This is a genomic window from Deltaproteobacteria bacterium HGW-Deltaproteobacteria-2, assembly GCA_002840505.1.
Lineage (GTDB): Bacteria > Desulfobacterota > Syntrophia > Syntrophales > Smithellaceae > Smithella.
In genome coordinates this window covers 1-57,671 of sequence record PHBC01000002.1, presented here as the reverse complement: position 1 = coordinate 57,671, position 57,671 = coordinate 1, and the positions used below count along the sequence as shown (strand labels likewise).

Genomic DNA, 57,671 nt, shown 5'->3' with positions numbered 1-57,671 from the left:
TATATTGCGAAAAAGCACATAATACATTATAAGACTCCAGCTTTATCATTTTTTTTGAAAGGAGTCTCAACGTGAACATTTTAATTTTTGGCCCTAACGGTAGTGGCAAAGGAACACAAGGCGCAATAGTACAAAAGAAATATGGCGTGCCCCATATTGAAACAGGTGTTATTTTCCGGCAAAATATTTCCAAAAAAACCCCTTTGGGAGAAAAGGCAAAAGCATTTATCGATCGTGGAGAACTTGTACCTGACGATATTACCATTCCCATGATTCTTGACCGCCTGAAGGAAGATGATTGCAAAAAAGGCTGGCTGTTGGATGGATTTCCCCGTAACCTGGCTCAGGCTGAAGCCCTTTGGGCAGCACTGGAAAAAGAAAAGATCAAGCTGGATTACGTCATTGAAATCGATCTGGATCGTCAAATAGCCAAGAAACGCATTATGGGACGCAGACTTTGTAAAACAGACAACAACCATCCCAACAACATTCACATTGACGCAATTAAACCTGCGGAAAAGGATGGCAAATTTGTCTGCCGTGTTTGCGGATGCGAGGATATGTCTGCGCGCGCTGACGACCAGGATGCTGCGGCGATCGATAAACGTCATGGCATTTACTATGATACAAAGACAGGTACTTTGGCCGCTGTTAACTATTTCAAACAAAGAACAAAGATAATTTCTGTTGACGGCAGCGTTCCCGTAAAAGAAGTAACGGACGACATTTTAAAGAAACTTGTTTAATTTGTACGGAGAGACATTTGATAAAAGCCCTCTTATTTCCATGAGGGCTTTTTCATCTTCATACCGATAGAGATTTATGGAAAACATCAGAAACTTCAGTATCATCGCGCATATTGATCACGGCAAATCAACGCTGGCCGACCGTTTGATACAATTTACCGGTGTCTGCAATGAAAGAAACTTTCAGGACCAGATTCTGGATAATATGGATATTGAACGGGAGCGCGGCATTACGATCAAAAGTAACGCCATATCCCTGCCCTATCGCGCCCATGACGGAAAAGATTATATCCTGAACCTGATTGACACCCCGGGCCATGTTGATTTTTCCTATGAAGTTTCCCGGTCTCTCGCCTCCTGCGAGGGCGTCTTGCTCTTGATTGACGCGGCGCAGGGAGTGCAGGCGCAAACTCTGGCTAATCTTTATCTGGCGCTGGATCACAATCTGGAGATTATCCCCATCATCAACAAAATAGATCTCCCCTCCGCCGACGTTGAACGGGTGTTGGAGGAAATTGATTCGGAACTGGGGCTTGATCCTTTTACCCATATCAAATGTTCGGCCAAGGAAGGGATCGGCATAGAAGAAATTCTGGAAGCCATTGTCACGCGTATTCCACCACCCACGGGCGACTCTGCCAATCCTCTGGCCGCTTTGATTTTTGACGCCAAGTATGACTCATTTCGCGGCACAATTATTCATTGCCGCGTTTTTGAAGGAACGGTTAAAAGCGGCGATATCATAAAATTCATGTACAACGGCACAACTTATAAGGTGGAAGAGGTCGGCCACTTTCTGCTCACCCGCACTAAACGGGAAAAGCTCTCTGCCGGTGAAGTCGGTTACATAATCGCCGGCGTGAAAACCGTGGCGGATGTGCGCACAGGCGATACAATAACTTTACAGGACAGGCCTTGCAGTAAGCCGCTGCCCGGCTTTAAGGAAGTCAAGCCGGTTGTTTTTGCTTCTATCTATCCTATTGCTTCCGATGATTATCAGGATTTGGCCGATTCTCTGGAAAAATATAAACTCAACGACGCTTCTTTTATCTTTGAAAAGGATTCTTCCGCCGCTCTCGGTCAAGGTTTTCGTTGCGGCTTTTTAGGCCTTCTTCATCTGGATATTGTGCAGGAACGTCTGGAGCGAGAATACGATCTTTCTATCATTCTTTCCGTGCCCAGCGTGCGTTATCGCTTCACACTCAAAGATAAAAAAACAGTCTATGTGGACAATCCGGCGCATTATCCTGATCCTTCGGAAATTGACAAAGGGGAAGAACCTTACATCCGGGCCGCAATGATGCTTCCGGAGCGTTATCTGGGAGCGGTAATGAAGCTTTGCATGGAAAAACGCGGCACCAATTCCAACATGAACTACACCAGCCCCGGACGTGTAGAGTTATCTTATGAAATGCCGCTGGCCGAAGTCATCTATGATTTTTATGATCGTTTCAAATCCGTTACACAGGGTTATGGTTCATTCGATTACGACATCATTGATTTTCGCGAAAGCAATCTGGTTTTAATGGATATTCTGGTTAATGGCGAAAAGGTTGATGCTCTCTCGCAGATTGTCCATCGCGAGCGGGCACGTGCGCGAGCCCTTCTAGCTTGTGATCGACTTAAAGAAGAGATACCGCGCCAGATGTTTAAAATTGCCATTCAGGGCGCCATCGGTGCGGAAATTATCGCCCGCAGCACCATCAGCGCTTTCCGCAAAGACGTCATTGCAAAATGTTACGGTGGTGATATTTCCCGCAAAAGAAAACTGCTGGAAAAACAAAAAGCAGGGAAAAAACGTATGAAGATGATTGGCAACGTGAGCATTCCGCAGAGTGCGTTTCTGGCGGTCCTTAAATCCGACACCGATTAGCAAGAGACTGTTGAAAAGCGCCCATCTGCTGCGTTGTGCTGCAAACCATGACACTCAACGTATACCAAAATACGCCTCGCGCCCCGGTTTTTGCACGCCTTGCATCTGAGCACTTTTGAACAGTCTCAATTTTTTGGATTAATATCTCATAGGTGCAAGGCTATAAAAAGAAATACTTTCCCATCATGCCGCCTTGCTTTCATCTTGAATATGAAATAGAATAATTTCTATTTAAAGATACAAAAATCAATACTCAATTTTAATTAGAATTATGAGAAGTGAACAGGCCGGGCTTTATATTCACATTCCTTTTTGCCTCAGCAAATGCGGCTATTGCAGTTTTTACTCAATCAAATCAGTCAAGCTTATTCCTGAATATATTGCGGCGTTAAAAAAAGAAATAAAGTATTATCGAAACGTCTTCTCCTCATTTGACACCATCTACATCGGCGGCGGCACCCCTTCCCTGTTGACGCCAAAACAATTTATTGAAATATTTACATCAATAAATAAATATTTCAATATTGATATTAATGCCGAGATAACTTTAGAAACTAATCCTGGAGATATTTCTTTTAACTATTTAAATAAAATGAAGAATCTTGGAATCAATCGTCTGAATATCGGTGTTCAATCATTTGATGATAAAGTTTTACAACTACTGGGACGCAGGCATTCAGCCAAAGAAGCAATTTCCGCCATAGAAGCGGCCAGAGAAGCCGGATTTGATAATCTGGGAATAGATTTGATTTATGGAATACATGGCGTAAGTATTAAATCATGGGAAAATACTTTGCAAAAAGCCGTTTCTTTCAAGCCGGAACACATTTCCTGTTACCAGCTTTCACTCGACGATAGGACACCCCTCTATAATAAATATTCTTCAGAGGGATGGAAATTGCCCGATGAAAATACGGAACTCAAATTATTTTTAACCACCGCTGAAGAACTGAATAATGCCGGTTACATTCACTACGAAGTTTCCAACTTTGCACGCCTTGATAAATTTAAATCCCGGCACAACCAGAAATACTGGCAACACGTTCCTTATTTAGGACTTGGCCCTGCCGCACATTCTTTTTTGAATAATAACCGCTGGTGGAATAAAGCCGCCGTTAAAACGTATTTAAAAAAGATTTCTCAAGACAAAATGCCGGTGGAAAATACGGAAACACTTTCCGCAGAACAACTGCAACTGGAAACTTTATTTCTTGGCTTGCGAACCAAAGCCGGAATCGATTTAAAACGCTACAAAGTCAAATACGGCGTTGACTTGCTTAAAGATAAGAAAACAATTATTGATGCGTTAATCAAGAATAAACTTGTAGAATTAAATGATGGCTTTTTGCGTCCGACTCGTAAAGGAATGGCCGTGGCTGACAGCCTAGCGCTGATCTGATACCAAGCCGAATGTAAGTTACCACCTTGCAGGTGATAATTACCGGTGATGTAAGATTTATTTTTTATGTGCTCCCCTCCGGGATGCACTCCCGGTCATTCGTCTACCTTTGCTGGTCCCGATTTATCGGGATCATCGGCTCCTCGACGTATCGTACTACGCGTGACCTTTAGGTTATACGACTGCGTCGCCTCTTCCTCGCCGTCGCGGTATACTTCTAACTGCGACTTGGTATGATATAAATTTTAACGAAAAGCTGAGCCGGAGCAGCCCACAGGGCTGCTATCGGCTCTAGCGACGGGTTCGGTTTTTAATTTAACGACGACTCATTTGATGAGAACTGAATACAGCTTCTTTTCATTAGCGCGTTCATATCCGGCACCCCAAGATTTAATAAAGTTCTCACGTTCTAAAAAAAGCAAATATACAGGTTTCCAACTCCTCTTATGCAATTCAGATTCAACTAATTTTACAATAATATCTTGACTCCCATGTTTGGTAATACCGTAAATATGGATATGAAAAGAACGTGAACCACCTTTGCAGTACATTTTTATTATATCTTGATCAGTTCCAGTAGCTACATATTCTTTTCTAATAAATGAAGCAACCGAACATGCTTCATTCTGATCCTTAGCATTTTTCCCGCCCATTGATGGTTCATCAACCAGAGGGCGCTCCGATAAAGGTTGCTCATTTTTATTGATTGATAGATAAGCTATAGTAAGGATTACTAAAGAAAGAACGCAAATAATTAGAATTATTTTCCGCTTCATATACTTTTCATATCCTTACCGAACATTGTTTATATAGATCTATGTTAATAATAAGGAACCAATCCCGAATCGCTTCGCATTCGGGATAATTCGCCCTTCATGTTTCATAGCACTTTGTTTATAAAACATGGGGCTCATTAACGCCGACAACTCCTTCGGCATAACCACCTCGAAAATACTATATGTTTTATGTCTAATTATTTGATTTATAAACATTATCAGCAAATTCCCTGTAATTTATTTGGAATGTTATAAAGATCAATATAATACCCCGAATAATTATCTAAAGAATGCCAATCGGACTTCTACTGCACATAATATTTACAGATAAAATTACCGTTCAACTTTTATCTTATCGTGATCGTGGGAATTTGATGCTCAAGATGACTTTTAATTTTTTGTAATTTTTCGTCTGAAAAAGATTTTTCTTTAAGGAACTTTTTGTCCAAAGTTTTTGTAGGTACAAATTTTTGTAAAACATAATGATTGGCGCCGGCAATCATTTTCCCGATTTGCAGAATATCATTTTCCTCAAGTTGTGATTCTAAGATGGTTGTACGGAATTCGTGCGGAATTTTTGCTTTTAAAATAAGGTCAATGCTTTCTTTGATCGATTCGGTATTAACCTGCGTATTGACGATATTCTTGTATTTTTCCAGGGGCGCTTTGATATCCATGGCAATAAAATCGAGCAGTTTCTCGGCAAGAAGATTCTTGATAACCTGTGGCTGTGATCCGTTGGTGTCCAGTTTTACGGCAAATCCCATTTTTTTGATTTGTTTAATAAAAGACGGCAGATCTTCCTGGATGGTGGGCTCACCGCCGGTAATGGATATGGCATCCAGTTTTCCCTTTCGCGTATTCAGAAATTCCAGAACTTCATTTTCTCTTATGCCGGGTTTGAACAACTTAGAATCAACTAATTCCGGATTATGACAATATTGGCACTTGAAATTACACCCCTGTAAAAAGACTATACCGCAAATCAACCCCGGATAATCAATAAGTGATACTTTTTGCAAACCGCCTATTTTCATTTTTTCCCTTCTATGTCAGACGCAAAAACGCACTGCGGAACAATAATACTTAATTGTGCTTAATCGTTTTTGTATGTTTATTTAAATTGGAAAACCTGCCGCGAATCAAATTCTTCCTGCTTACCTTTATTCCACTGTTTAACAGGCCGCAAGTAACCAACCACACGGGAATAGACTTCACAATAATCGGCGCAGGTCGGACATTTTTCCTGTTCACCTTTTATATATCCGTGTGACGGACAAACGCTGAAAGTAGGAGTAAAAGTAATGTAGGGCAAATGATAATTGGAACAAATCTTATGAACCAGTCTCTTTACTGACTGGGGATCGTCAATTCTCTCACCGGCAAAGGTATGGAATACCGTGCCGCCTGTGTATTTTACCTGAATTCCATCCTGCAAATCCAGCGCTTCAAATACATCATCCGTATAATCTACCGGCAGCTGAGTGGAATTCGTGTAGAACGGTTCCGCGTTCTTCGATTTATTATCACTGGCAGTAATAATATCGGGGTACTTTTTCCTGTCGATTCTGGCCAGACGATATGACGTCCCTTCCGCCGGCGTGGATTCCAGATTATAATTATTGCCTGTTTCTTTCTGAAAATCGATGAGCTTTTTTCTCATAAAATCAAGAACCTGTTTTGTGAATTCCTGACCCTTATCTGAAGCAATATTAACACCCAGCAAGTTCAAACAGGCTTCGTTCATCCCGACCAGGCCGATTGTGGAAAAATGATTCTTCCAGTATTCATTGAATCGTTCTTTAACGCCCCGCAAATAATACTTGGTATATGGATAAAGATTGCTGTCCGTAAATTTTTCCAAAACTTTTCTTTTTGTCTCCAGACTTTCTTTAGCCAAGTCCATAAACCACTCTAATCTCTGCAGGAAATCTTTCTTGGACTTGGCCACATATGCAATGCGCGGCATATTCATAGTTATAACACCTATGGAACCGGTCAGCGGGTTAGAGCCGAATAATCCGCCTCCTCTCATTTCCAGTTCACGATTATCAATACGCAAGCGGCAGCACATGCTGCGGGCATCTTCCGGGTTCATGTCGGAATTGATGAAGTTGGAAAAATAAGGAACGCCATACTTTGCCGTCATCTCCCACAAATCCTGCAAGTTGGGATCATCCCAGTTAAAATCTTTAGTAATGTTGTATGTGGGAATAGGAAATGTAAAAACCCTGCCCTTGGCGTCGCCTTCCGCCATTACCTGCAGGAAAGCCTTATTAAAGAGATTCATTTCTTTTTGAAATTCCTTATAAGTCTCTTTTTGCGGCTTGCCGCCAATGATGACATTCTGGTCAGCATAATATTTCGGTACGGTCACATCCAACGTTACGTTGGTGAAAGGCGTTTGAAATCCAACTCTGGTCGGCACATTAATATTGAAAATGAATTCCTGCAGTGCCTGCTTTATTTCTTTAATAGTCAAATTATCGTAACGGATAAACGGGGCAAGCAAGGTGTCAAAATTAGAAAAAGCCTGCGCTCCTGCCGCTTCTCCCTGCAAGGTATAGAAGAAATTAACAACCTGACCCAGGGCACTGCGCAAATGATTGGCGGGCTTGCTCTCCACCTTGCCGGAAACTCCCTGAAAGCCTTGGAGGAGTAAATCATACAAATCCCAGCCCACGCAATAAACCGAAAGCAAACTTAAATCGTGAATATGGAAATCACCTTCCGTATGCGCTTTATGAATCTCCGGTGAATAGATTTCATTGAGCCAGTAAACTTTGCTCACTTCCGACGATATGTAATTATTCAAGCCCTGTAACGAATAATCCATATTGCTGTTTTCATTGATTTTCCAATCAAGTTTCTTTAAATACTGATCAACAAGATCAACTTCCATTCTATTGGCAATATCCCTTAAACGGGAATGCTGATCACGATATATTATGTAAGATTTGGCTGTTTTCCGATAAGGAGTCTGCAAAAGAACTTCTTCCACAACATCCTGAATTTCTTCCACGGATAAAATTTTGCCGTCAAAAAGTTTTTCGGCAAGATTTAAAACCTTGATAGTCAATTTACGCGCTTCTTTTACATCAAACTCACCGGTAGCTGCACCCGCTTTGGCAATAGCATTGGTGATTTTTTCGGCGTTAAATTTAACTAAACGGCCATCTCTTTTCCTAATTTTAATGTTCATTCACTACTCCATTAATAAATTAGAATTTCAATATTGCTAACTCTCTATGACGCTATATATTGGGGTATAGAAGGATATTACCACTACATATAGTAATTATCAAGGAAATAATAAAATATTTTTTCGTTTGGCATTCTGGAGGAATTTGCCTGTAGAACCGCTGAAATACGATCAGATTCTATAAATCATGCCTTGTTGTATTCTGAAAAAATCATGGAAAAAATCGCCCGACCCTGAGTGGAAGATCTAAGATCAGTAGAATAACCAAACATGGCTTTCAGGGGCACTTTAGCTTTAATTTCGCTTACTGTTCCTTTGGGATTAACGGATTGAATTTCACCTCTGCGGGCATTTATATCGCCGATAACATCACCCATAAATTCACTGGGTGTAATAATATCAACCATCATCAGCGGCTCGAGCATAACCGGATCTGCAATTTTGCATCCTTCACGGAAAGCTGTTGCTGCCGCAATTTTATAACCCTGCGCTGAAGATTCGCCGTCCTTAAAAGAACCGCCGGTTACCATTACTCCGACGTCCATTACAGGATAGCTGTTTAATACTCCATTCATCATTGCTTCTTTTATTCCTTCTTGAATCACATCGTAATATTCCGCGGGAATAACGCTGTCATCAACATTAATAATTATTTCATTCCCCACGCCTCTCTTACGCGGAGTTAAAGAAATTCGCACATGGCCGAAATGTTTCTTTTCGCCCAATTCCTTTTCAAATATTCCTTCCATTTCGACTTTCTTTTGAATGGTTTCACGATATACGACTCTAGGCCTGCCGACATTGACATGGCAGTTGAATTCTCGCAGCAGGCGATCAACAATAATTTCCAGATGCAGTTCTCCCATTCCGGAAATTATCGTTTGCGCGGTTTCCTCTTCATATTTTACTCTTAATGTCGGATCTTCTTCTATCAGTTTATCCAGCGCCACCATCAGCTTTTCCTGATCAGCCGGAGTTTTAGCTTCAATGGCCTGACTGATTACCGGCTCGTAAAATTCAATCAACTCCAGCATAATCGGGTGCTCTTCCGCGCAGAGGGTGTCACCTGTAGTTGTCGTTTTTAAACCCAAAACGGCAACTATGTCTCCAGCCGAGGCCATCTCAATTCTTTCCCGTTTATTGGCATGCATCCGTAACAGGCGGGCGATTTTCTCTTTCTTCTTCTTTATCGAATTATATATTTCATCATTAACATTGATTTTACCCGAATAAATACGCAGGTAAGAAAGTTTCCGGCCCTCATCCATCATAATTTTAAATGCCAGCGCCGCCAGAGGTTCTTTATCGGAGCTATGTCTGACTTCTTCTTTTTTGGTAACAGGATTTATTCCTTTTACCGGCGGAATATCCTCCGGAGACGGCAGATAATCAATGACAGCATCAAGAAGGGGTTGAATACCTTTATTTCGCAGAGCAGCGCCACATAGTACCGGCACTATTTTCAAAGAGATCGTTGCCTTTCTTAGCGCTTTTTTTATTTCGGCTACGGTAATTTCCTCACCGTCGAGATATTTATCAGCCAGTTCATCATCGACATCGGCCAGAATTTCTATCATCTTTTCCCGCTTTAACTTAGCCTGATCTGCAAATTCTTCCGGCATTTCCTGAATCGAAAATTCACTACCCTGCGTTGCCTCGTCCCAGACCAGCATTTTCCAGTTAATCAGATCGATTGCTCCCTGGAAACTGTCCTCACTACCAGCGGGAATCTGAATAGCGACTGGTATAGAAGTAAAACGTTCGCGCATCATTTCGATAGCGCCAAAATAATCCGCACCTACCCTATCCATCTTATTGATAAAGGCAATTTTGGGAACACCATACTTATCCGCCTGGTGCCAGACAGTTTCCGATTGCGGCTGCACGCAACCGACCGCACAGAAAACAACGACGGCTCCGTCTAAAACACGCAGGGAACGTTCTACTTCAATGGTAAAATCAACATGGCCCGGTGTATCGATTATATGAATATCATGATTATTCCACGCGCAAGTCGTTACGGCTGAAGTGATTGTTATGCCTCTTTCCTGTTCCTGTGGCATCCAATCCATAACGGCTTCGCCATCATGAACTTCCCCCATCTTGTAAGATTTTCCGGTGTAAAAAAGAATTCTTTCCGTCACCGTTGTTTTTCCGGCGTCGATGTGAGCGACTATACCAATATTGCGTGTGCGGGATATTTTTGATTTTGGTGCCATAAGAATTAACTATTTTTCTCTTTTTCCGCAACAATAAGTTCCAAATCAGGACGGAAAGCTTTTTGAGTGGAAATATGACCTTTAATTGAAGAAACTTCTTTCCCTTCTACTAATATTTTTACTTTTTTTATAGCAGGAATGTTTTGAGTTATGGAATTTGTTAAAGAATAAATTGAAGCCATCTCCGCAGTTGAGCTGCCCTGATGCAATTTAATCAGATTCTTACTGAAATTAACCAAAGCAGTGTCAGCATCTGCTACTTTCACATCTCTTAAACCCACACCGGCAGGAAAAGTATTAACCAAACCTGTCTTTGAGCCATCAAGTATTGCTTTAACAATTTCTTTGGCTTGCGCCGCGGCATCATTTTCTTTAATTACATAACGTTTCTCCGGCATCAAAAAACGTTCCTGTGGATCGGAAAAATAAATCTTTACTACTTGCCTCTCCTTCTTCTTCATGGCATCCATGTCAACCGGAGGAAATATCAAATTAAACAAAGTAATAAAGAAGAGAACCAGTAGAATAAATGCTCCGCCGAGAATAACCGAAAGATAAAGAATTCTCGTGGATTTTTTTATCTTCTTTTCTTTGATATTTTCTGAACGGCGCTGCCTTTTTGTCGTCATAAAACTGAACTCCTCATCAAAAAACTGCGCCAATCTAGGGTATTTTCCCCCCGCTGTCAAGCACAACGCACTTTTTTCAAAACAAATCACGGGCATGGAATTATTTTGAGTCTCACAATAAAAACCCTTGCCTTTATGGTAATACAAACTACAAGACAAGGGCTATTTGTGCTCATTATCCCACTACGCTTCGCTTCGGGGATAGTTCGACTAACAAATTTCAATGCGCTACGCTTTTGAATAAGGTGTCACTAATCCCGCGTCGCTACGCTCCTGGGATACCACGGATATCTTCGATATCCTCCGCTGGCGCGGGATAATTCGATTAACGCTTCGAACTTCGCAAAGCTTGTTCTTAGCTAATCTCATTAATTCGACCTTCAAGTTCCAGTGCACTTTGTTTCTGAAACTTGGGTCTCATTAGTAATTTTCCGCCAAAACCTCATAATAAGACTGTGGATGTTTGCAGGCAGGACACTCTTTCGGCGCTTCCGGTCCTTCATGTACGTAACCGCAATTGATACAGTGCCACTTAGTTGTCGCTTTCTTTTTGAAGACCTCTCTCTTGGTAATATTCTCTACCAGTTTACGATATCTTTTCTCATGAAACATCTCGACTTTGGATATTTGTTCAAATGAACGGGCCACTTCCGGGAAACCCTCTTTTTTAGCAACTTTGGCTGCTTCCGCATACAGGATTGTCCATTCCATGTTTTCACCGGCTGCCGCAGCCTCAAGATTGCTCTTGGTATCGCCGATTATGCCTGCCGGATAGGCTGCGGTAATTTCAACTTCTCCGCCTTCAAGATATTTAAAAAACACTTTAGCGTGTTCTTTTTCATTTTCCGCGGTCTCCAAAAAAATACGTGAAATCTGCTCCAAGCCCTCTTTTTTAGCGGCACTGGCAAAGAAGGTGTAACGATTTCTTGCCTGTGACTCTCCGGCAAATGATGCCAGTAAATTTTTTTCTGTTTTTGTTCCTTTTATTGATTTAGCCATCTTTCATCTCCTTTCTTCATTTGTTTACGATATATTATGCATTTTTTTTAATTTATCAATCCCACGACTTAGAATAAATTCCAAGTCGTGGGAAGTCGCATCATCATCTAGTGTAGTGTCTCAATGAAACTTTGTCATATCGACCAGCGTGAGATATCTTGTATCTTTTGACGATCATTAAGATTTCTCGCGGAGTATGATCCCGCGTATGCGGGACTTCGAAATGACATATTGTATAGATATTTATGAGATACTACAGTAGCTATCTCAAATCCTTACCAATAGAAAAAGCTTTTCCCAGATATTTCCCGACGTTATAATAAGATTGTATTTCCGGTCCGTAAAGTACCGGATTTATTTTTAAAATATCCGGCAATCCGTCTTCCCCCAGCATTGATTCATCTATCTTGACATCCATAATCTCGCCGATGAAATGCGTATGGATGCCGATTTCAACGAAATTTGAAAGTCTGCATTCCAGAATCATTGGAAATTCCTGAATAAAAGGCGCGTCTACTTTTTCACTTTTCAAGGCCGTGATTTTTGCCGCTGAAAATTTATCAACATTTCTTCCTGAAGCTATGCCGCAGAAATCGGCAATTTCAATCTGAGAGGCGGAAGGTACATTAATGGTAAATGCTTTGCGCTCCATGATATTACCATGAGTATACGTGGCACTTCTTAACGATACCGCCATACAGGGAGGTTTTGAACTGCATACTCCTCCCCAGGCAATGGTCGCGGCATTGGGCTTGCCGTCTTTATCATATGTTCCGACCAACCATACTGGTGTGGGATAAATCAATGTTTTAGCGCCAAAAGACTTCTTCATACACGCCTCCCTATATATTAATTAACTATCGTTTCTTTTTTCTTAATTTTAAATTATAAAAATAATAATTTCAAATTATTTCAAAATAATTTATAGTAGCATTAATCTATATAAAGTTTCCTGATGATGAATATCGGGGACTATTAATTTTTAATAACATAAGGAGAATACTTTTATGGCCACCATTATGCCGGAATCTGAAAATGTGCAAAAAGCGATTAAATGGGTATCAGCAAATTTAGAAGACGGAAATCAGTCTTTACAAAAACTCGTGGAAAAAGCAGTTTTTAAATTTGATTTATCGCCAAAAGATACGGATTTTCTAACTAAATTCTTTCGCGAAAGCAATAGCACAAAATAAAATTTATCAAATTACAGACAATGAACCCCGCAGTCAGGTAATTAAAAAGCTGGCTACGGGGTGTCATTTATTCGTGTCTGTTTATGATTTACTTACGCTCTTTCAGTAAATCACGTATTTCAACAAGTAATTTTTCCTGAGCCGATGGTTCTGCCGGTGCGGCTTCCTCTTTTCGTTTAAGAGAATTTATTGCTTTGATGGCGATAAAAATAGCAAATGCAATGATTGTAAAATCTAAAAGTGTCTGGATGAACTTTCCATAGCCAATGACTACAGCTGGAACTGCTCCCACAGCTTCCTTGACAGTAAACGCCAACTTAGAAAAATCTACGCCACCCAAAAGTACTCCGATTGGAGGCATAATCACATCACCGACAAATGATGAAACGATTTTACCAAAAGCGGCTCCAATAATAATACCTACAGCCATATCAACAACATTTCCTTTTACCGCAAATTCCTTAAATTCTTTCATCATACCCATAATCAATGCCTCCTATTGTTGAATGATTATAGTTTTACTGTAACTTTTAAATACACTGATTTTTTGTACTCTTCCAACATTGCGGATATTTTTTTCTTCGTTCCCATGCTATCTTCTTCCGATAATATTCTTCTTACTCGATCATGGACATCTCTTCGTAAATTTTCAGCTCGATTACTCTAAAAATAGTTTCATATTGCTCTTTTTGTAAAAGACGTCGTACTTCCCATCCTGTTTCTGTCTTTCTCTCCGTCGTCACGACAAGGATCACTTCGCATTCTTTCCAATTTTTTTGTTTGACATTAGCTATGGTTTTTGTTCGCCAATCACCCGAAATCACATAATCAGAATCGACACGGTGTTTCTGATTATCTATTGAGACATTGCAGCCCATATTCTTTTCTTTTAGCAAACCAGCAATGGCTCTAAGAACGAATTTTTCTTTCGCCTCATAAACATGAGTGTATTCATCCGGTTTTAATATCAGCGTTGTACCGAATTGATTGGCACAAGAAAAAAGATTTAGAAGAATAACAAAAATAAACGGGAAAATAAGTTTTTTATTAATCACACTTGCTCCCTCGCAACAATCGATGAACGTCTAACCATTCTTTCCGTTAATCCACCAGGATCCTTTTTCTTTAAACCACCAGTGCGAGGAATCTGTTTTTATAATTCTTTCGGAAAGCTTTTTCCCGTTTTCGGTAGTTAATCTCTGTAGGGCATAGTTTATCCACTCTTCCGAATATTTATTCCCCAGGTCACCGCATTCTTTTAATTGTAAAATAAGAGCAATCTGATCGGCATCACGGGCAATCAAGGATTCCTTTGTCTCTTTCGCATTGAACTCTTCGATCGCCGACCGGATATCTTCGCCGAAAACAAGACCTTCCGTTAATTCTTTAACTGCTTTGTCTTCATCCACATCCACATATTTTTTATTGACATAGTTCATATCACCGGTGCGTGCCTCCGGTAAATCGTGAAGAATGCACATTTTTAAAACACGAGATTCATCGAGTGAATCATCCATTTTACAAAGAGTATAACCGACAAACACTGTACGCAAAATATGTTCGGCTACCGATTCCGTGCCGCTGCCCAGAAACTGATAACCACTGCGCGGCGTTCTGCTGAGCATTCCGACTTCAAATAAAAAATTGGCTATATTATCCATTTTGTCCCTTTTTTAAAATTTTGATTCTATTAGCCATCATCTCTGATATTTTTGTGATTTGCGACTGCGTCGAAGCAACACTATCCTGCCGCGTCGCGATAATTTTGTCCAATTGTGCTTTCCAGTGTTCCAGAGAGGAAATTTCATTTTCCCTTATCTTTTTTTCAAAACGATCCTGATATTCTTTTATAAACAAATCTGTTGAACTCATTTTAATCACCCTAAATACATTTCTACAAATTTTGGGCATTATATCATTGGACACTTATCTTGCAACAACGAATTTAAAATCATAATTTGACACTAATCATTAAATACTATAAATCACTACAACAGATTTTATTACGAACAAGCATTTGACCATTTGACTCAAATTTCGTCCCGAAGGACAATCTGCTTTGTGCGTATATAACGAAATTAATAAAAAATGGATGATATTATATGACAGACAAACCAAAATCTGAAGACATAGCCGGTGGACAAGCGCTTATCGAAGGCGTTATGATGCGTCACGGCAACAGAATTGCAGCAGCAGTAAGAAGACCGGATAAAGAAATTGTTTTTCAGGAACGAGAATATATCCCCCTGACCAAACGCTATAAAATATTAGGATGGATGTTTATCCGAGGGACAATCACTTTATTTGAAATGATGATTGTTGGAATAAAGTGTCTTATGTTTTCTGCAGAAGTCGCCTTGTCGGAAGAAGAAAAAAAACCCAAAGGATGGGAAATGTATCTTTCCTTTATTATCAGTTTCACTGTGGCCATTTTTTTCTTTGTTGTCGTACCGGCATTTTTCTTTACTAAAATTAAAATCTTCGTTTCTAATTTAATTCTTCTGAATATTTTAGAAGGTTGCGTTCGACTGGGTATTTTTCTTTGTTTTCTTTCCGCCACACTCTTAATGAAAGATATGCGACGGACATACATGTACCATGGAGCGGAACATAAAACTGTATTTGCCTGGGAGCATGGTCAGGAACTGACCGTGGAAAATGTCAAAAGATTCTCTACACGTCATCCCCGTTGCGGAACGAGCTTTATTCTTTTTGTGATGATTGTTTCCATATTAGTCTTTTCTCTACTAGGACGTCCGGATTTCCTGCACAGAGTACTCTACAAAATCCTGCTCCTTCCTGTTGTTGCCGGTATTTCTTACGAAGCAATCCGGTTTACCGGTAAATACAGCCATTCAAAACTTGTACAACTGCTGAGTTGGCCTGGACTAATACTGCAAAAGATTACAACAAGAGAGCCTTCCGATGATCAAATTGAAGTAGCTATCGCGGCCATGAAAAAAGTAATTTAAAACCATAGAGACTAAAAAAACAGACAGACTAACATTCCCTAAAATAAAATGTAATCTTTACGCCCACCGGATAATTAATAATATTTTTCACTTACATCATATAAGAAGTTGACTTTTCTTGCCAATTGGAGTATTTAAACACGAACTAATTGATATTTTAACTCTCTTAAACAGGGGGAAGACACTAATGATTAAGCGATACGCTTTAGTCTTGATTACGGTTGCAATTTCAGCCATTCTTGTTTACCAACCGGCAAACGCTGCGGGAGAGACATCACAAGCAACACTCAACAAGACAGAAGTAAAAGTAGTTAAAAGCAAAAAAATTACTTCCAAAGCCATATCCGCTAAAATAATTCCTTCCGCCAAGGTCAGGTATTATAAAATAAAAAAGGGTGACGGGTTAATGGAAATCATCCGCCGCGAACTAAAAGTCGCCGAAGCGGATATCCCTAAAACAATTAGAACTATTAAATCATTAAACCCCCGTATTAAAAATGTTAATAAAATTCAACCGGGTACAGTTATAAAGTTGCCCGGCAGAACAGTTTTAGCCAAAACTACTGCAAAAACTAAAGATATTGAACAGAATTTTTCAAAACTCTCCGCCCCCCCACCTCAACCTGAAAAAATTGGTGGAGTAAAAGAGAAAAAAGTTATGCCACCGGAAGTCGGTTTCGCTGTACTTAAGCAAATCATCACCCAAATGAATGGATCGATTACCACTACGGGCAATTATTTTCTTCCCTTCTCTAAAACCGGTCAGGTGACAATTGATTGTTCTAAAATTCCTGTAATTGAATTTGATGATAATACAACTGTATTTCTTGATCTGGAGAACCGTGCCAATAATAATCTAAAAAAAATGATCAGTGATAATTGGGCAAACTACTATTTAGTTAAAACGGACAAGAATGACGACGTAATCGCTATCCTGAAAAAAGTTATTAATACTACCAAAAGTTACTCTATGATTAAAAGTGAAAAGCCTCTTATGATCGGTGCATATCCGCCGGTAGAAGTAATGGTCGATTGGGTAATTTTCAGCACTCTTCCCAAAAAGACAAAAGCATTAAAGCAAGGATTGCGTCTGATTAATGAAAATGATTTACTGTTGCCCAAGTCAATTAAAAACTATTCCCGGAAAAACGGTTTAATTATCACTGAAATTTCTCCGGAAACAGGTCTTGTCGACAAACCCGAAGAAGTTTATTCTTTGCCGCCTGTGCCGGTCTTCTCTGCAATATCAGCCAGAGATTTTTCTTATGAACTTGTTTCCCATTTAGGATTTAGCGCCGAAAAAGACGTTGATATTCAAATGTTCGATACCGTAAAAGACGGCTTTAATTTATCGATTAAAGCCGATGTTCTGATAAAAAAAGAAGGCAAGAAATATATTATCTATTCACAAAGCCTGTCTCCGCAATTCGTAAATTCTCTGAAACAAGCAGGCAACGAAATTATCTTCGTTAAAGACAACGATTCTCCGGAAGACATAATGGTAAAGGTTTTACACGGTCTCAATATTCCCTTTATTTCCGGTAATTTTACATTTTCCGGACCGGAGAAGAAACAGGCACCTTATGCCCTGAACTTTAACGGCACCATGATTAAAACAGGTAAAGATTTGTACGTTATTGATTTTGATTTTGATCAAGAATTAAGAGGTCTGCTGCAGGAGGTATGGTCCGCTAACATAGCCAAATACTAATGGTACCGCAAATGCATCACGCGAGCGACCATTCAGATTATGAGGCTGTCCGCATAGCAAGTATATTAAATAATATACCCGGAATTTGTTTCCATTTTGTATTTCCTCCTTCGTTACTGCCACCTATTTTCTTTATATTTTAATATTTATACAATTGTTTTTGAAAGGTTGTTTATGGTTAAAGCTATTGCCCTTTTCTCCGGCGGATTAGACAGCATGCTGGCTGCTGAGCTAATCCGCAGGCTCAAGATTGACGTTCTTGGTCTGACATTTACAACCCCTTTTTTTGACGCTCAAAAAGCATGTTACGCCGCAAGTGTATTAAATCTACCTCTGGTTGTTGAAGATATTACAACTCCACATCTTAAGATGCTTAAATCTCCGCGCTATGGCTATGGTAAAAACATGAATCCCTGCATTGATTGTCATACACTTATGCTTCAAATAGCCGGGGAAAGAATGAAAAATACCGGTTTTGATTTTATTATTACAGGAGAGGTTCTCGGTCAACGTCCAATGTCACAAAACAAACAATCTCTTTATATTGTAGCCAAAAATTCAGGCTATTCGGATTACATTTTACGTCCGTTGAGCGCCCAGCTTCTTGACCCGATCAAAGCGGAAAGAGATAAAATAATTGATCGATCTCAATTACTTGCTATTCAGGGACGCGGCCGCAAATGTCAAATAAAATTAGCTGCCGATTTCGGGATTGCAGATTATGCACCGCCTGCCGGAGGATGCCTGCTTACTGATCCCATGTTCACGCGCCGTCTGCACGATTTATTTTCTCATCAGGAAAACCATGATATTCATGATCTACACTTGTTAAAATACGGACGTCATTTTCGCGCAGACGACCAGGGTAAAATTATTGTCGGCCGCAATAATTCAGATAATGAAAACTTGCGTAAACTTTCGACTGATGATGATATTGTTTTGTTTATTGCCGACTTTCCCGGACCCCACGTCGTAATACCTCACGGAATCATTACCCTGCTTCCTCTTGCCGCCGCACTCTGCGTTCGCTATAGTGATGCTCCCTCTGATCGCGAAACAAATGTAATTTATCAACACAAGAATTTATCAAATACCATAAAGGCCAAAGCGGCGGTAAGAGAAGATTGCGAAAGATGGGTTATATAAATAAAGATGAAGATTAGACGGTTTAGAAGTTTGGAAGATTAGAAGATTAGAACAATTTATTTGATTAAATGTTCTGGACGTAGAAGATCATTAACTGTTTTCACCGGATTGAAGACTATTATGGGAAGTTCCACAAAAACAGTATTCCAGTAAGCCATGGCACCATTCCAGAGACCTGGTAATTCCAGAGCTTTAAGAGAGCGCCCCTTTTCATTCTTAATGGTAATTAAATAAGCATCATTATTTACATAATTATCCAGATTGAATTTCTTTCCTTTATAATTTTTCGTGCAGCAGACCATATCCACCGGATTGAAATATTGTGCGGTGGACCAGATGGTCACCTGCTTACTATTACTTTTATCCACATGCCCGCTTTCAACAATCTGCAAAGTTTGATTGCCATCGCGTTCTTCAACCCAGAACGGAGCGCCACCCGGCTCACCTTCATTTCTCACTATCGCGCAGATACGTAGTGGCCGATCCAATGAAGAAAATATGATGTTTCTTTGACTCTTCAATGACTGCTTCGATAAACTGCGGGGAAATGTTATATTGAGCCTCCGGGAACAATAATTTTTGATTTCATTAATTTGTCCGGAACCAATTTCCTCATCTTCCATCTTACGCAAAAATGCAAATATTTCCTGCTGAATCTGCAGGGCCAGTCCTCCCAACATTTTTTTATAGGGAAGAATTTTCTTTAAATTATTTTCCGGCACAACGTTATCAATGTTCTTTATGAAGATGAAATCAGCATCAAGATTCTGTAAATTTTTAAGCAAAGCTCCATGGCCGCCCGGTCGAAATATTAGATTACCTGCGGCATCCCGTAACGGCATATTATTTTCAGCAACTGCCAGCATACTAGTCGATGGCGACTGAACTGATGACATTATTTTATATTTTATCCGGCAAAGTTTTTCATACCTCGGCTTTACAGCCTTTATTTTTTTAGTAATATTATTTTTATGTTCTTGAGAAATTGTAAAATGCAAATGGCATAGATCTCCTGCACTACGGACATATTGAGCAGCTTCAAATAAATGTTCTTCCAACGCTGTACGAATCTCTGCCGCGGTATAACGATGAAAAGGAATCAACGCCTTAGGCAGCCAGCCAAAATTTAATCCTTGTTTCGTCAAAATATAATCAAGTAAATTGCCGATATTTTTTTGTTCAATGAATTTTGCAGCACGTTTATTTTGTTTGATCAGATCATAAAAAGGATACTTTTTCAGAGTAAGCAAAAATGATTTATTGATTGCCGGAGAGCTAAATCCTCCCGCATCCAGAGCTGAAAACCATCCGGCAAACATGCGACTGGCGGCACCGGAAGCCGGCACAAATTTTATCAACTTATATTTTCCCGATTCTTTCTCATAAAAAGAAACAAGTTTTTTTATTTGCGCTGGCTTAAAGGATAAGATCCCATCCTTAACATTGCACGGCCTTTTTAATTTTAAAAATGTTGAACCATGCCTGTACAAAGCCAGTTGTTTTTCTATAATGTTTAAATCTAATCCCAAACTTTTTATTTTTTTAATATCTTTGGGGAAGAATAATAAATTAGGCTTGTATTCCATGACGTTCTTCATATTTTTTTTATAACATCAACAGAAAACATTGGCAAGAATAAACCTTTTTAAATTAATTACCTTTATCTTCATAAAAATATTTACTGACATAAAGATTTGACAAACACTTCTTGCCTTAGTAAACTCCGTTAGAAAGTTTGGGTGAGGCTTTAAAAACCACATTCGTTCTATATTCTTTACCCCGCCCACATAGAGGGGCTTCCTTTCTAACGGAGTAAAAGTAACATCATTAATACGGGAGTTGCCACATTGAAATATTTGTATCAATTAATCAGATTAATTCTTATAGTTACAATAATAACCAGCGTTGTAATTACAGCAGAAGCACAAACCGGATGGCAGCAATCCTCCGGACAATGGCTCATTGAAGCGCTTAAATTCAAAGAGCCTCTTGTCTTTTGCAACGAGCTCGTACCTTTAAACGAAACTGACGTAAAAGAAAGACTGGAGAGAGAATTGCTTGTATCGCTAAGTAATAGCGATGATGTTATTTTGTGGCTGAAACGAGCCAATCGTTATTTCCCTCATATTGAAAAAGTATTGAAGGACAGTTCCCTCCCTGATGATTTGAAATATATTGTTATTGCCGAGAGTCATCTGAAATCATCGGCGACGTCAGGTAAAGGCGCAGCCGGATTCTGGCAGTTTATTGAAAGTACCGGTTCCAGATATGGCATGACAATAAACAAAGATACGGACGAACGCCGCAACTTATTCACTTCTACACAAGCAGCTATTACTTATTTGAAAGAACTTTACTCGCTTTTCGGTTCATGGACACTTGCCGCAGCCGCTTACAATATGGGAGAAGACGGTCTGAGAACAGAAATGCTGATGCAAAAAGTGAACAACTACTATCACCTTTATTTGAATCAGGAAACTCAACGATACGTTTTTAAAATTCTGGCAGCAAAGCTAATTATATCAAATCCGGAGAAATATGGATTCCATTTAAATGAAGATGATCTCTACAAACCTGTGCAGTTCGATCGTGTAGAAATAAACGTAAATCAACCTGTGCCGCTGCATATAATTGCTCAGGCAGCAAATACTTATTTTAAAGAAATAAAGGACCTTAATCCTCATGTCAAAAATTATTATTTAGCGATTGGCAAACACAATCTTTTTATACCAAAGGGCGCTGCCTCCGGATTTTCCGAGAGATATGAAAATCTCCTGAAACAATGGAATAATGAAAAAGTAAAATCTGTTTACACAGTCAAAAAAGGCGAAAACCTATCTTCTATTGCCAAACGTTTTAATGTATCTGTTAAAGCAATTATGAACTGGAACGATATCTCCAGCGCAAAAAGCATTTCATCCGGCGATAAACTTTTTATTTTCTCTGATGCAAAACCCAAAGAAGAAACTAATAATGCCGTTAAAGATGAGACAGAGAATCCTGTTTTGCAGCTTCCCTAGGATTGTCAAATAATTAGGGCTGTTCAAAAATGTTCAGATGCAAGGCGCGCAAAAAACGAACCGTGAGGCGTATGTTGATATACGTTGAGCGGTGCGGTTTGCAGCGCAATCCCGATTTTATCGGGACAGATGAGCGTTTTGTAAAGCCTGCGGCTTTTTCCGGCAAGGAAGGTGTCAAATCATAATTGCGCCTCCCTGCGGGAATGCGCTCCCGGTCAACAGTCCCTCTTTGCCTTATTTCTTGACAAATTATTCTTTCTGACTTAATTGCTACAAAATCACGGGTACAAATCCCAAGCAAGCCCTGTGAAACAATAAGGCGAAGAATAAAATGAATATTGTTGATCAAATAAAAAAACTGAAAAAAGAAAAAAACGCTGTTATTCTGGCTCACAATTACCAGCTCCCTGAAATTCAAGACATTGCTGATTTTGTAGGAGATTCTTTAGGATTAAGCATCGAAGCGGCACGAACAGACGCCGCAATAATAGTTTTTTGCGGCGTCCACTTTATGGCGGAAACAGCGAAGATATTATCACCGCAGAAAATTGTTTTACTTCCTGATAAAAATGCCGGCTGTCCGATGGCTGATATGATTGATGCCGAAAGTTTAAAAGCTCTTCAGACCAAGCATCCTGAGGCTGTAACTGTCTGCTATGTAAACACTTCCGCCGCAGTAAAGGCCTATTGCGATTATTGTTGCACTTCCGCCAATGCTGTAAAAATTGTGCAGAATATTTTACTTAATCATAAAGATAAGGAAATTATTTTTATCCCCGATAAATATCTGGCACAATATGTTTCGGCGCAAGTGAAACATGACTTTATTATTTGGGAAGGATACTGCCCGACTCATGCTAAAATCTTACCGGAAAATATTCTGGAAGCCAAAAAGCTGCATCCGAAAGCGAAGGTTATTGCACACCCGGAGTGCAGACCTGAAGTAACTGAGCTCGCCGATGTTGTTACTTCTACTGAAGGGATGAGCAAATATATCATAAAATCTCCGGAGATGGAATTTATCATAGTCACAGAAATCGGTATAATTCACAGAATGAAAAAAGAAAATCCGGATAAATTATTTTATCCGGTAACAGAAAAAGCTATTTGTCCGAATATGAAAAGAATCACTCTGGAAAAAGTTCTCTGGTCTCTCGAAGATTTATCGTTCGAAATTACAGTTGATCCGGATATTATGGTAAAAGCGCGGCTCTCCATAGATAGAATGCTGCAAATAGTTTAGGTTCATTTTGTTCCGAATATTGTAACAAAAAAGCAAGGGCATAAAATAATAATGAAGAAAAACATTATTGCTTCAAGTAAATTTCCTGTAGCCGGACCATATTCCGCCGCCGTAGAAGTAAACGACATTATTTTTATTTCCGGCCAGTTACCAATTGATCCGTCAACCGGTGAAATAATTAAAGATATTAAAACAGCCGCCAGACAAGTACTTATAAATATACAAACTATCCTCGAACAAGCCGGTTTGGATATGTCCAATGTTGTCAAAACAACTATTTTTTTAAAAAATATTGCCGATTTCCCAACCGTCAATGAAATATATGCCACATTTTTCCCTGAAGAACCTCCGGCACGTTCAACTGTTGAGGTAAGCGCTTTACCGAAAGGAGCACCTCTGGAGATCGAAGCGATTGCAATAAGAAAATAGAAAGATGTGAAGATATACTATCTGTATTTTTTCTTTGTCGCTTGCTTTTTAAATTTCTTCTCACCAAAGATCAGGTCTTGCTTCTTAACAAAAACCTCTGTATCCGGCGGTATTGAACTGGTCAGCCAGACGTTGCCACCGATAACCGAGCGCGCTCCGACGACAGTCTCTCCTCCGAGAATGGTCGCGTTGGCATAGATGATTACATCATCTTCAATTGTTGGATGACGTTTTTTATTTCTCAAAAGCCGGCATTCTTTTTTAGACAGTGACAACGCGCCCAAAGTGACGCCTTGATATATGCGTACTCGTTTCCCTATTGTTGCCGTTTCACCAATGACTACGCCTGTCCCGTGATCGATGAAAAAGCTCTCCCCGATTGTGGCTCCCGGATGGATATCTATACCGCTATGACTGTGAGCATATTCGGTAATGATGCGGGGAATCAAAGGCACACTACTGCGCAGAAGCTTATTAGCAATACGGTATGCCATTATTGCCCATACTCCCGGATAACTGAAGATAATCTCGTCGTAGCCTTTGGCTGCCGGATCTCCATCATAGGCCGCGCGAATATCTTTGGACAGGAGCCTTCTTAGTTCAGGCAGGCCATGTAGAAATTCTATCGTTATCTTTTGACCAAGCTCCTCACATTTTACGCAGGGCTGATTATGACGAATACAGTCATGTCTTATTGCCAGAGTTATTTGCTCGGAAAGAACCTCGAAAAACGCCGTTATTTCCTGGCCAAGATAATATTCCAGATTTGTCTGATCCAACCTGGTATTGATGAAATAACCGGGATAAAGAATGCGGGCGGCACGCCCCAGAATATCGACAACTGCCGCTCTGTTGGGTATCGGTTCGGCGCTGACATGATCGAAACAGCCATCTTTATTACAGGATAATACCAGTTTATCTACAACATCAGGAATTTCAGTCCTGACATGTTTGGATATCTTAATTTCTTCTTTGCATTCCTTGATTCGTTCAGACCGTTTCATTTTATTTTGCACCTTTTATCAATATCTTTTACACATACATCATTTACTTGCACAGGAAGATTGCGAAGCCTTCCAGAAAGGCGACATGCCTCTTAATCTTTCAATGATTGCCGGCATTTTATCAATTACAAAATCAATTTCTTTTTCTGTATTGTGAATGCTTAGGCTGAATCTGATCGATCCATGAGCCATAGTAAAAGGAACTCCCATCGCCCGCAAAACATGAGAAGGCTGTAATGATCCCGACGTACAGGCCGAACCGGAAGATGCGCATATGCCGAGCTCATTCATCAGCAGGAGAATAGCTTCGCCCTCAACATATTCAAAACTGATATTTGTTGTATTAGGTAAACGATTAGCTGTGTCGCCATTTACTCTACTTTGAGGAATCCTTGCCAAAAGCTCTTTTTCCAACTTATCCCGCAGACGCTTTACTTCCGTATTTTCTTTTTGCATGTTTTTATCCGCAAGTTCGCAAGCCTTACCCAAACCGACGATGCTGGGAGTATTTTCAGTTCCGCCACGGCGTCCTTTCTCCTGATGCCCTCCAATAAGAAAGGGTGAAAACCTGGTACCGCGACGAACATAGAGAATACCAATACCTTTCGGTGCGTGGAGTTTGTGCCCGGATATAGAAAGCATATCAATAACATTGGTTTTCATGTTAATCGGAATTTTACCGGCACTTTGAACAGCATCCGTATGAAATAAAACCCCTTTTTCATGCGCCATTTGAGCCGCCTTTTCCACCGGAAAAATTACGCCGGTTTCATTATTCCCCCACATCAGACTGACTACAGCCGTATCGGGAGTCAGGCTTTTTTCCAGATTTTCCAGATCCAGTAATCCATTTTTATCTACAGGCAGTTCGGTTATTCGATAGCCCTGCGTCGCTAATTGAGCGCATAATGCGTGGATTGCGGGATGTTCCACGCGGCTGGTTATGATATGCTTTTTATCCGGACGAGTTGCCAGCGCCGACCGGATGGCTGCATTATCACTTTCCGTACCACAGCTGGTAAAAATGATTTCTTCCGGCAACGCGCCCAAAAGTGCCGCCACCTGCTCACGCGCAGTGCGAATTTTCTGGCCGACCTGACCGCCAAAACTGTGCATGCTGGAAGGATTGCCGTAAAGCTCACGAAAATAAGGCAGCATTGCTTCTAATACCTCTTCAGCAACCTGGGTTGTGGCATTGTTATCGAGATAAATTGTAATCATTTGGCGACCTCCTCAACTACTATATCAGGCGAAACAAGTTCTTTAAGACGATGTTCTACAAAATGTTTCAGAGTTATGTCCGAAGCTTTACAGGTAGAACAGGCTCCGCGGGTGGCCACAATAACCCGATTACCGATAATATCGATAATTTCTATGTCACCGCCGTCATGTTTGAGCGAAGGCCTTATTTCCCGTTCAATCGTCTCTTCAATCAGACGAATCTTTTGAATATTGGTTAGTTTCGGCTTTGTATCGGTTTTGGGCTCACTGCGAACCTGATCAATGATTTGCTGAATGGCATCATGGCAATTACCGCAACCGCCTCCCGCTTTTGTATAATTGGTCACATCTTCCACAGTGGAAAGATTGTTTTCGCGCACTGCCCGTTCAATTTCTTTATCGGTTACACCGAAACATTCGCAAATAATTTTTGCTCCTGCTTCCAGTGGCGGAGCTCCGCGGTAATTTTCAATTGCCTTTTCCAACGCCTGTTTACCCATAACGGAACAGTGCATTTTTTCATCCGGCAGCCCTCCCAGATAACCGGCGATATCCTGATTGGTTACTTTCAGCGCCTCTTCCACTGTCATCCCTTTGATCATTTCCGTCAGCGCTGATGATGAGGCTATAGCGCTGGCGCAACCAAATGTTTTGAATTTGGCATCCTTTATCCTTTTATTTTCATCCAGTTTAAATGTAAGCTTCAACGCATCACCGCAGGCAAGCGACCCCACTTCCGCCACGCCATCCGGATTTTCGATTTCACCGACATTGCGAGGATTGAGAAAGTGTTCTTTCACTTTATCCGTATATTCCCACATAAAAGGCTCCTTTAACTGATTCAATTATTACCACAAGATAATTAAGATTTTTTCTTTTTAAAAGCAACTTGTTTTGAATAATATAAGGCAATATATCATACTGTCAATGAAAAAACCCTCTTTTCCCAAATTAGCGTCACTAAGAATATTTTTACTTGCCGGCAAAAAACAGCTCTTGACTATGGCGTTGCTTGCTGTCAATACATCGGCAATAACATTTGCGAAGCAATCATAAATATTAAGGGGAGGTTAAACAAATGAAGATAATCGGCATTAATGCCAGTCCCAGAGGATCCAAAAGTCAAACAAAGAAATTAGTCAAAGCTGTTCTTGATGGAGCACGTTCTCAAGGTGCTGCCGTTGAACTTGTTGATCTTTGCAGATTGAAGATGGAATATTGTAACGCCTGCGGAATCTGTTACGAAACAGGCAAGTGTGTACATAAGGATGATCTCCAGGTTATTTATAAAAACATTCTCTCCGCTGATGGTTTAGTTATGGGTTCACCCAACTACTTCCATTCAGTAACCGCTCAAATGAAAACCATGCTAGACCGCATGTCCGACACAGTTCACTGCCAATTATTGACCGGCAAATACACCGTTAACATAGCTACATCGGGAGGTCCAGGACACTATAAACAGGTTCTTGATTACCTCAATGAGATCATGCTGAATTTCGGATCTTTCATTACCGGCAGTACCGGTATATCTGCAAGAGAAGGAGTAAAAGCTTTTGCAAACACAGGAGCAAAGGCATTCAGACTGGGAGAAATTCTTGCCAATGATATCAGTAAAAAGAAAACTTATTCCAAACAAAATACACGATTCAAAGAGAATAGAAAATATTTTCAGGATTTGGTAAAACTCAACAAAAATGAGTGGACCAATGAATATAAATATTGGGACAAGCTTAATTGGAAGTGATAAGGAAAACATATGAATAATAAGATTAGAAAAGCCTCTCACAAAGATACCTATCGCTTAACATCCTCTCTGGCAAGAGCTTTTAACGATGACCCTGTTATCAACTGGCTTGTCCGTAAGGATAAAAAAAGAACTCATGGAATGGAGATTCTATTTCAATCATGCATATCAGACTTATGTCTGCGGCATGAGCATGTGCTTACAACGGAAGATTATACCGGAGGAGCGTTATGGTACCCGCCCGGCACATTAGAGGCAGGTTATGCAAGGCAATTTACCCTTATACCTAAAATGATTACTGCCGTTGGTTGGACGGGATTATTACGTCTGGCATTGGCAATGGAGGACATGAAGAAAGACCACCCCAGGGAAAGATATTATTATTTACAGTTCATAGGAGTGGTCCCTGAAAATCAGGGCAAGGGCACGGGCAAGGCTTTGATGAAGCCCATACTGGATATTTGCGACCGTGAAAAGTGCGGAGCATTCCTGCAAAGCTCCAAAGAAGCAAATATCCCCTTTTACAGAAGTTTCGGATTTGTTGTCACCAAAAAGATTTTCCCGGGCACAGAATCACCACCTCTTTGGCTGATGTGGAGAAGCCCTAAAATATAGAAGATTATACCTTTCGAGATATTTCTTAAACTTCTTATATCCTAATCATTCTTCCGGAGATAAAATTCTCAGTCTGCTGTGTTTCCGGCTGTAAAAAAAATAAATGACGAAGCCAATCGCCATCCAGATAATAAGACGAACCCATGTGTCAAAAGGTAGAAATACCATCTGGAGCATGGTTACGACAGCACCGGCGACAGGGACAAACGGAACCCATGGTGTACGAAACACGCGCGGGATTTCCGGATGGCGGTAGCGCAAAACAAGCACACCGAGACAAACAATGAAAAATGCCAGTAACGTGCCTATGGAAACAAGCTCTCCAAGGATATTTATGGGGAAAAGGCCTGATATAATTGCCGCGACACATCCTGTCAGAATTGTCGGCACATAAGGGGTTTTAAAACGCGGATGTACACGGGCAAAGGCTTTAGGGAGCAAACCATCACGCGCCATGGAAAAGAAAACGCGCGGCTGAGCCATGAGCAGTACCAGCACGACGGAACTCAATCCGGCGATAGCGCCGATTTTAATGAATGGCCTAAGCCACGCTATACCCGGCCCTGCGGCATTAACTGCAACGGCAATAGGATCAGGGACTGCCAGTTCTGTATATTTCATGATGCCGGTCAGCACTCCTGTCATAAGAATAAAAACGATTGTGCAGACAACTAACGATCCCAGAATACCGATCGGCATGTCGCGCTGAGGGTTGCGCGCTTCCTGAGCCGCCGTAGAAACAACGTCAAAACCGATGTAAGCGAAAAAAATAACTCCTGCGCCGCGTATTACTCCGCTCCAGCCGAATGAACCGAAATGGCCTGTATTATCGGGTAGAAACGGCGACCAGTTGGCGAATCTGATGAAAAATATTCCTACTCCAATAAAGAGGACAATAACGATCAATTTGACAAGCACGATAAAATTGTTAACTCGTGTGGATTCGCGGATACCAACAACCAATAATGCTGTCATAAGTCCGACAATGAAAATGGCCGGACAATTCAGAATTGCGCCGCTTGTGCTCCAGCCATCGGTAAGGGAATATGAAAATGGCGCCTGGCAGAAAGCAGCCGGAATGTTGATATTAAAATCTTTCAGGAAACTTACTACATAGCCCGACCAGCCAACCGCAACAGTTGACGCACCGAAAAGATACTCCAGCACAAGATCCCAACCGATTATCCATGCCAGAAATTCTCCCAGCGTCGCATAGGCATAGGTATAAGCGCTGCCGGAAATCGGAATCATCGAAGCAAATTCCGCATAACACAGGCCGGCCAGCGCGCATCCGAATGCGGAAATGATAAAGGAAAGAATAATTGCGGGACCGGCATAAGTTGCCGCAGCCTGTCCTGACAGCACAAAAATTCCCGCGCCGATAATTACGCCTATTCCAAGACTGATCAGTCCCCACGGTCCAAGCACTCTTTTTAGTTGATGTTGTTCAACCTCAGGCTCCGCCATGATAAGTTGCAGCGGCTTTCTCGCGAACAAACCTTTCATAGTTCAATCCTTCTGTAATTTATAAGATAACAGCGTTTTTTCTGGTTGAAGTATATAAGGAAATCTTCTTTGTATGTCAAATAGAAAACCCGTTTTTACACGGGTTTTCTACTTTAATCGTTTTTAAAACGATATGCTTATTAAATTTATTTCTATCTATATATTTACTTATTTTTTATTCTTGGCTCTAAACTCCGCTAAATAACCTTTCACCTCTTCTAATTCGGCTTTCGAGTAATACTTCCCCGCAAATTCCTCCCAAACAGGTATCAATCTCTTTCTGAACACCTCAATGTCCGCAGGCGTCATTTTTGTTTCTTTCATGCCATACTTAATCATAGAGTTAAGACATTTTTCATTGCTGGCACGGACTTTCTGTCTGAACTCTTTTTCTATCGACAGTGCAAAATTATCGATGGCAATCTGATGTTCCTTGGGTAATAAATTCCATGCCTGGTTCGATACAATTCCCGCCGCGGGCGAATACCGTATCCGCAGAGGATTGACATATTTCATAACAGTATACATCTGTGTTCCTACTGCCCAAAGAGCAGGACTGATAAAAGCATCACAAACACCGGTGCGAATCGAAGCAGCAACTTCCGGTACTCTAATCGGAAGAGGACTTGCCCCCAGAGCTTTCAAAGATTTTTCTTCCAGTGGACCATACCAGGTCAGGAAACGGCTTTTCTTGAAGTCATCCGGGGTCCTGATTTCATGTTTCGTGGAGTACATCTGATCGAAATCCTGTTCTGCCAGTACAAGAATGTGGTATCCTCTCTTGTGATACCACTGGCTGATACGAGGCCTTATTTTAGAATAAACATATTCTATTTCGTCATAATTACTAAATAAGAACGGAAGTTCCATCAAGGCCATCTCCGGACAACCCATCACAACTCCCCATCCGGTAAATCCGCCTCCCTGCAGCTGGCCGTTGCGCATCTTGGCCAATATATCCAAATCGTCTCCCATTGTTCCGCCGTAATACCAATCTAAAACTACTTCGCCATTAGTAACTTTTAATACGCCGGGATTAATCATTTCTTTAATCAATGCCGCCCAACCGACACCATCTGGAGCCAATGTACCCATTTTACAGAGATAAACCATCTTACCGTTTCTCATTTGCCTGATATTATCCTGTGCTCCCCACGCCTCCTGAAATAAAACTGCTGAACTTAAGAAAAACACGACAAACCCGATCCAAAGCAACGATACGACTTTTTTCCCTTTCATAATTTCTCCCCTTCTCCAAAGTTGATTTATAAACTACGTGAATGTGAAATTCACAGTAATTCCTGAATCGGACTTTCTTTTTTCCAAATTAATGATCAGCGATACTTAAGTCTTATTACATTTCTAAAATTTATTCTGTAAACTTAAAAAAATAAACTTATTGAATGAAAATTAAAACTTCAGCCTTGAAACATCCTAATTTAGGTAAATACTTTAATGGAGACTTGGCAAAAAAAATGCACTTCGTAGAGCTGGTACAATAAGAAGAGTTGACGGCCATATGAGTTTATTCCTCCAGCAAGTTAAGAAAGAAAACTACTCAACCACAATCAAACAATAATGTGAAGTATTGTTCACTTTTTAAACCTTTGTTTATTTTTTGTCAACAAATAATTTTAATCGCCCCTAAATTTATTTATTTTTTAAGATTATGAATCCTGAAATACAGAATTTACATACAGCAAAAAAATATCATTTGTATAAAACATATAAGATTAAAACTAAATTTAATCGCTGGGATAGATATGATAGCAACTCAAGGCGTTAAAATGTTAAAATAAAACTAAATGTAAGTTGAAAATCCGGACGCGGCGGGAGACGAACAATCCTCCAATTATTATTTTAAGGAGGATCATGGGATCATGGGGACGCCCTTAAAATTCTAAGTTACTATTCATCCATTAGCTGATAATCATTTTCTTTTACTATCAGCTTACCCCTTTGGGCACAGTAGCCTACCCCAGGCACGCTTATACCTATGCGTCGAGCCAACTCTGTATGTGATATCCCTAACTCGCTTGATGCCCAATAACAAAACAAACTTCTTGCTCTTACTTTTGTAGGTTCTTACTTCAGGAAAAAATATCATCTCCTTCGACAGCGCATATCGTCGCTGCTCGTTAACGCCGTATTGCGTAATGCCGTTCAGACTTTTCATCAGTCTCCGACAATACCGCCTCAACAAAATCACCGTCTCCGAGTATTCTTTCATCGCTCTTCATGTGCGATCCCTTCAGGCCTACTGTCTTTATCTCCGACCATCCTCCCAGGCTTCGGATCAGTCCACCACCGACCAGATCCTCTCGACGGCCTTGATCGATGCCTTCAGATACAAATGCATCATAGTGTCTAATGGCGCGATTTCTCTGTTTTCCAAAATAGCAACGCACTCTATCACTGTCTTGCCAGTCTCTCTTTTGGTTGCCCAGCAAGACACTGTGACCGCAATATGGATATTTGCTAAGTGCTTCAAGACTTCTCACAAGTCCGGCGCGGCAAGGGTTTAAATGAATATATCGAACCAGTTCCGTTAAATACGTATCTTCCTGACAGAGCATTGATTTATATCGATTTTGAAAGAGCTGACCGCTCCGCTTGTGTCTACGATTGGAATAGACTGCATAGCCGGTCAAAAGTCTTCTCATCAGGGTGGCAATCGGAACACTGCCGGTCCGAAAAAGAAAATGGGCATGATTGGGTATTAAAGCCCATGCATAACATGACGTTTTGTCTCAGGCAGGAGTTTTTCAAGGCGTACCAGAAAATCTTCCCTATCTTTATTGTCCATGAATATTTTTCGACGCTCTATCCCCCTGATCATGATGTGATGTAAAATGCCGGGTGCATCGAGTCTTGCTGAGCGTGGCATGGGTTATCCTTTATTTAATCATTTACCAATCCTGTTTCCATTATTTTACAATTTTAAGGGCGTCCCCCTTCCCTCTCCCCGATTTACTTATTTTTTATTTTTTATTCTTGGCTCTAAACTCCGCTAAAAATCCCCTAACCTCCGCTAACTCGGCCTTGGTATAATATCCCTTCTCGGCAAATTCATCCCAGATAGGGATAAGTCTGTTTCTTAGAACTTCAACCTCCGACGGCGTCATTTTAACTTCTTTCATACCATATTTAATCATGGATTTCAGACATTTTTCATTGCTGGCGCGAACTTTCTGTCTGAATTCTTTCTCTATAGACATTGCAAATTTATCAATATCATCTTGAGCTTCCTTAGGCAATATATTCCATGTCTGTGTTGTTATAAGGCCGGCTGCCGGCGAATATCGTATGCGAAGAGGATTCATATACTTCATAACTGTATACATCTGAGTACCCACTGCCCAAAGAGCCGGACTAATGAAGGCATCGCAAACACCTGTACGGATGGAAGCGGCTACTTCTGGCACACGAATCGGCAAAGGACTTGCCCCCACGGCCTTTAAAGATTTTTCTTCCAGCGGTCCGTACCATGTTAAAAAACGGCTTTTCTTAAAATCGTCAGGCGTCTTGACTGGAATTTTTGTAGAGTAGAGTTGATCAAAATCCTGTTCTGCCAATACAATAATGTGGTATCCTCTCTTGGCAAACCACTGGCTGATGCGGGGTCTTAACTTAGAGTAAACATATTCCACCTCTTCATAATTTTCAAACAAAAACGGGAGTTCCATTAAGGCCATTTCCGGACAAGCCATCACCAGTCCATGTCCGGTAAATCCTCCTCCCTGCAACTGTCCATTGCGCATCTTAGCCAAGATGTCCTGATCATCTCCCATCGTACCGCCATAATACCAATCCAAAGTCACCAAACCTCCTGTCACCTTTAATATTCCGGGATTAATCATTTCTTTGATTAAAGCAGCCCAGCCTACTCCATCCGGAGCCAGCGTACCCATTTTAATAACATATGTAAAATCACCGTTTGGCTTGACTTGTTTTAAATGTTTACCACCGGGGATATTTGCATATTTTGCCTTATCCTGTGGCGTAATCGCGAATGCGGACCCCATAAAAATCACAACCAACCCCATGCACAGAAGCCATACAATTTTTTTACATTTCATAAAAGCCTCCTTCGTAAGATGTTTTTAATAGATAATAATAATTATTATTTCACAGTATATTGTAGATTATGCTGTTTTGCCGCTAATTATGACCAGAAGAACTTCATTTACATTACTTCTTAAAATTTACTTTTAGATAACTTAAAAATAAATTATGAAATAAAAACTTAATCCTGGATAATTTTTAATTTACAATAATAATTCGATTTATGAGTGAGGTTTAATTTACAGAAATAATTTCTTGAAGATTCAATACTAATAGACTTAATTGCCATATGAGTTAATTCCCTCTAATGTATTAACATAAGAAAACTACTCAACCACAATCAAACAATAATGTGAAGTATTGTTCACTATTTAAACATTTGTTTATTCTTTGTCAACAAATAATTTTAGTCGCCACTAAATTCATTTATTTTTTAAGATTATGAATCCTGAAATACAGAATTATATATAGTAGAAAAGTGTCATTAGGTATAAAAATAATATAAGACTCTGTTTTTAGAATACTCTTGACACACAAGGCCGGAATTTCTATAGTTCGCCCATAAACAAACAATAAAAAATAAATATGAACAAAATAGAACTTTCTATTATTATTACAGTTTACTCGGAAACATGGTCTTTATTGGAAACTATTGCCAGAATTAAGGCAATAGACCATGGATACGTTAAAGAGATCATTTTAACTGTTTCACCAAGATCCTCTGCTGAATGTATGGAGAGCTGTGACAGTCTTGTTAAAGAAAATTCAAATATCCGAAAACATGTTCAGGAACACACGCCGGGTGTTGGCTGGGCGCTACGGGAAGCGATGGAGATGATTACAGGCACACACGTTGTTCTTATTTCTGCCGACTTGGAAACCGAACCGGAGGCCATAGAACGTATGGTTAAAAAAGTAGAAGAAACCGGCTGCGATGGTGTTATAGGTAATCGTTGGTTAAAAGGAGGGGGCTTTCAAAATTATGATCCTTTAAAATTTATCCTTAATTGGTTGTTTCAAAAAATTTTCCGAGTACTTTATTGGACTCGTCTCGGGGATCTTACTTATGGCTACAAGCTACTTTCCTCCGAGATATGCCGTTCTATTGTATGGGAAGGCACTTTGCATGAAATCAATATAGAAACAACAGTTAAACCGTTGAAACTTGGTTATAGAATAGAACAAGTACCTACAGTTTGGATAGGCCGTAAAGAAGGTTCAAGCAAAAACACTTTTTGGCGAAACTTCCGTTATGTAAATATAGCAATAAAAGTATGGTGGTGTGATGCTGCCAAATTGCGGACATTTATTCATCAGCATAATTCCACAACTTGAGGTATTCTATGTTTGACCAAAAACTTGTTTGTGTAATAACAACCATTCAATCTCCGACCGCCTGTGTCCGCAAACTGGCAAAACGAATGTATGCGGCCGATGCCAGCCTGATCGTGATAGGTGACAAAAAAGGTCCGGTATCTTTTTCTTTGCGATACGCCGACTTTTATTCCTGGGACGATCAGTTGAAACTGCCTTATGAAATCACCAGCCTGTTGCCTGCAGGACATTATGTGCGAAAAAACTTGGGGTATCTTGAAGCTATTCGCCGGAGAACCTCCTGCATTTACGAGACGGATGATGACAACACACCAGCCCCCAATTGGGCTTTTCGTCAACAACATACACGTGCCCAAAGAGTTGAGGCGCGGTCATGGTTGAATGTTTTCCGTCTATTTTCCGATCACATTATTTGGCCCCGGGGGTTTCCCCTAGAGTTAATCAGGGACCCTCACACTTTTGAACATAAAGGACTTGCCGAGCTTGCTGATTTCAACTGCCCCATTCAGCAGGGTCTAGTTGACTTGCACCCCGACGTGGATGCCATAGGGAGCATCATCATGGACAAAGAATTTCAATTTCAGAAAAACTCCAGTGTTTGGCTTCCTCCCGGCACATGGTGTCCGTTCAACAGTCAATCCACATGGTGGTGGCCGGATGCCTATCCCCTGATGTACCTGCCAAGTTCCTGCTCATTCCGCATGACAGATATTTGGCGTTCTTTCATTGCACAACGATGTCTTTGGGAATTTGGTTGTGGTATGGTATTCCATGCCCCGGAAGCTATACATGAAAGGAATAATCACGACCTGCTGTGTGATTTCAAGGAGGAAATTCCCGGCTATTTAAACAACCAAAGGATTGTGGATCTGCTTTCTTCAATTCCGTTGCGCCAGGGGAAAACCGCCATCATGGAAAATCTTCTGATTTGTTATGATCGGCTTGTTGCTGCTGAAATATTTGATGTCAGAGAACTCGACCTTGTTCAAATGTGGTGCAAAGATATTGCCCGCCTGATGCAATAAACTCAAATACGAATTCGGATAATCGGGAAATCGTGGCTATATTTTTAGGTGTTAAACCTATTTTTTCAATTGTTCATTCAATATTCAGGTATTAATGCAGAACATTGTCTGTTCTGTTGTCTAAGGAGATCGCCTTCTAAGGGGAAAGACCGGTATTAGTAATACCGCGATAACAGCAGTCGTCATAGCGATGCTGAAAAAATCAAAGATGGAATAACCATGCGCTACAGTGGCGCAATACACATAATGAAAAAACCGTAGACCAATGAACGTCATCAATACGATTCGCACAAAAGGATGGAGAGAAAACGCAAAACCCGCCATCAGCGCTATGCTAAGAACGAGTTCCAGATAAGGCAGTTCATGATTTTTCGGTAAAGACCATTTCAAAAGTATGTTAAAAATCAGACTGATAATAACGAACGAAAGCAGGATTAGAAGGCGAGGCATATCCGTGTTTAAGGTATTTCTGCCATCATGACTGGCAATTCGTCCGCGGATAAAAAAAATGACGAAAAAAAGAACGTTAAATAAGATATTCAATGGGCCAATGGCGAAGAGTTGATTGAAAAATATCAACCAATAATCAGACGCGAAATAAGAATTCCATCCCCCGGACATTATCGTACTGAATAGTTCGGCAAACCCTTTGTCATAAAGGCTGATAGTCAGATTATGCAGGCGATGTTGAAATTGTTCCTGCAGTGTCGTCGATTGGAAAAACGCCTTGATCCAGTCATTTAAGGATGTTGTCGTCATAAATTTATCAATCGAGTATATGTCGTAGAATTTATGCCCATTAACATTAACCGAGTCTGGGTTGATATCCTTGGTAAATGTATAGTTGAAGGTTATGTTGGAAAAATAGTGATACTTGAGAAGGTACTGTCGGTCGGGTGAGTAACGAACCTTGTAGATTTCCCACGGGAGTTGAACGGCGAGTAAGGTCGCAGTAAAGATTACGATCAATCCTCCGATCACGAATACTCGTCGAAAGGATTTATCCCGTCTCCACAATGCTACCCCTTGATAGAGCATCAGGCAAGGGATGCTCAAAATTGCACATCCATGCGATAATATTGCCAGCCCACAGCAAACGCCAGTCGAAAAGGCATTGCGCCAGCGGAAATCATTACATGATAGGACACAAGACAATGCGGTCAGAATAAAGAACGCACTCATTAATTTTGACCATGTATACCAAGTGTTAGTGAAAATGAATATATTAAGCAAGGTGGCTGCTGCTATCCATCCTGCCATGCGCCGGTCTTGAAACAGTCGCGATAATAAGAAATAAAGGGGAATTAGGTAAAGGCTATTCAATACAATACCTAGAATCTCATAGTCCCAGTATAACGGGGCGGAACTTGATCCGGTTGCAAGCAACTGAATGGCATAGAGCATTCCCATGAGTGGTGGACGATCGAAAATATTTACTATCCAGACACCCCAGACAGAATCAAATGTATGTACATCAAGGCGATTGGCAAGGGTGAGTCCCAAATAATATTGTATTCCGTTGTCAACAGTCATCGGATGCAAGGGATTTCGCAGAGCAACTTCCGAACAACTTTGAACGGTATGGGCGGGATTGACATGTCCGATTGCAATAAAACAAACGCTAATCAGAGCGGAAAGGAATGCGAAAAAAAGTCCTACCTTACATATGCCGGAAAGCCCGGAGATATCCTTTCGAATTTTGCGACTGATGGCCAGCGTTCCTGCGGTCAGGATTACAAATAAATAAATGATCTGATGCAACCATTTGGGAGCACCCAGTAAGAACAATACCACAAAGATAAGTCCCACAATAAGGATCGTGACAGGTGTGGCTAAAAGGAATGCTTGATCCTGATCGATACGTTCTTTTGCAAACCATCGCAGGATGCAATATCCGGGGAAGATTAAAACAGCAAATATCAGGGCGACTTTAACGATAATCCCGGCGAGAACAAACGATGACATAATGGTGTTCATACGGGTATTCGTGCTTTGATAAAATATTGCTTATTCATATTGGAACTATAGGAATTTCGGACATGTGTGTCAATGAAAAACTAGCCTGATTTTCATCTATAACCTGCGCGAATTGCCGTTCGCGCAAAAGAGCACGTTTGAGTTTGCCTGAATAGCGGAAATCAAATAACAGGGCGTTGTCTCTAATTTCCCTAATTGCCATCAATAAAGTTTCACACATTTTCACAAATCATAGATCTACATTTGGAATGCATAAGAAATAGTATTAGCCATTAACAAGATCAGTGAGTTAAATAAAACCATGCCTTGGTGAAGGCGGAGGGAGTAGAACTATTATAGTAAATTAATGCAAAGGATTGAATGAATCGATAATTACCGACTTCAAAAAAATAATCAGTAAACCAGAATAATCTTTTTATTTTGAAGGAATAACCATAAAAGAGCCCAACTCTCGAATTGGGCTCTTTTATGGTTTGGTTCCACAGGTCAAGATGAGTAAAGACATTTTACATCTTTCATTCTCTGGCGTGGCCAAAGAATCCTGAATTATTTATCACATAGAAGTTATAAGTTCGCTGTTTTTCCTTTCGATCGTAAATGACTTCGCCTTACCATCGGGTTATCAGGTTACGGTTGCTAACCTCTTTTTTTTTCTTTCTTATACAAACTATTTATTTCCCTTTCTTGGCTCGATACTCCGCTAAGAGGCCCTTAACTTCATTTAACTCGGCCTTGGAATAGAATCCTTTTTCAGCGAATTCATCCCAAATAGGCATGGTTCTCTTCTTCAGAACATCAATCTCCGCCGGCGTCATCTTGGCTTCTTTCATGCCGTATTTGTACATGGCTTTCAGGCATTTTTCATTGCTTTCGCGCACTTTCTGCCTGAAATCCTTCTCTATGGATAATACATAATCATCAATAGCAATTTGTACTTCCTTGGGCAGAAGATTCCATGTTTTCATTGTTATAATGCCTCCGGCCGGCGAATACCGTATGTGCATGGGATTGAGGTATTTCATAACAGTATACATCTGGGTGCCGACCGCCCAGATACCAGGGCTGATGAATGCATCACAAACACCTGTACGGATAGAAGCGGCAACTTCAGGCACGCGAATCGGCAAAGGACTCGCACTTAAAGCCTTCAAAGTCCTCTCTTCCAGCGGACCATACCATGTCAAAAAACGGCTTTTCTTAAAATCATCCGGCGTTTTGATTTCATGTTTCGTGGAATAGATCTGATCAAAATCCTGTTCGGCCAACAAAACAAGGTGGTATCCTCTCTTTTCAAACCACTGACTAATGCGGGGCCTTAATTTAGAGTAAATATATTCAACTTCGTCATAACTCTCAAATAAGAACGGGAGTTCCAGTAACGCTATCTCCGGACAAGCCATCACCATTCCCTGACCGGAAAAACCGCCTCCCTGTAACTGTCCATTGCGCAGTTTGGCCAATATGTCCTGATCATCGCCCATTGTGCCGCCGTAATACCAATTTAAATATATCAGGCCATTCGTTACTTTTAATATACCGGGATTAACCACGGTTTTGATTAAAGCAGCCCAACCTACCCCTTCCGGAGCCAGTGTACCTAACTTGACAACATACACAAAGTCACCGTTTGGTTTGATTTGTTTTAAGTGTTGTACACCGGGGAGATTTGCATATTTTTCTTTTGCTTGAATTCCATCAGCAGATGCAGATCCGGCAAAAAACAAGACAAACCCCACACAGAGAAGCCCTACAAGTTTCTTACATTTCATAAACATCTCCTTTCCTATTAATATTTTTTGCATAAAATTGGCAGTTAAGAAACGCATATATCAAGTCCATTAAGCTTCTAAAGGCTTCTCCCCTGGAAAGAACTTATTGAAGCCAAATTATAATGGTCTGCGAAATACGTAATTCCTACCTTTTTCTCCCCTTGGAATCAAGGGGGAAACAGGAGGATGGATCTTTATTCTTTTTGACTCTACGAAGCAAACGCCTCTTCCGGAATCTCCATGATGGACATGTCTTCGCTTTTTATACCCCTGATAGCAGCGTCCACTTCGGGCAGGACGTTCTTGATGAAGTAACTTGCGCCGGCGAGCTTACCGGTATAGAAGATGGCATCTTTATCGTTTTTGAGAAATGCGGCCCAGCCAGTGCCTCCGGCTGGATCGGCGGAGTTGACTCTGGCCAGGGCGTCCAGTTTGGTCTTGGCTACACCGGCTTCCCAGAGCAGGAACCAACCCATAATGACTTTGCTCATCAGCACGAGAAAGGGATAGGCGTTGCCGATCGGGACCAGGAACTTGCCTGCCTTGGCACAACTCGCAAAATACATGCTCATTTCGGTGAGGGCATTGACCGCAGCCTGAACATCGTTCGCCAGGTCGGGCAGCAGGTCCTTGTATTTAGCGCAGCAGGCACTCATTTCGCCCAGGAGGCTCATAAAGTAGACGCCTTTTTTCATGCCCATCTTTCGGCCGACCAGGTCAAGAGCCTGGATGCCATTGGCGCCTTCGTAGATGGAGGCAATCTTTCCGTCGCGCATAAACTGTTCGACCGGATATTCGACGCAGAAACCGTAGCCGCCATAGCACTGCATGGCCGTTTCAGTAACACGGAAGCCCATGTCGGAGCAGTAGGCTTTGAGGATTGGGGTGAGCATCTCGGCCAGACCCAGCCATTTGTCCCTTTGGACTTCATCCTCGACGATCAGATGCTTATCTAAGCACAACGCGGTAAAGTAGGTCATGGCACGCATGCCGTCTACGTGGGATTTCATCCATAGAAGCATACGACGTACGTCCGGGTGATTGATGATGGTCACACGCGGTGCGTTGGGGTTCTTGAATTCCATGAGCGACGCGCCTTGGAAGCGTTCTTTGGTGTATTTCAGGGCGTGTAGATAGGCGATGGAGCCGGTGCACAAGCCCTGCAGGCCCACGCTCAAGCGAGCCTCGTTCATAAACTGAAACATGACTTTCATGCCCTCGCGTTCGTTGCCCAGGAGTTCGGCGTAACACTGTCCATTGTCGCCGAAATTGATCATGCAAGTGGCGCTTCCATGGATGCCCATCTTTTCTTCGATCCTGGCGATTTCGTAATCGTTGCGTTTGCCCAGGCTGCCGTCATCATTGATCAGAAATTTAGGCACCAGAAAAATGGAAATTCCCTTGGTTCCGGCCGGGTCACCTTCAATGCGGGCCAGGACAGGGTGGACGACATTGGAGGCCAGATCGGAATCTCCCCCGGTGATGAAGCACTTGGTGCCCTGAAGGAGGAAAGTGCCATCTGGCTGGCGGATGGCCCTGGTGGAGAGGTTGCCCACGTCAGTGCCGGCACCGGGTTCGGTGAGGGCCATGGTTCCAGTCCATTCACCGGTGACCATTTTGGGCAGGTACTTTTCCTTTTGCTCTGCGGACCCGTAGGTTAAGATCAGGTGGGCAGCACCTTCGCCTAAGCCGGGATAGGCTGCGAATGCGAAGTTATGCGTGAACCATTCATGGGCAGCGATGCGAATGGTAACGGGCAGGCCCTGGCCACCTAGCTCCGCAGGGGTGGCCATGCAGTTCCATCCGCCTTCGCAGAATAGTTTGTATGCTTTATGGAAGCAGGCAGGCACATGTACCTGCCCGTTCACTAAACGGCAGCCTTCCTTGTCGCCTTCGGCCAGGGTGGGCAGGATCACATCATTCGCCAGTTTTTGTGCCTCGGTCATGATCATGTCGAACGTTTCGCGCGAAAAGTCCGCATAACGCGGCGCCTCGCAGAGCTTCTCTACTTCGAACATTTCGTTGAGGACAAAAAGTTGATCCCTTTCATCCAGAATAAGACTTGCCATACAAAAACCTCCTTTTGTGTTTTTCTTTTGCATTCAACATCAAGTACATGTCCGTCCTTAAGAAATGGCACTGCGGCCGGAAATTTCTGCGGTAAAACATTACTTCTATAACTGCGAAAGATAACAAACTAAAATTAAGAAAATCTTAGCCATAAAATCGGGAAGCTTAAAGCCTTACATAGCCCCGGGCATGATATATTATTACTCGTAGAATTTCTTGCCGCTTTGCACAATGTCTTTGAGTATCTGCGGGGAAGTGAAACGCTTTCCGTAATTTTTTTCCAGAGATTCCAGCGTGGCCATGATAGAAGAAGCACCAAGATGATCGATATAACGAAACGGGCCTCCTTCAAAGGGTGGAAATCCCAAACCGAAAACAGCTCCTATATCCCCGTCCCGCGGGCAGGAAATAATTCCCTCCTGCAAACAAAGCAACGATTCATTAATCATCATCATACTTACCCGCTGTTGAATCAATTTTGCATCAAACTTTTTGCGGGGCGCACCGCCCAGCAGGGCATATACTTCTTCATTGGGCAATTTCTGTCCCTTCTTCTTTTTTGCATCATAGAGGTAAAACCCTTTCTTATTTTTTCTTCCTTTATAATCCTGGGCAATAAGTTTTGGGAAAGTATCTGAAGGCTGCACTCCTCTTGCCGCGAACATCCCTCCCAGTTCCTTGGCTACGTGGGCGCCTACATCAATCCCCACCTCGTCAATGAGGGTTATGGGACCGACAGGATAGCCGAATTGCCGCATAGCTCTATCAATATCGAGAGAGTCCGCCCCTTCCTCCACGAGAAGAACGGCTTCGTTTAGCAGGGGCACCAGAATCCGTGTCGTGTAAAATCCGGGGCCATCTTTGACAACGATACAGGTTTTCCCCTGAGCTATACCCATATCCAGGGCTGTGGACGTCACCCACGGCGCGGTCTTGCCGGTGGTGATGATTTCCAGCAGCGGCATTTTGGGCACGGGGGAGAAGTAGTGCATGCCGATGACGTTCTCCGGCCTCTTACATCCCGCGGCTATATCCTGAATCGGGATTGCCGAGGTATTGGAAGCGAAAATTGTGCGTTCATCCGTCGCGGTTTCCACATCGGCCAGAACGCGCTTTTTCACAGCAAGATCCTCAAACACGGCCTCAACAACCAAGTCTGTATTTTTAAACAAGGAATAGTCGTCACAGGGCACAAGTTTTCCATACTGAATATCACGATCAAAGCCGACAATAGCGCCCGACTTGGTTTTCTTTTCCAATCCTTTCCATATTTCCTTCATTCCACGGGCGGCGTCATCAAGCTTTACATCTTTCATCAGGATGGTATCGCAGATAGCCGTGGAGACAGAGGCAATTCCCTGCCCCATAAGTCCCGTTCCGATGACGGCCATTTGCCTCACCTTCCGGGCGAGGCTTTTCTGAGGATTTTTTTTCAGATCGCTCATCCCGAAAAAAAGGCTCATAAGAGCTTTAGACTGGGAAGTAGTAACCAGCCTGCTGAAAATTTCTATCTCTTTTTTCAGTCCTGCGGCCTTTCCGTGTTTCTGGCCATGTTCCACTGCTTCAATGATGGCAAACGGCGCAGGGTAACAGCCGTAAGTCTGGCGTTCAACCATTTTTCTGGCCTGCGAAAACACTATTGCTCTTCCCACGGGATTGGATTCCATAAGAAAAGTAACAAAGGAACGCTTCCGCTTTCTTGTGATATTTCCTCTGTTGACCAGTTCCAGGGCCTTCTTAACCGCTGTTTCTTTAGCACCGTAGGGAGGAATAAGCTCATCTACGAGTCCCGCGCGGCTCGCCTGCTTCACCCGGAGATTGCGTGCCGTAAGCACCAGGGGCAGAGCCGCTGTCAGTCCGATAAGCCGTGGCAGCCTCTGTGTGCCACCGGCGGCGGGCAGCAGGCCTAGTTGCACTTCCGGAAATCCCAGAACAGTCTTCGGAGAGTTGACCGCCATTCGGTAATTACAGGCCAGCGCCAGTTCCAAACCGCCACCGAGGCAGTTGCCATGAATACAGGCAACCACGGGGATTTGCATGCTTTCCAGACCATTGAGGATGGCGTGAGCTTTGGAGATATAGGCAATAACTTCTTCAGAGGTGCGCATGCCTTTCAATTCATCAATATCTGCGCCGACAACGAAGTTGTCTTCTTTGCCGCTCGTAATAACCATGCCCTTGATGCTCTGATCATTACTTATATCAGGCAAGATACCGGCTATTTCATCCAGCAGACCCGATGAAATCTTGTTTACTTTGCTTTCCGGACAATCAATGGTAACAATTGCAATTCCATCATTTGCTTTTTCCAGTGTTAAATATTTCATCGTCATCTCCTCTATCGTGCGTTTTCCAGAATAATGGTATTGCCTATAGCTCCCGCTCCGCAGGCGGCAACAAGGCCGAACTGAGCATTCTCGTCCTGCATACGGTTACAGCAACTGGCAATAAGCCTCCCGCCCGTTGCCCCGAAAGGGTGGCCGATGGACAGAGACCCCCCCCGGGTGTTGAGCAGTTCCTGATCAACGACGCCCATTTTGCCATCCAGCCCCAGTTTTTCTCGTCCCCATTTTTCTGATTCCATATAACGGATATTGGCGAGAATCTGCGCGGCAAAAGCTTCGTGGATTTCCAGAACTTTTACATCGGCAAGAGAGATGCCCGCATTTTTTAAGGCGCGAGCAGCAGAAAAAGCCGGCCCCAGCAGCAGTTCTTCCCAGGGATCGGATCCTGCCTGGGAATAAGCCCGGATATAGGCTAAAGGTTTTAACCCCAGAGATTTCGCTTTTGATTCCTTCATAAGCAGTACTGCCGAAGCGCCATCCGTGAGAAATGAAGAGTTAGCCGCTGTAACGGTTCCGTAGCGCTTATCAAAAGCCGGTTTCAAGGAGGCCATCTTTTCGGCAGTGGCATCCGCACGCGGTCCGTTATCATCCTTCACCAACTTGCCTGTCTGGGGGACAACAACGGGAACGATTTCCTTTTTCATAATTCCATTCTTGATAGCGGCGTCAGCCAATTTATGAGAACGGGCGGCAAACTTGTCCTGCTCCTCTCTGGCAATGCCAAGGCGGCGCGCCAGCCTGTCAGCATTGGCGCCCATGGAAAGACCCGTGGAATACTCAGCAATAGCCGGTTGATCGACAGCAAAGAAATCCTTAAGCTTCATTCCCTTGAGCAGCTTAAGTTTCCCTGAGATGCTTTTAGGGCGCTTATACAGGGAGAGATCGAGAAGAAAGCGCCGGTACCGCTTGCCGATTTTAATTGGGAGATCGGACATGGATTCCACGCCGCCGGCAATAACTGTGTTCACTTGGCCGGAATTAATCATATCGCAGGCGGAGGTAACAGCGATGTTCCCCGAAACACAGGCCGCCGTGCAGGTATGAGCAGGTATCGTTCTGGGAAGCCCCGCACCCAGCATTATCTCTCTGGCTACATTGGTTGTGGTAACCTCAGCTATAACCGTGCCCATGATTACATAATCGATGAGCGAAGGATTAATCCCCGTTCTGACGATGAGCCCTTTGACAGCATAGCGACCAAGCTCCCAGGCCATCAGGTCATAATAGTCCGTGCCGGCACGCATAAACGGTGTCCGGCAGGCATCAATAACAGCTACTCGATCGTGATTATTAGTGTTCATACATTACCTCTCTTCTTTAGAATATCCGGTATCACCGTCACCCGGAGTTTTTTCTTGTCGAATTTTCCCACGCTGGTCTTGGGAAGTTCCTGCATGAAAACAATTTCATCAGGAATCCACCATTTGGCGACCTTATCTTTTAGATAATCCTGTATCTCCTCTTTTGTAATAGTCTTTGCTGCCTCAGGCTGCGGCACAACGCAGGCCAGAGGCCTCTCCTGCCATTTCTCATCGGGCATACTGATTACCGCCGCCTCCAGCACCTTGGAGAATCCCATAATAACGTTTTCCAGATCGATGGAGGAAATCCACTCCCCTGCGCTCTTAATGAGGTCTTTTGTCCGATCAACGAGGGAGATATAACCTTCTTTGCTCATTGTTCCAATATCGCCGGTATGAAACCACCCGTCCGGAAAGGTGACCGCGCTTTGTTCTGGGTTTTTATAATATTCTGAGGCGATCCAGGGCCCGCGTACCAGAATTTCTCCCATTTCCTTGCCATCCATGCGCACTTCTTTGCCCGTTTGCGTGTTGATCAGTTTTACATCAAGTCCCGGTATGGGCATTCCCGCTGTGGTCCGGATATCAATCTTTTCATCAACACTCAGAGTTTCCATATAGCTTTTGGGAATGGACAAGGTGACAACTGGCGACGTTTCCGTTGCTCCGTAACCCTGCGCTACAATGACGCCGTATTTTTTTTCAAATGATTCAATGAGATGCCGTGGCATGGCCGATCCGCCGGAGAATAACCGGCGGATGGAAGAAAAGTCATGTGCTCCGCCGTTTTCCAGGTAACTGTGGAGCATTATCCAAATAGTCGGCACACCGCAGGAGAAGGTTACCTTCTCTTCGGCGATGATCCGGCACAGCACCGTCATATCCAGGATTTGACGCCCCGGCAGCACTTGTTTCATGCCGCGCAAAGTGCAGACAAATGGAGCACCCCAGGCGTTGGCATGAAACATGGGAACGATATGCAGCATACAGTCGTTTTCCTGGACGCCCATGACAATCCCAGTGGCAAAAGAGTGCAACACGAGACCACGATGGCTGTAAACAACCCCTTTGGGATCACCCGTTGTTGCCGAAGTGTAACAGATGAGGCATGGTTCGTTTTCATCGCGGTCCAGTGGGAAATCATAGCTCTCCGGATATTCTTTAATCAGATCGTCATACAGGACAACCGGAGAGAGTGTGGTTGATGGCATTACCCCGGTTTGGGACATGATGACATATTTTTCGATAGTCTTGAGTTGATCTTTAAACGGCTCAATAAGGAAGTAAACATCTTCGTCAATGAAGAGAATGCGGTCTTCTGCATGATTAATGATGTAAACCAGATTTTCAGCGGACAGCCTTATATTAAGCGTGTGCAAAACAGCACCCATGCACGGAACGCCAAAGTAAAGTTCCATATGGCGATGGTTGTTCAGAGAAAAAGAGGCAACCCTGTCACCCTTTTTGATGCCAAGCGAGTGAAGGGCTCTAGCAAGCTGGCATGTGCGATTGTACCAGTCAGCATAAGTATAACGGAAAGTTCCGGTCGCGTAAACGGACACGATCTCCTTGGTTGGATAATACCTGGCCGCATGCTGCATGAAATTGGTGAGCAACAAAGGATAGTTCATCATGGCTTTAACCTCCCTGTGCTAAATAGTTTTGGTGCTTAAAATTATGATAATGATGGTGCCTATAACCCCATAAACCGGGCAATAATGACTTTCATGATTTCGTTTGTCCCGGCAAAGATCCGTGTCACCCGGATGTCGCGCCAGGCGCGTGATATTCCGTATTCATCGCAGTACCCATACCCCCCGTGAAGCTGAAGGCAATGGTCCGCGACCTTGTTGGCCATGTCCGTGATCCAGTATTTGGCCATGGACGTCTCGATCACAACGTTGAGACCCTCCATATGGTCCATGATCAACTTGTCAACGAAGGTCCTCCCGAGCTTGATCTCGGTGGCCATTTCCACAATGGTGAACTGGTTGACCTGAAACTTGGAGATGGGCTTTCCAAAAACTGTCCGCTCCTTACAATACTTGACGGTGATCTCGAGCATGAATTCGGCGGCTGCCATGGCTCCGATTGCGCAGACAAGGCGTTCCTGCTGAAGCTTCAGCATAAGATTCAGAAACCCTGTCCCCTTCTCACCCAGGCGGTTGCTCCTGGGGATCCGGCAGTCCGTAAAATAGAGCTCTGATGTGTCCTGGCTGTGCCAGCCGATTTTTTTGATCTGCCTGCCCTTCTCAAATCCGGGAGTGCCTGCTTCCACCAGATAAAGATCCACGGCTTTGTGGGGATCACTGCAGGCCGGATCCTTCGCAGCCACAACACACAGATCACAGTTGATCCCGTTGCTGATAAAGGTCTTCTGACCGTTCAGGATGACATCTTCCCCGTCCTCCACGGCCGTCGTCTTCATGGCGGCAAGGTCGCTTCCCGTATTGGGTTCCGTCATGGCCACCGCCGTAATGATATCTCCGGTGACACAACCGGGGAGATACTTTTGCTTCTGAGCTTCGCTGCCGAAGGTGGTAATGTAGGGAACAATGATGTCGCTGTGCAGCGACGCGGTCAGTCCTGAAAAGTTCGCCCTAACCATTTCTTCGCCGACAATTACCGAATAGAGGAAATCGCAGCCGGCTCCTCCATATTCCTCGGGAACAGCAGTGCATAAAAATCCCTGCTCCCCCATCTTTTTCCAGGCGCTCCTGGGAACAATTCCCGCCTCTTCCCACTCTTCAACATGGGGTACGATTTCTTTGTCAAGAAATTTACGGAGACTCTCCCGGAAGATATTATGCTCCGCCGAGTAGGGAATAATGTTCATGAACCAAATCCTCCTTATCTAAGAATGTTTTTAAGCAATTGGAAGTCCAGTTGCCTTCATCGATTCAGGGTCTTTGTAGTCCTTTTCGAGGGCTGCTCTCATCGTCATATTCCATATAATGATTCCATCATTTGATGGTATCATTATATGGATGAAATATAAAAGTCAAGTTTATTTTTTATTATTTGATTTAACTATCTATTGCTTCTGATGTAAGGGAGTATGAGAAGTACTGTATCGTATGTCAAAATGATTTTGATCGCTCCCCTGAACTGCCGATTCTAAGGATTTTTTCGAGCCCTCTGACTTTTCTTTTCTTCCCTGCTTGTGAAGGCCGGTGTGAGGACGAACTGCAGGGTCTCCTTGACCATTTCGATGTACTCTTTATGGTTGAGTTTAACCATGGGACGGAAGAAGTTTTCTCCGGAGACAAAATTATGGATGCCGTTCATAACTGTCAGGACTTCCAGCATGCCCCTGGGAGGTGTTTTTTTTGCGTCCTTTGTCAAACCCATTGAGCGGGCAATGTCGCCGGTGAATTCCGGGACTTTGAAATCAATTATCATATCGTGCCTTGTTTTGCTGAAATAACGATGGAACATGAGATTCGATACTTCGGGGTTGGCGAACAGGTAGTCCGTCATCAAAGCTATGGCAATTTTTATACGTTCCCCCAGGGGACGGCCATGGATTATTTTTTCCACCGCGCTAAGCTCGCGTCCCAAGTCGCGGTTCATGTCGAGGATGACGGCCTCATACAGGTCCTTTTTGTCACCCCAATGGTAGTGCAGTGTGGAAATGTCGATGCCAACTTCCTTGGCGAGCATCCTGGTTGTCGTACCGTGGAAACCGTATTCACCGAACACGATACGCGCAGCGGCAAGAATCCTTGCCTTCATCGATTCGGGGTCTTTGCGGGCTTTTTCGAGTGCTGTTCTCATGTTTTTTATTTTATAGTACGCTTCCATCGTTTGCAAGTTTATTTTTCAATTTTTGCTTGAACAACTTGTCTCATGTTAAAATAAACTGTCAGGGGCAATCCATGTATCTGCATTTATATTCCAGATTATACCGCGCCTTTTGCTTGGCCAGTTCATTTACTATACATAGGCCGCCACCAAGCTTACAGGGATCCATTTGCAGTACTCTATTGTTCAACCGGTCATACATTTCCGGATCCTTGATGAGTGCAGCAAGATACCTTGCCTGCAATACATCCATCACTCCAAATTCACCATTTTCCGCCTTGTTGCCGTTAGCAAATGCATCGCGGGAAGTTTCAGCTCCTCCGCCCAAGGCCATTACGGGTGGTATAATTGCATAAAAGACGCCCAGAACAGCCCAGTTGACCCCCCAGGAATATTTTGGATCAATCTCGTTGCCACGCTTAGCCGCAGCAATGCCATCCTGGACATCCATAATCACATCCGGAGTTTCCAACTGCAGCGTTACCCGCTTGGCAAGATTGACCCCATACCAGGTCAGAGCTTTCAAATCATCTTTAGTCAGGAATTTAACTGCATCATAAACAGGTGTCCCACTTTCTAAAGCTTTACGGAATTTAGAATTATTGACTTTCATGGCTCGCAACGCATATTCTGTTCCAACCTTGTAAAGAGATATGGCGTAATCTTCATTTCCGTCCTCTACAAACAGAGCATATGCAGCATACAGGAACGACGTTGTTGACAGCAGTTTATAATCTGTCGGCGCCAGTTCGGTCAGACCTGTAATCACCAGCAGAGCCCCGGGGAGACCGTCTTTTACAAAGGCACCATTATTTGTCCTCATAATGCCATCCACAAGATCATCCACCGACGTGTCCAGTAAAGTAACGGCGGTATTCTGTACAGTGTGCCTTGTTGCCGTGCACCCGGATACACCCACGGCCAGGAAAAAAATTAAACCGATGATTGAGATGCCCTTGAAAAGAAGTCTAATCTTTTTTGTCATCATTTCAGTCTCCTAATAAAGCTTTTGAATTATAGACCATCATTTTTTCAATGATGCGGGCCTATAAAAACCACCGAACGCCTTGTTACAGGGAACTGCTGATAAAAAAGCTCAATGTTTAATTATTAAAATTAAGCCGTAAATGCCGGAAAAAATGCTCTTAATACACGGGGCACCCGATCTTTAATGAACGCCTACGCCTTGGCTATTGGATAGTTCAACTTACTCTTCAATGAGCCTTGATTTTCACCCTAAAGGGCACTGCGCCGAAACGCAGCATTTGTAAATTTCTAGAGCGAATTATCCCCCCACCTTCAGGCAACAAGGACAAACTTTGTTACACTCGTTCTCAGAAAGTCTCATTACAACTTACCAATTCCGTTGTGCCTATAGTGACCCCATGGTGCCCTTTAGGGTATTTAGGTTATGCGCTTTCGGAATGGGAGTTTCAGTAATAAACAAATTTTAAAGCTAAACTCTTTCGAATATTGTCGCCGGGGCCTGCCCGCCGCCAGTGCAGAGGGTCACCAAGGCGTATTTCGCTTTCCGCCGTTGCAGCTCATGGATCGCGGTGACACTGAGACGGCACCCGCTGTTTCCCACAGGGTGTCCCAGCGCCATGGCGCCGCCATTGACGTTGAGTTTCGTCATATCGGCCCTGATCTCTTTCGCCCAGGCCAGCGGGATCGGCGCAAAGGCCTCGTTCACTTCGAAGAGGTCGATGTCGTCCATTTTCAAACCAGCCATCTTGAGCACTTTCGGCGTCGCGGTCATGGGGCCGGTGAGCATTAGCTTAGGGTCGGAGCCAACTACGGCGTTGGCCACGACGCGAGCCAGCGGCGTCAGCCCCAGCTTCTTCACTTTTTCACCACTCATGAGCAACACCGCGGACACCCCGTCTGTTACTGTGCTGGAAAGACCTGCTGTCATCCATTCGGTTCCGGGCAATACCTTGAGACTGTCAAGTCCTTCCCTGGTAACTCCGGCACGCATCGGCTCATCGGTATCGCAAAGGATTTTGTTACCGTCCTTGTCCAGTCCCCGCACAGGCATGATCTCTTTTTTAAAATAGCCTTCTTTCGTGGCCTTTAAAGCCTTTTCGTGGCTCGCGATGGCAAAATCCTGACACTCTTCCTTGGTTATTTTCCACTGGTTGGCTATGGCCTGAGCAGAGACTATCTGGTTCGGCATGCCGTAACGGTCCAAGTATAATTGCGTGATTGGATGTCCCGCATTCTCTCCGTTGGGTAACGTGCCTTGCACATCGGAGCTGATGGTATACTTGGACATGAGTTCGCATCCGCTGGCAATTACCGTATCCATAGTCCCCGCGGCTATCATTCCCGCGCCAAGTTGTATCGCGGAAAGGCTGCTCCCGCACTGGCGGTTCACACTGATACCTCCCAGCGTCACCGGAAGCCGTGATGATAGAACACCCATTCGCGCAATGTTGAATCCCTGTTCGCCGATCTGGTACACGCATCCGGTTATAACATCGTCCAATTGATTTACGTCAAGTTGGACGCGTTCGACAACCTCGTTGAGTACAAGAGCAAGCAGTTCCGGGGCTATGTATTCACGATAATACCCTTTTCGCCTGCCAACCGGCGTTCTGACAGCACTGACAATAAATACATCTCGCATTTGATACCTCCTGTTGAATTAAATAAACCGCTTCTCTATAAATAACTGATTTGCAACATTGACTATCCGACCACCGTCGAACCGGCGTGGTGGTGGTAAAACGTACCTGGAGAGGAATTACATACACTCCGGTCTTTTGAGACAAAACTGCACAAGAAGATTCACAGATTCCTGCCTTTGCCTTTACGTGTTGTGAATTTATTCATACTAAAAAACAAAGTCCCACAAGTTCGGGGCTACTCCCATCGCCTTCTTCCATATAATGATTCCATCATTTGATGGTATCATTATATGGAAGAGATATAAAAGTCAAGTTTATTTTTTAATGTATGATTTAATCAGATATTTCTTCTGGTGGAGGGGAATACGAGCAGTTTATTCTTTTATTTTTTCTTCCAGCGGACCGGTTTCATGATAAAGGCTAGTGCTTTTCCCCAAATCAAAACAATGCTCTAATCCACAAGCCTGCAGGGCCTCTTCTACAAAGTTACAGCAATTATGGGTTACAGGATTATATTCGAATACTTTTGTCCGTTTCCCGGTTTTTAGCGTATTTTCAGGATTGTACCTTTCAGCATATCTACGCAGACAATCCTGATACCATTGAGTTGTCTTTCTGGTAGATTTATTATTAATACAAATTGACATTGTTGCATAATTGCGTCCTATACTATCCAATTTTGCCCGTTCATTTTTGTCGGTAAATTCCACAATGTCAAAACGATCAGTGGTCACTCCGAATAAAGTAATTACCGCCCCGCTTTTATGAAAATCTTTCATGCCTGCTTTTTCCAAATCAGATAAAGATTGCAGTTCAAGCTGATAAAATGAATGTGGACCTGTTTCGATACGAATGGCACAATGAGAAAATATCCCACCCCACATTTTATAAAGTTCCAGCGTAGGCTCTTTAACTATTTTTGATAAATAGGAAGCAGTCCCCTGTCTTTCCTTAAAAGATTTAATCTTTTTATCAATTGATTCCTGATTTACTATAGAAAAGCCGCCTTTTGGAAGATCGGAATCTTCAAAAAAAGAATATACAACATTAGAGGACACATTAGTTTCAATTTGGGTTTCGCCTCTACGGTTTGCTTGTCTTCCTTCCTTCGTTTTGTTGCTGGCGATAGGTTTTTGGTAATCATACCCGATCACGCGAATGCGTGAACCATCGATACCAAACTTTTGAACAAGATATGCTTTTATATTAGCGGCACGAAGGTAGGATAGTTTAACATTGACCAACTCTTTGCCGACATTGTCTGTATGTCCAATGATAACCACCGTCCTTACGGGATATTTGTTCATCGCGTCGGCAATTCTCTTAATGTCATTGTGATATTTTGGTTTGATGTTTGCCTTGCCGGTATCAAACTGCACATTCAGGGTAATGGAAACATCTTCTGGCACAGGTTCCGTTTTAGAAACTATTGTCTGCTCTATTGCGGAGCCAGGTTCGTTTACAGGCATCGCCTCTTTGGAAACTTTAACAGGTTGAGACGGGGAAGCAGCTATCGGGTTATCAATCTTCTGCGCAGGCTGGCTTGAATTCAATTCCGGATTGACATCTGTAGCGTTAAATGGGGCTATGGATTTTTGAGAAGCACAACTGACAAGCAACAAACTCATCATCAAAGATGAAACCATTTTCAAGATATTCCTTAGCATGATTTATCTCCTGCAGTTAGCTTTTCAAGCATCCGTTAATTTGACGATAAAACAACTTCTAGTAACGGTTTTTCAGTTGCTCACTGCTTGTCATTTCCAGCCTACTCTCAGTCGGCGTAGCAATCCCCTTCTCCTTTACGCAAAGCATGATTTTAAACCATCTGTCATTCCGTCTTGGGACGTTGTAAATAACATAAAGAAAGGAAGAAGAGCGGCCGATTGCTGGATCACAACTGCAGTGCGATGTGAACGGTATCGGCTTCTCCCGAAACGGAGTGGGTTTTGAAGCCACGTTTCTGCGCGAATTTGAGCATCTTGTCGTTGCTTGGGAGTACGATGCCCTCCATCGTCTTGAACCCGCACTCGCGTGCCGTATCTTCCAGGGCGGTCATCAGCAACCCTGCCACACCGCTGCCATGCCAGGCATCGTCTACCGTTACGCCAAACTCACAACTACCGGGATTTTCGGTGTTCACATAACGCGCTACGCCGATTTCCAGCTCTTTATCATCACTCATGATGGTAGCAACAAAGGCCATGTGCCGGTCGTAATCGATTTCGGTGAAATACTTGAGCTTCTTCGGCGACAATTCCCTAAGCGACGCCATGAATCGGAAATAGCGGGATTCTTTCGACAGGTGCCGTATAAAATCCTGTTCCATGCCAGAGTCATCGGCACGGATCGGCCGGATGGACACAGTCGTATCCTTTAACAATACACGTTTTATAAAGTCTTGCGTCTTCATCGTTGAACCATAATAATTTCAGCCTTAAATTTAAATAATTAGATAAAACCGGAATCAGTCAGTGCTATCTGCATTGATATGGTTTGCCTTTTCCTTTATCTTTTCTTTCAGACGCATCTCTCTTCTGGTTTTTGCCTCCAGATTTTGACGTTGTTCCTCTTCTGTCTTGATGATCAGCGGGGGTAGCGGCATAGGTCGACCACTTTTGTCGAGGGCCACGAAGGTCAGATAGGCGGTTGATGTATGATGTATCCGTCCCGTCATAAGATTTTCGGTCTCCACCCGAACCCCTATTTCCATAGATGTTTTCCCTACGAAGTTCAGACTCGCTTGTGCAGTCAAAAGATCTCCGATAAAAACCGGATAATGAAAGTCCAACCGGTCAATGGAGGCCGTAACTGCATTGGCTCTTGCGTGACGAACCGCAACGGCGAGGGCCGCGGTATCGATGAATTTCATAATAACCCCGCCATGAACGTTTCCTGCAAGATTTGCATCTTGAGCAGTCATCTGCTGAGTCATGATGATACTACTGTCTTTACTTCGTTTACCTTCCATGTTCACACTCCTATGGATTCTGACGATTCCAATATGACTCAGTTACTGCCTACTATATAGACTCAAGTTACAACAAAGCAGATTGCTCATTTAATAGCATTGCGATCTGCGCGGACAAATATTGAATCATTAATCGCCAATTTATTGTTGCCGTTAAATACTCTATCAGGTTTATTACCCCTCATCGGGGCTACTCCTACTTGTACCCATTCCGTGTTACGTTTGAATTTAACAATCTCTTTGGATTCAATCAGGCTGTCCAGCATAAAATCATCGACGCAATCATAATGATTATCGTTACGAACAACTAACATATTCTCACCTCCTTGCATTTTTCAGAAACTACATTCATTCTTATAATGACCAAGATCATACAGAATCTTAATTATTTTCTTCGTCCATTTTAGCCGCAGCTTCCGTCGTGGACACTGTTTTGCTCATAAAAAACAGCCTGATAATGCCCCAGGCAATTAAAAAGAAGACAAACATGGCCAACAAGGTGGTCCATTCAAAAATACCGCTTTCCACCTTCGAGGCATGGAAGACATTGAGAAACGGCCCGGCAAATGGATAACTGACAATGTAAATGAAACTGCTGAAACCAGCAGAAGGGTTGGCGGCAAGCAGCTTTAAGCCAAATCGAAACGCCAATAGCACTTCAATGAGACCAAGAATATACCAGACAACCTGGGTACCGCGGTATAAAGGCCTAGTAGTTGCTGAACTGTATGATGAGTCCATATATTTTCCTCTCGATCTTTTAACTTGTTGAACATCTGTTACAACTCTATACGCTTTTCGGAGTGGACCTTCATTCGCATAAGGACCAACATCCTACATATAGTAACTGCAAGTAGCCTGCCAACAAACGAAAATAATAAGAAACTTGAATTCATCCTTTAATAGTAGATGGTTAGGTTAATAAGTGGGAATAATGGAGATATATAAAATGATTCGCTTGGCCTCAACATGCGGTGGAGCCTCAGCATATGGAGGGATATCAAGAAAATAACGTGCTTTTCAGGGAAACCCAGCCGTTTTTATGACAATAAGTATAGATGATAAGGATCGTTTTCTTTGGCGCCATTCACTATCATGTTCGCAATGAAGGTTCAAACTGCCCCCGCTATTTTCCAATAATAAGTTTATAGCTTTTTTCTCGAAATAATCGCAGGCAGACATCCACTACAGTGGCATCATAAAGGATTCCCCTGTTTTTCTCAATTTCCTCCAAGGCGGCATCAATGCCCAAAGACGGTCGATAGGGACGGTAGGAAGCCATGGCCTCCACCACGTCTGCCACAGCCATAATGCGGGCTTCCATGAGAATTTCATACCCTTTCAGATTTCTTGGATAGCCGGATCCGTCCATCCGTTCATGATGCTGATAAACAATTTGTGCCAGCGGCCAGGGAGATTCCACATCCTTCAGTATCTCGTATCCAATCAGGGAGTGTTCTTGAATCAGAGAAAATTCGATGTTTGTCAGTTTAGTGGATTTGGACAATATTTCTGAGGGTATAGACAATTTCCCGATATCGTGGATGGAACCAGCCATCTTTATTCCATCAATTTTCAGTTGATCTAATCCCATCTCCGTCGCGATGGCACTGGCCAGATGAGCAACCCGGAATTGGTGACCGGCCGTATAGGGATCTCTTACCTCTATTGCAGCGACCATGACCTGAATAGTTGTATCAACTGCCTTATTGAGGCTGTTAAGAGTCTCAAGAAGTTTCGCCTCTGCCAGTTTGCGCTCGGTAATATTGCGGGTTAAACCTATAATGCCCACTGGTTGCTGATTTGTATCTCTGATAAAGGAGAACTTCACCTCCGTCCACACGGTAGTTCCGTCTTTTCGCTTCATCTCCAACGGTATCGTACGGGATTCGTCACTCTTTATTTGTTTTATCTTCTCCAGGTCCATGATATCGGACAGGAGTTTCATAGCCAAATCCCTGGAGGAGGGCATCAATGCATCAGCGGGCGGTAATTTCAACACCTCTTCCGGTTCATATCCTCTAAGGATTCTTACGGAAGGGCTGATATAGGTGCAATTCAAATTCATATCCAGAACGAAAATGACGTCATTGACGTTATCAGCCAGCAGGCGATATTTTCTTTCACTTTCTTCTAAAGCCTCTTCCGCCAGTTTGCGTTTGGTGATATCTCTGGCGATTGCCTGGATTGCTACAAGTGTCCCGTTGGTCATGATGGCCGATCCGTGTGTCTCCACGTATATATGGGTGCCGTCTTTGCACCGTAACCTGAACTCCATCAGGCTTCTTTGAATACCGGTTTCACGAATCTCCTGTATTCCTTTGAAAGCAAACAGAAGCTGATCTTCGCTCAAGAGCGAGGCAAAATTGAGGGAAGGCATTTCTTCCCTGGTATAGCCAAGCCGATTCAAGGCGGCGGCGTTGGCATCGATAAAGCGACCTTCGAAATCAATTATGTAAACAAGATCGAGTGAACTTTCGAAAAGAGCCTTGTACCGCTCCTCACTCTCTCGCAGCGACTCGATTGCAGCCTCCCTTTGAGACTCAGTCTTTTTTCGCTCACTTATGTCGCGGATATTACATTGTACCAACGCTGCCCTGTCGACGAGATATATATCCGTATTGATACGCTTTCCGGATTTTGTTTTTACCGGAACATCATCGTAATTAAGAATGCCTATCTTGTTCAAATTTTGCATTGTCGTTTGGAAATCACCCTTGTCGAGCGCA

Annotated in this window: 47 protein-coding genes and 3 pseudogenes (1 of these 50 running past the window's edge); 14 read left to right on the top strand and 36 right to left on the bottom strand. The window is 42.7% G+C overall.

The window, feature by feature from the left end; genetic code table 11:
* Positions 1–27 carry the 5' end (the start) of a hypothetical protein gene (locus tag CVU62_04575; protein PKN38139.1) on the bottom strand. Its footprint begins 222 nt before the window's first position, so only the first 27 of its 249 coding nucleotides appear in the window; its start codon is at positions 25–27; its stop codon lies beyond the left edge, outside the window.
* 44 nt (positions 28–71) lie between these two features.
* Between CVU62_04575 and CVU62_04570 the strand changes: the two genes are divergently transcribed.
* From CVU62_04570 to CVU62_04560, 3 genes are all read left to right on the top strand, one after another.
* Positions 72–746 carry an adenylate kinase gene (locus CVU62_04570; GenBank protein PKN38138.1) on the top strand — a complete coding sequence of 225 codons (675 nt, stop codon included), beginning with the start codon at positions 72–74 and terminating at the stop codon, positions 744–746.
* A gap of 76 nt (positions 747–822) precedes the next feature.
* Positions 823–2,619 (top strand): elongation factor 4, encoded by a 1,797-nt coding sequence (gene lepA, locus CVU62_04565; protein PKN38137.1) that lies wholly within the window; start codon positions 823–825, stop codon positions 2,617–2,619.
* Between the two features lie 271 nt (positions 2,620–2,890).
* On the top strand, positions 2,891–4,018 hold the full coding sequence (locus CVU62_04560) for a coproporphyrinogen III oxidase (GenBank protein ID PKN38136.1): 1,128 nt from the start codon (positions 2,891–2,893) through the stop codon (positions 4,016–4,018).
* 326 nt (positions 4,019–4,344) lie between these two features.
* Here the strand turns inward: CVU62_04560 and CVU62_04555 are convergent, their stop codons facing one another.
* The 7 genes from CVU62_04555 to CVU62_04525 all read right to left on the bottom strand — a co-directional run bounded on the left by CVU62_04555 (position 4,345) and on the right by CVU62_04525 (position 12,675).
* Positions 4,345–4,794, bottom strand: coding sequence for a hypothetical protein (locus CVU62_04555; GenBank protein ID PKN38135.1), 450 nt, complete (start codon positions 4,792–4,794; stop codon positions 4,345–4,347).
* 347 nt (positions 4,795–5,141) lie between these two features.
* Entirely contained in the window at positions 5,142–5,831 is a 690-nt protein-coding gene (locus tag CVU62_04550) for an anaerobic ribonucleoside-triphosphate reductase activating protein (GenBank protein ID PKN38134.1), read from the bottom strand.
* A 77-nt stretch (positions 5,832–5,908) separates the two neighbouring features.
* A complete protein-coding gene (locus CVU62_04545; GenBank protein PKN38133.1) occupies positions 5,909–7,996 on the bottom strand; it encodes a ribonucleoside triphosphate reductase in 2,088 nt (695 codons plus the stop codon).
* A gap of 185 nt (positions 7,997–8,181) precedes the next feature.
* A complete protein-coding gene (fusA, locus tag CVU62_04540; protein ID PKN38132.1) occupies positions 8,182–10,215 on the bottom strand; it encodes an elongation factor G in 2,034 nt (677 codons plus the stop codon).
* A gap of 5 nt (positions 10,216–10,220) precedes the next feature.
* Complete coding sequence (locus CVU62_04535; GenBank protein PKN38131.1) at positions 10,221–10,940, bottom strand: hypothetical protein; 720 nt, start codon at positions 10,938–10,940, stop codon at positions 10,221–10,223.
* 324 nt (positions 10,941–11,264) lie between these two features.
* The gene (locus tag CVU62_04530; GenBank protein ID PKN38130.1) at positions 11,265–11,843 is read right to left on the bottom strand and encodes a rubrerythrin family protein; all 579 of its coding nucleotides are present in this window, start codon (positions 11,841–11,843) and stop codon (positions 11,265–11,267) included.
* Between the two features lie 262 nt (positions 11,844–12,105).
* Positions 12,106–12,675, bottom strand: a complete 570-nt coding sequence (locus CVU62_04525; protein PKN38129.1) for a flavoredoxin — start codon at positions 12,673–12,675, stop codon at positions 12,106–12,108.
* Positions 12,676–12,850: 175 nt separating this feature from the next.
* Between CVU62_04525 and CVU62_04520 the strand changes: the two genes are divergently transcribed.
* Complete coding sequence (locus CVU62_04520) at positions 12,851–13,036, top strand: hypothetical protein (protein PKN38128.1); 186 nt, start codon at positions 12,851–12,853, stop codon at positions 13,034–13,036.
* 88 nt (positions 13,037–13,124) lie between these two features.
* On the opposite strand, the gene mscL is transcribed toward CVU62_04520, so the two are convergent.
* The 4 genes from mscL to CVU62_04500 form a co-directional block, all read right to left on the bottom strand.
* A complete protein-coding gene (mscL, locus tag CVU62_04515; protein PKN38127.1) occupies positions 13,125–13,520 on the bottom strand; it encodes a large conductance mechanosensitive channel protein MscL in 396 nt (131 codons plus the stop codon).
* Positions 13,521–13,653: 133 nt separating this feature from the next.
* Positions 13,654–14,091, bottom strand: coding sequence for a hypothetical protein (locus tag CVU62_04510; GenBank protein ID PKN38126.1), 438 nt, complete (start codon positions 14,089–14,091; stop codon positions 13,654–13,656).
* A gap of 30 nt (positions 14,092–14,121) precedes the next feature.
* Positions 14,122–14,697 (bottom strand): phosphohydrolase, encoded by a 576-nt coding sequence (locus CVU62_04505; GenBank protein PKN38125.1) that lies wholly within the window; start codon positions 14,695–14,697, stop codon positions 14,122–14,124.
* On the bottom strand, positions 14,690–14,908 hold the full coding sequence (locus CVU62_04500) for a hypothetical protein (protein ID PKN38124.1): 219 nt from the start codon (positions 14,906–14,908) through the stop codon (positions 14,690–14,692). Before CVU62_04500 ends, CVU62_04505 begins: the two co-directional genes overlap by 8 nt.
* A 230-nt stretch (positions 14,909–15,138) precedes the next feature.
* Here CVU62_04500 and CVU62_04495 point away from each other — a divergent pair, with 230 nt between their 5' ends.
* From CVU62_04495 to CVU62_04485, 3 genes are all read left to right on the top strand, one after another.
* Positions 15,139–16,008, top strand: a complete 870-nt coding sequence (locus CVU62_04495; GenBank protein PKN38123.1) for a DUF1385 domain-containing protein — start codon at positions 15,139–15,141, stop codon at positions 16,006–16,008.
* 187 nt (positions 16,009–16,195) lie between these two features.
* A complete protein-coding gene (locus CVU62_04490; protein PKN38122.1) occupies positions 16,196–17,719 on the top strand; it encodes a hypothetical protein in 1,524 nt (507 codons plus the stop codon).
* A 174-nt stretch (positions 17,720–17,893) separates the two neighbouring features.
* Positions 17,894–18,865 (top strand): tRNA 4-thiouridine(8) synthase ThiI, encoded by a 972-nt coding sequence (locus tag CVU62_04485; GenBank protein PKN38121.1) that lies wholly within the window; start codon positions 17,894–17,896, stop codon positions 18,863–18,865.
* 56 nt (positions 18,866–18,921) lie between these two features.
* Here CVU62_04485 and CVU62_04480 read toward each other — a convergent pair whose 3' ends face one another.
* Complete coding sequence (locus CVU62_04480; GenBank protein PKN38120.1) at positions 18,922–20,463, bottom strand: DUF4301 domain-containing protein; 1,542 nt, start codon at positions 20,461–20,463, stop codon at positions 18,922–18,924.
* A 249-nt stretch (positions 20,464–20,712) separates the two neighbouring features.
* Here CVU62_04480 and CVU62_04475 point away from each other — a divergent pair, with 249 nt between their 5' ends.
* The 3 genes from CVU62_04475 (at position 20,713) to CVU62_04465 (ending at position 23,557) form a co-directional block, all read left to right on the top strand.
* Entirely contained in the window at positions 20,713–21,885 is a 1,173-nt protein-coding gene (locus CVU62_04475) for a lytic transglycosylase (GenBank protein PKN38119.1), read from the top strand.
* A gap of 331 nt (positions 21,886–22,216) precedes the next feature.
* The gene (locus tag CVU62_04470; GenBank protein ID PKN38118.1) at positions 22,217–23,128 is read left to right on the top strand and encodes a quinolinate synthase; all 912 of its coding nucleotides are present in this window, start codon (positions 22,217–22,219) and stop codon (positions 23,126–23,128) included.
* A 51-nt stretch (positions 23,129–23,179) separates the two neighbouring features.
* Positions 23,180–23,557, top strand: coding sequence for a reactive intermediate/imine deaminase (locus CVU62_04465; protein ID PKN38117.1), 378 nt, complete (start codon positions 23,180–23,182; stop codon positions 23,555–23,557).
* A gap of 17 nt (positions 23,558–23,574) precedes the next feature.
* Here the strand turns inward: CVU62_04465 and CVU62_04460 are convergent, their stop codons facing one another.
* The 3 genes from CVU62_04460 to nifU are packed head-to-tail and all read right to left on the bottom strand — an operon-like array spanning position 23,575 to position 26,603.
* Positions 23,575–24,561, bottom strand: a complete 987-nt coding sequence (locus CVU62_04460; protein ID PKN38116.1) for a serine acetyltransferase — start codon at positions 24,559–24,561, stop codon at positions 23,575–23,577.
* A gap of 39 nt (positions 24,562–24,600) precedes the next feature.
* Entirely contained in the window at positions 24,601–25,782 is a 1,182-nt protein-coding gene (nifS, locus tag CVU62_04455) for a cysteine desulfurase NifS (protein PKN38115.1), read from the bottom strand.
* Positions 25,779–26,603, bottom strand: coding sequence for a Fe-S cluster assembly protein NifU (gene nifU, locus CVU62_04450; protein PKN38114.1), 825 nt, complete (start codon positions 26,601–26,603; stop codon positions 25,779–25,781). The genes nifS and nifU overlap by 4 nt, the downstream gene beginning before the upstream one ends.
* Before the next feature lie 257 nt (positions 26,604–26,860).
* On the opposite strand from nifU, the gene CVU62_04445 reads away from it, so the two are divergent.
* Positions 26,861–27,529, top strand: coding sequence for an iron-sulfur protein (locus tag CVU62_04445; protein ID PKN38113.1), 669 nt, complete (start codon positions 26,861–26,863; stop codon positions 27,527–27,529).
* A gap of 12 nt (positions 27,530–27,541) precedes the next feature.
* A complete protein-coding gene (locus tag CVU62_04440) occupies positions 27,542–28,144 on the top strand; it encodes a hypothetical protein (protein PKN38112.1) in 603 nt (200 codons plus the stop codon).
* A 45-nt stretch (positions 28,145–28,189) separates the two neighbouring features.
* Here the strand turns inward: CVU62_04440 and CVU62_04435 are convergent, their stop codons facing one another.
* The 4 genes and pseudogenes from CVU62_04435 to CVU62_04420 all read right to left on the bottom strand — a co-directional run bounded on the left by CVU62_04435 (position 28,190) and on the right by CVU62_04420 (position 33,729).
* The gene (locus tag CVU62_04435) at positions 28,190–29,650 is read right to left on the bottom strand and encodes an amino acid permease (GenBank protein ID PKN38111.1); all 1,461 of its coding nucleotides are present in this window, start codon (positions 29,648–29,650) and stop codon (positions 28,190–28,192) included.
* Between the two features lie 168 nt (positions 29,651–29,818).
* Positions 29,819–30,889, bottom strand: a complete 1,071-nt coding sequence (locus CVU62_04430) for a C4-dicarboxylate ABC transporter substrate-binding protein (GenBank protein ID PKN38110.1) — start codon at positions 30,887–30,889, stop codon at positions 29,819–29,821.
* Positions 30,890–31,558: 669 nt separating this feature from the next.
* Positions 31,559–32,537 (bottom strand): annotated as a pseudogene (locus CVU62_04425) (transposase).
* A 94-nt stretch (positions 32,538–32,631) separates the two neighbouring features.
* Complete coding sequence (locus CVU62_04420; protein ID PKN38109.1) at positions 32,632–33,729, bottom strand: C4-dicarboxylate ABC transporter substrate-binding protein; 1,098 nt, start codon at positions 33,727–33,729, stop codon at positions 32,632–32,634.
* Between the two features lie 571 nt (positions 33,730–34,300).
* On the opposite strand from CVU62_04420, the gene CVU62_04415 reads away from it, so the two are divergent.
* Both CVU62_04415 and CVU62_04410 read left to right on the top strand, forming a co-directional pair.
* Positions 34,301–35,050, top strand: a complete 750-nt coding sequence (locus CVU62_04415; protein PKN38108.1) for a hypothetical protein — start codon at positions 34,301–34,303, stop codon at positions 35,048–35,050.
* 8 nt (positions 35,051–35,058) lie between these two features.
* Complete coding sequence (locus CVU62_04410; protein ID PKN38107.1) at positions 35,059–36,075, top strand: DUF288 domain-containing protein; 1,017 nt, start codon at positions 35,059–35,061, stop codon at positions 36,073–36,075.
* Positions 36,076–36,195: 120 nt separating this feature from the next.
* Here CVU62_04410 and CVU62_04405 read toward each other — a convergent pair whose 3' ends face one another.
* From CVU62_04405 to CVU62_04330, 16 genes and pseudogenes are all read right to left on the bottom strand, one after another.
* Positions 36,196–38,052: a hypothetical protein gene (locus tag CVU62_04405; GenBank protein ID PKN38106.1), complete on the bottom strand. Its 1,857-nt coding sequence runs from the start codon at positions 38,050–38,052 to the stop codon at positions 36,196–36,198.
* Between the two features lie 671 nt (positions 38,053–38,723).
* Entirely contained in the window at positions 38,724–39,878 is a 1,155-nt protein-coding gene (locus tag CVU62_04400; GenBank protein PKN38105.1) for a C4-dicarboxylate ABC transporter substrate-binding protein, read from the bottom strand.
* A gap of 152 nt (positions 39,879–40,030) precedes the next feature.
* On the bottom strand, positions 40,031–41,890 hold the full coding sequence (locus CVU62_04395; protein PKN38104.1) for an acyl-CoA dehydrogenase: 1,860 nt from the start codon (positions 41,888–41,890) through the stop codon (positions 40,031–40,033).
* A gap of 201 nt (positions 41,891–42,091) precedes the next feature.
* The gene (locus tag CVU62_04390; protein ID PKN38103.1) at positions 42,092–44,218 is read right to left on the bottom strand and encodes a fatty acid oxidation complex subunit alpha FadJ; all 2,127 of its coding nucleotides are present in this window, start codon (positions 44,216–44,218) and stop codon (positions 42,092–42,094) included.
* An 11-nt stretch (positions 44,219–44,229) separates the two neighbouring features.
* Positions 44,230–45,537, bottom strand: coding sequence for an acetyl-CoA C-acyltransferase (locus tag CVU62_04385; protein PKN38102.1), 1,308 nt, complete (start codon positions 45,535–45,537; stop codon positions 44,230–44,232).
* A complete protein-coding gene (locus CVU62_04380; GenBank protein ID PKN38101.1) occupies positions 45,534–47,171 on the bottom strand; it encodes a fatty-acid--CoA ligase in 1,638 nt (545 codons plus the stop codon). Before CVU62_04380 ends, CVU62_04385 begins: the two co-directional genes overlap by 4 nt.
* 59 nt (positions 47,172–47,230) lie before the next feature.
* Positions 47,231–48,373, bottom strand: coding sequence for an acyl-CoA dehydrogenase (locus CVU62_04375; GenBank protein PKN38100.1), 1,143 nt, complete (start codon positions 48,371–48,373; stop codon positions 47,231–47,233).
* A gap of 281 nt (positions 48,374–48,654) precedes the next feature.
* Positions 48,655–49,314: a TetR/AcrR family transcriptional regulator gene (locus CVU62_04370; GenBank protein ID PKN38562.1), complete on the bottom strand. Its 660-nt coding sequence runs from the start codon at positions 49,312–49,314 to the stop codon at positions 48,655–48,657.
* 88 nt (positions 49,315–49,402) lie between these two features.
* Positions 49,403–50,329, bottom strand: a complete 927-nt coding sequence (locus CVU62_04365) for a hypothetical protein (GenBank protein ID PKN38099.1) — start codon at positions 50,327–50,329, stop codon at positions 49,403–49,405.
* 468 nt (positions 50,330–50,797) lie between these two features.
* Complete coding sequence (locus tag CVU62_04360; protein PKN38098.1) at positions 50,798–51,970, bottom strand: acetyl-CoA C-acyltransferase; 1,173 nt, start codon at positions 51,968–51,970, stop codon at positions 50,798–50,800.
* Between the two features lie 375 nt (positions 51,971–52,345).
* Positions 52,346–53,638: a hypothetical protein gene (locus CVU62_04355; GenBank protein PKN38097.1), complete on the bottom strand. Its 1,293-nt coding sequence runs from the start codon at positions 53,636–53,638 to the stop codon at positions 52,346–52,348.
* A 227-nt stretch (positions 53,639–53,865) separates the two neighbouring features.
* Positions 53,866–54,384: an N-acetyltransferase gene (locus CVU62_04350; GenBank protein PKN38096.1), complete on the bottom strand. Its 519-nt coding sequence runs from the start codon at positions 54,382–54,384 to the stop codon at positions 53,866–53,868.
* Between the two features lie 54 nt (positions 54,385–54,438).
* Positions 54,439–54,942 carry an acyl-CoA thioesterase gene (locus CVU62_04345; protein ID PKN38095.1) on the bottom strand — a complete coding sequence of 168 codons (504 nt, stop codon included), beginning with the start codon at positions 54,940–54,942 and terminating at the stop codon, positions 54,439–54,441.
* 149 nt (positions 54,943–55,091) lie between these two features.
* Positions 55,092–55,256 (bottom strand): annotated as a pseudogene (locus CVU62_04340) (hypothetical protein).
* Positions 55,257–55,389: 133 nt separating this feature from the next.
* A pseudogene (locus CVU62_04335) lies at positions 55,390–55,683 on the bottom strand (YggT family protein).
* A gap of 385 nt (positions 55,684–56,068) precedes the next feature.
* A partial coding sequence (locus CVU62_04330) for a hypothetical protein (GenBank protein ID PKN38094.1) occupies positions 56,069–57,671 on the bottom strand: 1,603 nt, incomplete at its 5' end.

Bases quoted from the DNA above. Each gene is read 5' to 3' on its own strand.
- lepA (PKN38137.1), top strand. From the start codon at position 823: ATGGAAAACATCAGAAACTTCAGTATCATCGCGCATATTGATCACGGC.
- CVU62_04560 (PKN38136.1), top strand. From the start codon at position 2,891: ATGAGAAGTGAACAGGCCGGGCTTTATATTCACATTCCTTTTTGCCTC.
- CVU62_04555 (PKN38135.1), bottom strand. From the start codon at position 4,794: ATGAAGCGGAAAATAATTCTAATTATTTGCGTTCTTTCTTTAGTAATC.
- CVU62_04550 (PKN38134.1), bottom strand. From the start codon at position 5,831: ATGAAAATAGGCGGTTTGCAAAAAGTATCACTTATTGATTATCCGGGG.
- CVU62_04545 (PKN38133.1), bottom strand. From the start codon at position 7,996: ATGAACATTAAAATTAGGAAAAGAGATGGCCGTTTAGTTAAATTTAAC.
- fusA (PKN38132.1), bottom strand. From the start codon at position 10,215: ATGGCACCAAAATCAAAAATATCCCGCACACGCAATATTGGTATAGTC.
- CVU62_04535 (PKN38131.1), bottom strand. From the start codon at position 10,940: ATGCCCGTGATTTGTTTTGAAAAAAGTGCGTTGTGCTTGACAGCGGGG.
- CVU62_04530 (PKN38130.1), bottom strand. From the start codon at position 11,843: ATGGCTAAATCAATAAAAGGAACAAAAACAGAAAAAAATTTACTGGCA.
- CVU62_04525 (PKN38129.1), bottom strand. From the start codon at position 12,675: ATGAAGAAGTCTTTTGGCGCTAAAACATTGATTTATCCCACACCAGTA.
- CVU62_04520 (PKN38128.1), top strand. From the start codon at position 12,851: ATGGCCACCATTATGCCGGAATCTGAAAATGTGCAAAAAGCGATTAAA.
- mscL (PKN38127.1), bottom strand. From the start codon at position 13,520: ATGGGTATGATGAAAGAATTTAAGGAATTTGCGGTAAAAGGAAATGTT.
- CVU62_04505 (PKN38125.1), bottom strand. From the start codon at position 14,697: ATGGATAATATAGCCAATTTTTTATTTGAAGTCGGAATGCTCAGCAGA.
- CVU62_04500 (PKN38124.1), bottom strand. From the start codon at position 14,908: ATGAGTTCAACAGATTTGTTTATAAAAGAATATCAGGATCGTTTTGAA.
- CVU62_04495 (PKN38123.1), top strand. From the start codon at position 15,139: ATGACAGACAAACCAAAATCTGAAGACATAGCCGGTGGACAAGCGCTT.
- CVU62_04490 (PKN38122.1), top strand. From the start codon at position 16,196: ATGATTAAGCGATACGCTTTAGTCTTGATTACGGTTGCAATTTCAGCC.
- CVU62_04485 (PKN38121.1), top strand. From the start codon at position 17,894: ATGGTTAAAGCTATTGCCCTTTTCTCCGGCGGATTAGACAGCATGCTG.
- CVU62_04480 (PKN38120.1), bottom strand. From the start codon at position 20,463: ATGAAGAACGTCATGGAATACAAGCCTAATTTATTATTCTTCCCCAAA.
- CVU62_04470 (PKN38118.1), top strand. From the start codon at position 22,217: ATGAATATTGTTGATCAAATAAAAAAACTGAAAAAAGAAAAAAACGCT.
- CVU62_04465 (PKN38117.1), top strand. From the start codon at position 23,180: ATGAAGAAAAACATTATTGCTTCAAGTAAATTTCCTGTAGCCGGACCA.
- CVU62_04460 (PKN38116.1), bottom strand. From the start codon at position 24,561: ATGAAACGGTCTGAACGAATCAAGGAATGCAAAGAAGAAATTAAGATA.
- nifS (PKN38115.1), bottom strand. From the start codon at position 25,782: ATGATTACAATTTATCTCGATAACAATGCCACAACCCAGGTTGCTGAA.
- nifU (PKN38114.1), bottom strand. From the start codon at position 26,603: ATGTGGGAATATACGGATAAAGTGAAAGAACACTTTCTCAATCCTCGC.
- CVU62_04445 (PKN38113.1), top strand. From the start codon at position 26,861: ATGAAGATAATCGGCATTAATGCCAGTCCCAGAGGATCCAAAAGTCAA.
- CVU62_04440 (PKN38112.1), top strand. From the start codon at position 27,542: ATGAATAATAAGATTAGAAAAGCCTCTCACAAAGATACCTATCGCTTA.
- CVU62_04435 (PKN38111.1), bottom strand. From the start codon at position 29,650: ATGAAAGGTTTGTTCGCGAGAAAGCCGCTGCAACTTATCATGGCGGAG.
- CVU62_04430 (PKN38110.1), bottom strand. From the start codon at position 30,889: ATGAAAGGGAAAAAAGTCGTATCGTTGCTTTGGATCGGGTTTGTCGTG.
- CVU62_04420 (PKN38109.1), bottom strand. From the start codon at position 33,729: ATGAAATGTAAAAAAATTGTATGGCTTCTGTGCATGGGGTTGGTTGTG.
- CVU62_04415 (PKN38108.1), top strand. From the start codon at position 34,301: ATGAACAAAATAGAACTTTCTATTATTATTACAGTTTACTCGGAAACA.
- CVU62_04410 (PKN38107.1), top strand. From the start codon at position 35,059: ATGTTTGACCAAAAACTTGTTTGTGTAATAACAACCATTCAATCTCCG.
- CVU62_04405 (PKN38106.1), bottom strand. From the start codon at position 38,052: ATGAACACCATTATGTCATCGTTTGTTCTCGCCGGGATTATCGTTAAA.
- CVU62_04400 (PKN38105.1), bottom strand. From the start codon at position 39,878: ATGCGTTTCTTAACTGCCAATTTTATGCAAAAAATATTAATAGGAAAG.
- CVU62_04395 (PKN38104.1), bottom strand. From the start codon at position 41,890: ATGGCAAGTCTTATTCTGGATGAAAGGGATCAACTTTTTGTCCTCAAC.
- CVU62_04390 (PKN38103.1), bottom strand. From the start codon at position 44,218: ATGAAATATTTAACACTGGAAAAAGCAAATGATGGAATTGCAATTGTT.
- CVU62_04385 (PKN38102.1), bottom strand. From the start codon at position 45,537: ATGAACACTAATAATCACGATCGAGTAGCTGTTATTGATGCCTGCCGG.
- CVU62_04380 (PKN38101.1), bottom strand. From the start codon at position 47,171: ATGATGAACTATCCTTTGTTGCTCACCAATTTCATGCAGCATGCGGCC.
- CVU62_04375 (PKN38100.1), bottom strand. From the start codon at position 48,373: ATGAACATTATTCCCTACTCGGCGGAGCATAATATCTTCCGGGAGAGT.
- CVU62_04370 (PKN38562.1), bottom strand. From the start codon at position 49,314: ATGAGAACAGCACTCGAAAAAGCCCGCAAAGACCCCGAATCGATGAAG.
- CVU62_04365 (PKN38099.1), bottom strand. From the start codon at position 50,329: ATGATGACAAAAAAGATTAGACTTCTTTTCAAGGGCATCTCAATCATC.
- CVU62_04360 (PKN38098.1), bottom strand. From the start codon at position 51,970: ATGCGAGATGTATTTATTGTCAGTGCTGTCAGAACGCCGGTTGGCAGG.
- CVU62_04355 (PKN38097.1), bottom strand. From the start codon at position 53,638: ATGCTAAGGAATATCTTGAAAATGGTTTCATCTTTGATGATGAGTTTG.
- CVU62_04350 (PKN38096.1), bottom strand. From the start codon at position 54,384: ATGAAGACGCAAGACTTTATAAAACGTGTATTGTTAAAGGATACGACT.
- CVU62_04345 (PKN38095.1), bottom strand. From the start codon at position 54,942: ATGGAAGGTAAACGAAGTAAAGACAGTAGTATCATCATGACTCAGCAG.